We start from the raw sequence: 56,995 nt of genomic DNA, 5'->3' as shown, positions 1-56,995 counted from the left end.
TATGTTAATATAAATTTGTTTTATTTTAAAATTTTAGAATAAAAAAAACCGGACACATTGCCCGGTTCTTAATTATTTTTTAATCAATCCCAATTCGATCAAGCGTTCATGAAGAAATTCTCCTGCTGTTGTATCTTCATACAGTTTCGGATGATTTTCATCAATACAGTTTTCCAGTGCATTTAATGACATCGAACTTACCGGGTGCATAAAGAAAGGAATTGAATATCTTGAAGTTCCCCACAATTCTCTCGGCGGATTTACGACCCTGTGAATGGTAGACTTCAGCTTATTATTGGTATGTCTGGACAACATATCTCCTACATTAATCATCAGTTCATCCGGTTCTGCGATGGCATCAATCCATTCTCCCTTATGATTCTGAACCTGCAGCCCTTTTCCCTGAGATCCCATCAATAATGTAATGAGGTTGATATCTCCGTGTGCGGCAGCTCTCACTGCATCGTCCGGCTCCTGTGTGATCGGAGGGTAGTGGATTGGCCTTAAAATAGAGTTTCCTTCAGCAATTTTATCATCAAAATAGAATTCATCAAGACCAAGATAAAGAGCTAAAGCTCTAAGTACATACTGTCCCGTCTTTTCCAGCATCTGATAAGCATCCTTACCCACTTCGTTGAATTTTGGAAGTTCTTCAACGATTACATTATCCGGATATTCATCCTTATATTTGGAATCTTCAGCTACGTACTGCCCAAAATGCCAGAACTCTTTCAGGTCTCCCTTTTTAAAGCCTTTTGCAGTTTCTTTACCGAATCCTACATAGCCTCTTTGTCCACCGATTCCCGGAATTTCATACTTTTGTTTCGTTTCCGTGGGCAGGTCAAAAAAGTTTTTCACTTCTCCATACAACTCATCTACCAATTTGTCATCAAGAAAATGGCCTTTTAAAGCAACAAAACCAATTTCTTCATAAGCTTTTCCGATTTCATTTACAAATTTCTGTTTGCGTTCCGGGTCACCCGAAAGGAAATCACGCAGGTCTACACTAGGTATTTTATCCATTTTTAGAAATTTAACGAATGGCTAAATTACAGATTTTAAATGAAATCTTTTTACAGTTAATTATTTATCAATTAAATTTGTCCTATGAAAAAATATTCTTCCAAAAGAAGTATTCAGATATTGGCGCATCTTCTTCAGCAGTACGGAATTTCAGACATTATTATTTCCCCCGGATCCAGAAACGCACCTTTGGCGATCCATTTTTCCGAAACAGACAGTTTCAACTGTTACAGCATCGTGGATGAAAGAAGTGCTGCTTTTGTCGGGCTTGGAATGGCAATGAGCGAGAAAAAACCTGTGGCCATAACCTGTACAAGTGGTTCGGCGGCGGCTAATTATTATCCTGCCATCACGGAAGCTTTTTATTCCAATATTCCGATTTTGGTTTTAACGGCCGACAGACCAATGGATTATGTGGATATTTTTGACGGACAAACGATCAGACAGAATAATCTTTTTCATCAACATTCTTACGGGGATTTCCAATTGCTGGAAGACAGTAAAGAAAACGCGGAAGACCTCAATTTTGACACGATAAAGAAAGCTATTGAACTGTGTATTGAAAAACAGGGCCCGGTTCATATCAATATTCCTCTGGAAGAGCCTCTGTATGAGCTGGTTTCAGAGCTTCCGACCTTTCCTACGGTTGAGAAAACAATCAGACAGAAAGAATATGAAATTCCTTCTACTTTAGTGGCGGAATGGAACACTTCCCAAAGAATTATGATTCTGGTAGGAACAAGAGATTACAGTCCTGAGCTGGAAAATCAGCTTACCCAGCTTGTTAAAAATCATTCTGTTGTGGTTTTAAGTGAAGCAAATTCTAATCTTCATCATGAAAAATTTTTCAGGCATATCGACCGGTATGTTTTTAATTTTACCGAAGAAGATTTTAAAATCTATGCACCTGATTTACTGATTACGGTAGGGCAGAATGTTGTTTCTAAGAAAGTAAAGCAGTTTCTGAGGAAAGCACACCCAAAACAGCACTGGCATCTGGATGAAGTATGGCAGCCGGACACGTATTTTGCGCTTACGGAAAAGGTGGAAGTGAAACCTGAAGTTTTTTTCACCAGACTGATGAAATTTATTAACCTGGAACCCAGCCCGTATTTTAATCTCTGGGATGTTCTGCGCGACAAAAAAGACGCAAAGCATGAAAAATTTCTGAGTACGGTAGACTTTTCAGATTTTTATTTTTTCCATAAAACTTCGCAGATGATTCCTGAAAATTATAATGTGCACTTCAGCAACAGTTCTGCAATACGCTATGCTCAGCTTTTCGATTACGGGAAAAGGAAAATTTACTGTAACAGAGGAACAAGTGGAATTGACGGATCAACCTCTACCGCGATGGGATTTGCCATAAAAAATACAAACCCTACCTTATTAATCACCGGTGATCTCAGTTTCTTTTACGATATCAACGGACTTTGGAATCAATATATTCCGCCATTTGTAAGAATCATGATTTTTAATAATGGTGAAGGAAATATTTTTAAAATTATTCCGGGTCCGGGAAATGCAAATCCTAATACACTGGATGAGTTTATTGCAACCAAACACCACAAAAATGCGGAATTTTTGGCAAAGCATTTCGGGTTCTCTTATACAAAAGTGGATGACGATATTACCTTAGACCGAGTTCTTGAAAATTTCTTCAAACCTGATAGTCAGCCTAAAATATTGGAAATCAATACGCACGGTAAAAACAATGCAGATATACAGAAAGCATATTTCAATTACTTAAAGGAGAGTTAAAGATCTTCATATTCTTCATTTCCGGGTAAATTAATGATTCTGTCGATAGGATAAATGAAATTTTCATCAAAATCATTCAGAGCGTTAATAATCTGGAAATGAGAAAATTCTTTAATATTTTGAAGGCTGATTTCTGTTTCTTTTATTTCTTTTTTTCTTAAAAGATGCTGTCGCTGCACACCGTTAAGGAGATAGGAATTGGGTGTAAACCAGTCTTTTCCCTTTAAAAAAAGAATGTTTGAATAAGAGGTATCGGTAATATGATTGTTCTTAACGATGATGATTTCTTCAGCTTTGGCTTTCATCTTCATTCTTTCGAGTTCCTTTCGGTCTTCAAACTTAAAAGAATAATCGAAACTGTTATTTTCCACCAGCTGAAAGCTTTCAATTTCCGGGATGGCGTATGGAATCATCTGGGTTCGTATTTTCTTATCCAGATCATATACAATTCTAAATTTAAAAAGGCCATCCTCGTCATGTTCCAAATGCTTATAAATTTTAGCCAGATCAATGGTTCCTTCTTTCCCGAAATGGGAGAAAGTTGCGTCTACACGTTTCTGATGTAATTCCAATAAGAAGATTTTCTGGTCTTCAACCTTTATACTTTCAATGAATTGGTACATAAATTTTATTTTTCATTTCCTGATACTCGTCTTCAAGCCTGCTCATATGGGTAATTCCGCCGCCACTTTTAAAATACATCTGAGTGCCTTCCTTTTCAATAAAACGGATCATCACGCAGCTGTCCATGTTTGTACCATCGAACCAGCCGCATACTCCGGTGTAATATCCTCTGTCATATCCTTCCGCATCGAGGATAATTTCCAGGGTTTTCGGCTTTGGAGCGCCTAAAATAGAACCGGCGGGAAGCAGCTTTTCCATGATGCTGCCCAGCTTTCCGTAAAATTCAGGTTTTAAGGTTCCCGATATTTCAGAACTCATGGCATACAAATCTTTCTGCTTGGTCTTAATGAAATCAATATACTGGAATTTGTCCACCTTCACATCATCAGCAACCATACTGAGATCATTCCGGAGAAGATCCACAACCGTGTAGTGTTCTGCTTTTTCCTTGATGTCATTTCTTAAAACTTCTGCAGCATTTTCCACCGATGCCTCAATGGTCCCTTTCATAGGATAAGTGAATATTTTTCCGTCAATAATCTTTATGAAAGTTTCAGGAGAAAAAAATACAAAAAAATCCTTATAAAAAACTTTGTATTTGGCAGAAGAATGATAAAAAATTTCTTCAAGAGTTAAATTTGTTTCAATTTTTGTTTTCCGGGTATAATTTACAAGGTAAGAATTTCCGAAGCGAATATTTTTCTGTACTTTATCAAAGCCAATTTTGAAACTTTCCAGGGTTTCGGGAAATGATTTCCATTGTATATTTTTAGATAGGGTCTGTTGTTTTTTTGTGTTTGAAAAGCTCTGGAAATCAATTAACAAACCAGATTTTTCAATTTCATTTTCTTTAAATATTTCAACATTCCGGGCTGGGAAGTCGACAATGAAAAAATAGGGAACTTTGTTGAGTGAAAGTTCGTCCATTTCCATAAATTTTTGATGATTCGCTGAAAACATTCCGCAAAAGTAATTATTGATGTTTACTTTTGCACAAAATTTTTAAATGGAAAATAAATATCCACAGAAACCGGGTCTTGATTTTATACTGAAGCAGGCATTTTTCTATTGGAATAAAACATTGGTTTTTCAGCTGATGTTTTCGGTGCTTTACTTTGCTATATTTTTTACTTCTATGTTTTTCTTTGCCGGAAAATTCGGAATACTGGATCAGCAGCAGGAACTTCTGGAAGCATACAAAAACGGAATGGATGCTTATCTTGCAAAAGCAGCGGAACTTGGAAAAACGGATAATTCACGATATTTCAGCTTTGCATTTCTGGGAACACTGGTTTTTCTTTATCCTTTAAATCTTGGACTTTTTCAAATTTTCAGAAAGATCGATTTAAAAGAAAAAATTGAGATCGGAGATTTACTGGCGGGTTACAACGGAACAAATTTTTTCAGATATATCTCTTACGGTCTGTTTTGGTTTCTGATCTACGGAATGATCTTCAATACCATCATTCTGCCTGTAATCTGGGTTTGTATTACGATTTTTGTAGCTCCGATTATGTTTTTCATGAACCGCACGATTCTGGAATCAATTTCTTTAAATTTTAAAGCTTTGAAGATGTTTTTTGTGGAGATATTCGTTTGTATCATCGTAGCAGTGCTCTTTAAATATATCGGATTCATGTTATTTTTCATCGGTGGATTATTTACATTTCCTTTCTGGAATGCAATGATTTATTCGCTTTATAAAGTTATCTTTTCAGAGAAAAATTAATTTCGCATAGTTTTTTAATGAATTTCTGCCAAAAAAAATTAAATTTGGTAGAAACAACATTAAAACATAAACACCATGTCAGAATTTAATGAATTTGATCAGCAGGGCTCGGTTCCGGAAAGAAATGCAGGCTCTATTATTTCTCATGCTTTCGAGATGTATAAAGGAATCTTTCTTTATGCGATTGTAGTGATGATTATATGCATAATTGCCGATACTATTGTACAGTCAGTTACAGGGTATAATTCCTGGGGAGGGTTCAGAGATTTCAGAAGTTTCAATGATTTTGATGACAGCAGTTTTTATAAATATGATTACTGGAGCGGGCCAGGAGCTCCTTTATATTATTCATTTTCAGGTATCCTGAATATTTTATTGTCTCCGCTTTATGTAGGTCTCATCTATATTGCTAATAAATACAATAGCAAGATCGGTATTGATTTCTCGGATCTTTTTATCGGCTACAGGCAAAATCTTGGCAATATTCTTATTTACAGTTTAATTACAAATATTATTTTAGGAATTTCCATAGCGCTATGCGGACTTCCTTTTTTCTTTGTTTTTCCTCTTTTCTTTTTGGGTTATCCCATCCTCTTGTTTGAAAATGCTACGGCGATGGATGCACTCAGTAAAACATACAATATTGCAAAAGACAATTATGGTACATTTTTAGGTACATCACTTTTGGGGATTCTGATCAGTGCTGCCGGATTAATCCTGTGCTGCATCGGAATTATTGTTACGGCTCCTTTTATCCTTGCAGTAATGTATTCAGCCTATTGTGCTTACCTCGGAAAACCAAGACAAATACTATTAAACAAATAATGAATAAAGAAGAACAAATAAGCAGTATAAAAATAAAACAGGTCGCGCTGCTAGCTATAATTCTCATTTTGGCAGGCTTGATCTGTTTTAATCTTGCACTTTTCATTCCATCTGTGTTAGGCGCTATCACCATTTATGTGGTTTGCAGAAAGTATAATTTTTATCTTCAGGAAGAAAAAAAGTGGAAACCTTGGGCTTCTTCCCTGGCTTTAATGTTTGCAAGTCTTATTGTTCTTATTCTTCCTGTCTATTTTATTGGTGACCTATTGATTGAAAAGCTCGGGAATGCCCAGGCTTATATGGATAAGTTTAATGTTTTTCTTGAAAAAATTCATACCTACATCTATTCTAAAATAGGATTTGATATTTTGAGTAAAGAAAATATGGATAAGCTTAAAAACAATGTCGGACAATTTTCTACAAAAGCACTGAGTGGCACATTCAATACATTAACTGTGGTGATGTCCATGTATTTTATCCTTTATTTCATGCTTGAAAAACCAAGATTTTTTGAAAGAATACTGTCATCTTCTGCACCGCTGAAAAGATCGAATGTATCTTTGATAGGCGAAAAAATGAGAAAGCTTATTATGGCGAATGCGATTGGAATCCCCGTTGTAGCGCTTGGGCAGGGAATTGTTGCTCTGGTAGGATATTTCATTTTTGGTGCACCAAGCCCCATACTGCTGTTCGCCTTAACGGCTGCAGCCTCCATGATCCCTGTAGTAGGTGCGGCAATCATCTATGTACCGATCTGTATCTACATGATTGCAGAAGGAGATACAGGAACCGGACTCGGACTGGCTGCGTATTGTATGGTAATTGTAGGATTAACGGATAATGTTTTACGTTTCACGCTCTTAAAAAAACTGGAAGATATTCACCCATTAAATACTGTTTTCGGAATTATAATGGGGATGAATCTTTTCGGCTTCATGGGATTGGTTTTCGGTCCAATTCTTATATCTTTGACATTGCTGCTGATTCAGGTATACAGAAATGAATTTTCGGATGATGATACTCCTGATCTTAAGCTTCCGGATAAAGATGATGAGCTGGAGGAAAAAATTAATTTAATTGTATAAAATGGAGTACGGAATAAACCCCGAAATATTAAAAGAAATTTGTGAGGTGAAAATGCCTTTCGGAAAGTATCAGGGAACAATACTGGCAGATTTACCGGTAAGTTATCTTGAATGGTTTCAACGGCAAGGAATGCCTAAAGGTAAATTAGGAATGCAGCTGTCTACCATCTACGAAATAAAGGTAAATGGCTTGATGGATTTGTTAGCTCCAATTCGTTCGGGTCTTTTAAGGAAATAAATCTAAGAGGATTTACAAATTTATATTAGCTTTAAAGTTTCAGCGGCACCTCTGGTGCCGCCGAAACTTTAAAGCTTTTGAATTACATAGGTTCCCAGAGCTCAATCTTATTGCCTTCAGGATCAAGAATGTGAATGAACTTTCCAAATTCATACACTGCCATTTCGTCTAAAATTTCAATATTTTCTTTTTTCAGTTCCTGAACCAAATCCTCCAGATTATCAACCGTGTAGTTGATCATAAATTCTTTTGTTGAGGGCTCGAAATACGTTGTTGTTTCAGGAGAAGGACTCCACGTCAGCGAACCTTTCGAATTTGAATCTGCCATGCCTTTCCAGTCGAAAGTTGCGCCATATTCATTCACATCAATTCCCAGATGGGTTTTGTACCATTCTTTCAAAGCCTTCGGATCTTTGCATTTGAAGAATATACCGCCGATGCCTGTTACTTTTTTCATATGTTATTGTTAGTTAAGTTCTGTTGAAGTTTCGGCGTGGCGAAGTGCTGCTGAAACTTTTATCCTTTCAAAGCAGCAATTTCATCTCTTAATTTTGCGGCTTTAATGAAATCCAGGTTTTTCGCCGCAGATTCCATTTCTTTCTGTTTTTGGACGATTACCTTTTCAATATCTTCATTGGTATAGCTTGCTTTGGCCTCTGCAACTTTCTGAAGGATCTCTTTTTGAGTATACTTTTCATCCGGGAAATCTTTCGTTCTTCCCACTAAGCTTTCAGAAATCTTTTTATTTAAAGCAACAGGTACTTTTCCGTGTTGTTGGTTGTATTCCATTTGCTTAGCTCTGCGATATTCGGTTTCATCCAGGGTGGCCTGCATGGATTTGGTGATCTTATCGGCATACATGATGGCTCTACCATTAAGGTTCCTTGCGGCACGGCCTACTGTTTGGATCATAGACCGGCGGCTTCTGAGCATTCCTTCTTTATCAGCGTCTAGAATGGCAACCAGTGAAACTTCCGGTAAATCAAGCCCTTCTCTTAATAGATTAACTCCAATAAGAACGTCAAAAAGCCCGACTCTCAGGTCCTGCATGATCTGAATACGCTCAAGGGTTTCAACATCAGAGTGGATGTATCTTGTTCTGATTCCGAATTTTGTGAAATATTTAGTTAATTCTTCGGCCATCTTCTTCGTGAGGGTCGTTACCAGAACTCTTTCGTCAAGATCAGCTCTTTTCTGGATTTCCTCCATTAAATCATCAATCTGATTAATTGTAGGCCTTATTTCAATAATGGGATCCAAAAGACCGGTCGGACGGATAATCTGCTCAATATATGCTCCGCCGGTTTTTTCAAGTTCATAGTCTGCAGGCGTGGCAGAAACATAAATAACCTGGTTCTGAATCGCTTCAAACTCTTCAAACTTTAAAGGTCGGTTGTCCATTGCGGCAGGAAGCCTGAAACCATACTCCACCAGAGATTCTTTCCTGCTTCGGTCTCCGCCGTACATCGCATGTACCTGGGGAACCGTAACGTGGCTTTCATCAATTACCATCAGATAATCTTTTGGAAAATAGTCGAGAAGGCAGAAAGGCCTTGTTCCCGGTAATCTTCCGTCAAGATATCTCGAATAATTTTCAATTCCCGAGCAATAGCCTAATTCCTTAATCATTTCAAGATCCAGTTCGGTACGTTCCTGCAATCTTTTGGCTTCGAGAGGTTTTTCTACTGAATTAAAAAAATCAACCTGTTTTACGAGATCATCCTGAATATTCCGGATGGCGCCATTCAATGTTTCTTTTGAGGTTACGAAAAGATTGGCAGGATAAATCTGAATCTGTTCAAAACTGGAAGTTACATTTCCTGAAACAGGGTCGAAGCTTTGAATTTTTTCAATCTCATCTCCGAAAAACTGAATTCTCACCGCATTATCGGCATACGCCGGGAAAACGTCAATAACATCTCCTTTTACACGAAATGTTCCTCTTTGAAACTCATTCAGTGTCCTGGAATATAAAGCGTTAACTAAAGAATGAAGAAGTGCCGTGCGTGTTACTTTCTCTCCGATAGCAATCGAAATAAGAGATTTATGAAATTCCGTAGGATTACCGATACCGTAAATACATGACACCGAAGCTACAATTAAAACATCTCTTCTTCCCGAAAGCAGACTTGCCGTAGCAGAAAGCCTTAATTTTTCGACTTCTTCATTGATGCTGAGGTCTTTCTCAATATAAGTTCCGGTAGTGGCTATGTAAGCTTCCGGCTGATAATAGTCGTAGTAGCTGACGAAATATTCAACGGCATTCTCAGGAAAAAATTCTTTAAATTCCATGAAAAGCTGTGCCGCCAGTGTTTTATTATGGGCCAGGACAAGCGTTGGTTTCTGAACATTCTGAACGACGTTCGCTACCGTAAAAGTTTTCCCGGATCCGGTAACTCCTAAAAGGGTCTGGTATTTTTCACCAATTTTAATACCTTCGGTAAGTTTTTCAATAGCTTGTGGCTGGTCTCCGGTAGGTTTATATTCTGATTGAAGTTTGAATTGCATAGATAATTGTGATCTTATCTAACAAAAATACGAAAGATATATTTGTCATTTAAAGTATTCACTCACTGAAAAATGTTTTTAATTACAGAAATATTGTAAAATACAAAAGCACTCCCAAGGAGTGCTTTTTTTAATTTACTCGAAAGACATTGTTAGTGGCATTTTCATTCCGTATGGAACAGCTTTTCCATCTTTTTCTGCAGGTTTCCAGACCACATTTTCATTGGCTTTCTTAAATGCAGAAACTGCTTCATCATTAAAGGTTTTGTTATTGCCGGCAGCGTTGATATTGGTAACACGTCCATTTTCATCAACCGTGTAAGTAATGTCTGTTTTCATCATTTTTTGTTCTTTTCCATGTGTGATTTTAGATGCGTCAAATAAGCTGGCTACTTTATTTCTTAGCTCATTTTGGCCTCCGGGATATTCCGCAACAGTAGTAGTAGTTTGTAAATTGCTGTCGATTTTCGGTTGTATTTCCGAAGATTTATCGGTGCTTTTCTCTTTTTCCCGGCTCATTTTGCCTGAAGGAAGAAAGTTATTGGCAGGATTATCTTTTGTTTTTTCGACTGTTGAACCATCTTTTGCTAAAGATTTTATGTGTTCTTCTGCAAAATTTTCTGCTTTGTTTTCAGAATCTTTTCCTGGTATTTCCGGGAATATTTTGGCTGCACTTTCTACGTTTCCGGCATATGTTTTCTGTACAAATAATCCGAAAGTGATAAGTAATACAGGAATGCTGATTACTTTTTTGATGATGGTCATTTTAGACTTTTTAGTGTTCATCATAATAAATCTTTTTTTGGTGTTATTAAAATTGAATGTATGGGTAAGGTTATAGTTTTGATTTAAAATAATTTCGTTCAGAATTAAATTCTGATATTCTTTTATGTTGAAATCATTTTTTAAGACAGATTCATCTGCCAGAAATTCATGATTGGTAATAATGGCTTTTCGGTAAAAAAATATCGAAGGATTGAACCAGGTAAAGGCTTTCAGGATTTCAATAATTATAACATCGACGCTGTGCTTCTGTTCGAGGTGGCTTTTTTCATGCAGAAAAATCCGTGGATCTATTTTACTGTCAATGAGATAATTTTCCCCTAAATAAATAGTATTCCAAAAGCTAAAAGGAGAGGTATACTCTTTGGTAATCAGGATATTTTGGTTGTGATACTTTATGCTCTTGCCCTTCATCTTTTTAATTACTAAAAATGAATGGATCAACTTTATTAAAAAAATCAGGGTAATAGTTCCGTAAATAATCCAGAGCCAGTTAATTAAGTTAAAATTTTCCTGTACCTTAGTAATGTCTAAAACCTGTTGTGTTGTTTCAACGGTCGTTTGAATTCGGTTACTCGGTTTTAAGTTTTCCGATTGAATAGAAATAAATGGAACGGCATAAGAAAACAGAATAGAAAACATTAGGTAAAACCTGTTGAACCGATACATTTTTTCCTTTTGTAACAACATATAGTATACGGCCAGAAGCATAGAAGACCCTAAAATTATTTTTAAAATAATCATCATTTTTCGTCAATTTGCTTGTCAATAATTTCTCTGAGTTCTTTCAATTCTTCTTGTGAAAGTTTAGCATTAGACGTGAAAAAAGAGGCAAACTGCGTCACGGAATTATTAAAAAAACGGTCAATCATGGAAGACATTTCTTCCTTAAAATATTCTCCCTTTGCGACTTTCGGATAATATTCGCGGGAATTTCCATACAGTGTATACCCCACAAAATCTTTATTCTGCATTCTTTTCAGGAGTGTCGCGATTGTTGTTGTGGCAGGTTTAGGGTCCGGATAAGATTCTAAAATATCTTTCATGAAAACCTTTTCTTTTTCCCAGAGTATTTCCATAAGATCTTTTTCAGAATCGGTTAGTTTTATTTCTTTCATATTCTACAGATTTGTAATTGTTTCTACAAATGTAGAATAAAAATTTAAACCGGCAAATTTTTGTGGCACTATTTTTCCATTCTTCAGCAAAATAATCCATCTTAATCATATGAAAACCAATAAATTTTATATTTCAGCGGTCAGTTTGTTTCTTATTCTGGCATCATGTAAAGAAGGCAGAGTTAATGCTCAGCAGGCGGGAAGCGACGGAAGTGTTGAAACAAAAGCACCGAATTCTCCGGAATATAAACCTGCCTTTACCGGACAGACGAGAATTAAAGCAGTAAAAACTTCAACACCTTACAAGGTTGAAGTCTTGAGTAAAGATTTAGGGAAGCCCTGGGGAATTATTAACCTTCCGGACGGAAGACTTCTGATTACGGATAAAAGGGGATATATGAATATTGTTTCCACTGACGGAAAGCAAATCTCAAAAATTGATGGATTCCCGAAAGTTGATTCCAAAGGTCAGGGCGGAATGCTTGATGTCGCTTTAGATCCGGATTTCGCCACCAACAATATTATTTACTTTAGTTTTTCAGAACCTTATGAAAAGGGAAATCATACGGCGGTAGGAAAAGGAAAATTGTCTCATGATTTTAAAACTATTTCTGAGGTGAAAGTTATATTCAGAGCAACTCCAACCTATGATGGAGATAAACATTACGGAAGCAGACTGGCTTTCGATAAAGTCGGAAATTTATTTGTGAGCACAGGAGAACGGTCCGATAAGCAGACAAGAGTGTACGCACAGCGAACAGATAATTATTTAGGTAAAATATTAAAAATCACAAAAGAAGGAAAGCCTGCTCCCGGTAATCCATTTATCGGTAAAGCAGGGTTTAAACCCGAAATTTATGCATATGGAATCAGAAATCCTCAGGGAATGGCCATTGATCCCAACGGAAATCTCTGGGATGTGGAAATGGGACCGAGAGGTGGTGACGAAATTAATTTAATTAAAGCCGGAAAAAATTACGGATGGGGTGATGTAACCTACGGAATTGAATATTCCGGTGAAAAAATAAATAACGGAACGACTCAAAAAGCAGGAACTGAGCAGCCGGTATATTACTGGGATCCGGTAATCTCTCCAAGTGGTGTTACTTTTTACACCGGAAATATTGATGAATGGAAAGGAAACCTGATGATCGGATGTCTCAGTGGAGAACATATCAACAGAATTGTGATGAAGGATAATAAAGTAGTGGGGGAAGAAAGGCTTTTGTCAGACGAGAAAGAACGTTTTCGTGATGTGCTGAACGGAAGTGATGGCAATTTGTATGCGGTAACCGACAGCGGAAAACTATACAGAATTTCAAAAAAATAATCTTATTGTAGTCTTTTATATAAAGGTTCGGGCTCAAAACGAAGTTTTGAGCCCGAACCGATTTTAAGCTTCCTCAAGCTGAACCGTAAAATGTCTTAACAGATCCGGTTCCCAGGTTATCTTATAGCCTTTTGCAATCTCATCACGTCTTTCATAAACGTTTTTGATAGCAGCGGCAATATAATCCATATGGTTGTTCGTATACGTTCTTCTTGGGATGGCCAGACGTACAAGCTCCAGCTTCGGATAACGGTTTTCTCTTGTTTCAGGATCTCTGTCGGCCAATAATGTCCCGATTTCTACGGTTCTGATTCCGGCTTCTTTATAGATTTCAAGTCCCAATGTTTGTGCAGGATATTCCGAGCGGTCAACTTTTGGAAGGAAATTCAAAGAATCAATGAAAACAGCGTGTCCGCCGATAGGTTTCTGAACCGGAATTCCGTATTCGATTAATTTATTTCCAAGATATTCCACCTGGGAAATTCGGCTTTCTAAATAAGCGAATTCTGTCGCTTCATCAAGACCAACAGCTAAAGCAGCCATGTCTCTTCCGGCCATTCCACCGTAGGTAATGAAACCTTCATAAATAATGGTAAAATTAGAAGCTTTTCTGAAAACTTCTTCATCATTTAAAGCGATAAAACCTCCGATATTTACCAATCCGTCTTTTTTAGAACTCATCGTCATCCCGTCACCGTAAGAGAAAATTTCTTTACAGATTTCTTTGATGCTTCTGTTTTCCTGTCCGGCTTCTCTTTTTTTGATGAAATAGGCATTCTCAGCAAATCTCGCTGAATCGAAAAATACAGGTACTCCATATTTATCAGAAAGCTCTTTTACCGCTTTCATGTTTTCCAGGGATACAGGCTGTCCTCCGGATGAATTGCAGGTAATGGTAATCAGGCAGAAAGGGATATTTTCTTTTGGATACTTTTTATAAACTTCTTCAAGTTTTTCAATATTGATATTTCCTTTGAATGGATGAAGATCATTAATGTCAAAAGCTTCATCGATCGTACAGTCGATAGCGTGAGCTTTTCTGAATTCAATATGCCCTTTTGTGGTGTCAAAATGAGAGTTTCCGGGTATTACATCTCCTTCTTTTACCAAAACGGAAAACAGAACATTTTCTGCAGCTCTTCCCTGGTGAGTTGGTAAAAGATATTTAAAGCCTGTGATATTCTGTACAGTCTGGTGAAGCTGCTCAAAAGAACGTGATCCGGCATAGCTTTCATCCCCCATCATTAAAGCGCCCCACTGTCTGTCAGACATTGCTCCCGTTCCGGAATCGGTAAGAAGGTCGATAAAAACCTGTGAAGATTTTAGATTGAATAAATTATAGTTTGCTTCTTTAAGCCACTGTTCTCTTTCTTCTCTTGTTGACTGACGGATTTCCTCAATCATTTTAATGCGGAAAGGTTCCGCGTACGGTAAATTCATGATAGTATTTATTAGATTGTTTGTAAGAATTTTTATTTGAAATAATTTCAAATTCATCAAAGGATAATGTGTTTAAAGCTTTACTACTCCGGAGCTTTAAAGATATTATCATCGGAGTGGAATCCTGCAACGCCACCGCTCACCGCAAATTTCATTGCAGAAGCCGCTGTCATGCCCACTACCGGTTTGATGTTTTTTTCTTCCGTAACAATTACCCATCCTGAAATGGCGTAAGAATGCGGCAGGTAAACCGCTACATAATTATGTTTTTCCACGTCTGCCATTTCCTTCTGGGTGAGAAAGCCTATTCTCCAGATTTCAGGATTTTCATTGGTTTTTACCCAGACAGGATCGTTGAATTTTTTCTTATCTCCTACGAATGAAGACATGACATCTTTTGTAGGGGTATAAATGTGCTTAACGCCCGGAGTTTTTTCAAGAAGACGATCCATGGCATCAAAAAAGAACCGTCCAACTACAAATTTGTTTCCTAAATATCCTAAAATTGCTGTAAATACGATGGTTGAAATAAAAACCAGCCCGGGAATCTCTTTGGCTACCGAAGGAATAATATTGTCAATGGAGGTCACTACATACCAGATGACAAACATCGTCAGTCCTATAGGACCAATAATGACAAGTCCCTGAAAGAAGTTTTTCAGGAAAAAATTGGCAATATTTTCAAACGTCAGCTTTTTCAATTTTAAAATATAGTTTTATCCGTGGATGGTTTCTCCTTTTCCGTAAGACTGGATAATTTTTGCTTCATATTCCAGCCATTCTTCCCATCTTGCATTTACTTTCTGCTCATCGCCCAATTGTCTTGCAAATCCTATGAATGTGGTGTAATGATTGGCTTCGGAGATCATTAATTCTCTGTAGAACGTTTTAAGCTCTTCATCTTTGATGTTCTCTGTAAGCACTTTGAATCGTTCACAGCTCCTTGCTTCGATCATGGCCGCAAAAAGCATCTTATCAACAATAAGATCATCTCTGTTGCCTCCTTTCTGGATGAAGTTGACCAATTCGTTCACATAATCATCTTTTCGGGTACGGCCGAATATATATCCTCTCTTTTTAATAATCTCATGAACCTGTCTGAAATGTTCCAACTCTTCCTGCGCGATGGCAAGAAGTTCGGTTACGATCTCAGGATATTCAGGAAGCATTGTGATCAGCCCGATAGCGTTGGTAGCCGCTTTTTGCTCACACCAGGCATGATCCGTTAAAATTTCTTCAATGTTTCCTTCTGCAATATTTGCCCACCTGGGATCGGTAGGAAGTTTCAACTTAAACATGTTTCAAATTTTGTGTAAAATTAAAATATTTTGTGATATGACAGAAGTTTTATTTTGTTTGAAAATTTTCATTTAAATTCATGTTTTTTATGAATTATGTAAACTTGATGGTACTTTTTTTGTTATTGTTTTAAAACCAATTAAAAATATAAACATTATGGAAACAATTACAGCTATTAAAAGTAAAATGAATGCCTTACTTGCATTTGCATTTTCAGTATTCATGTCTATTTTTTCGTTTGCACAAGATACTGCCGGTGGGGTAGTTACTACAGAAAACAATACAACGACCACTACAGAATGGTATGCCAATCCGGTGTATATTATTGGAGGGGCTATTGTTCTCATTATCATTATAGCATTGATAGCGAGGAGCGGAAGAAGAGACTAATAAAAAATAAAAAACTGCTATTTAATAGCAGTTTTTTTTCGCAATATTTCCAGGATATTCCATCCAATGCTGTCTACTTTCTTTAATACAGCTGAAATCCCAAATGCCAGAAAAACATTAATGATATAAATTAATATCATTAGAATCCACCAAGGCATTTTTTCTTTTAAGGGAACTACCAAAAAATAAACGAGCGAAGAACTTATTCCCTGGGCGAAATAAAAAAAAATGGCATTTTTACCAATGTACGTTATAAAGCTTTCTGCCGAAATTTTTAACCGGTTATAAAATACAAATAATGTTACCAGAGAAAACATCGCCCAGATGATGTACGGAATTTTAGGTGGAAATTTATTTCTGTTGATCTTATAAAAGATCTCATTTCCATAATACCAAAACATCCATATTAACGCTGCAGCTACCAAAGTATACAAAGCCGGAATCATTTTATCAGGTATTTTTTTGCCTTTCATTCTATTTCCGATCAGAAAAATTGCAAGATAAAATGCTACGTATCCTACTTGTCCGTCCGGATATATTTCAGGAAAAATATTAAACAGCAGTGTTAAAACAACACATAGAGCGATAAACCAATTGATATGTTTAGGAAAAAACCGTAAAATCAAGACTCCGAAAACCGTCAGAATAAAATATACTTTCAGATACCAGAAACTTCCCATGACTACCGGGAAAGTGTCGGCATTGGTATATTGATGCAGGTACCAATTTCCAAGATTTTCCCATTGTGGCGATGTTGAAATACTATTAATTGTATATTTCGATCCAAAGGTGGAATAAAAGTTCTTTAGCCATTCAAGAGAAAAAAAATTCAGGCCAAAAATTTTAAAGAAATAATCCATAAAAAACAGAAAGGTCACAAAAATCATGTATGTGATCTGTAGTTTCAGTAATCTGTAAAATGTTTTTTCGATATTGGAGCCCGAGGTTATTCCACTTAAAGCATAAAATAGAGCCACATCAAAAACCAGAGAAAATACTCTCACTTCTGCCGGGATATAAAATTGTCCGGACCAAAATGCCGTATGAATAAATATGATAGAGAGTGTTGCCAGCCCTTTTGCAAAATCAATATAGAGATCTCTTTTCATTATATATAGATAATGCATCAAAAGTAAATAAACTTTATGAAATATTTTTAAAAAGAAAAGAGACAGGAATATTGGCCTGTCTCTAAGAAAGATATATCGAAAATGAATGTTACTTTAAATTTTTGAAATCTTCAGCAGAGATTTCTCCCGTCTGAATTTTTTTCAATTCATCAAGATATTGGCTCATGTAAGCATCAAGCTCAGGATATTGAGCATTTTTTGCAGTTTTATAAGTTCCGTTTAAAACGCCCTGATAATAGTAAAAGAAATTATAATCAAATGCAGATGCGGTAAGATCATATTGTCCTAAAAGGAACCCCAAACGTACAGCAGATCTTCTTTGTGGCGGTGTTCCGTGGTGTCCCGGACTGTTCGTCTGGTAATCTCCGATGCTTTGTGCAAATTCATAGGCCGCTGCGATTTGTGTAAAACTTGTTTGGTTATAACCGTTCGGTCTTCTTAAATAATATCCTGCAAATCCGTCTGCTTCCAGTTCATTAGGTCTTGCCGTAGATTCGTTTACTGAAGGAAGTCCGAAGATGTATTGCAGCTGGTGTCCATATTCATGGGCTAAAATCATAGCGTTAACAATATCTCCGCCTTTGGATTTGGCATCATAATAAATGGCATATCCGTAATAAATTTTACCCGTTGAATACGAAATCGCATTATATGTAGAATTATAATTCGACGGATCGTTTACAAAACGAAGTGTTGGATTGCTTCTTCCCCAAAGGCTCGCAATTTTTGTCATTTGCGAATTCATAAAGTTAGTATCTGTAGAATTCTGTAAAGATGTCAGTAAAACGGCAGATGAGCTCCAGTTTTGGTCTACATAGTAACATACTTTCTCTAAAGCATTGGGTTGTTCGATTCTTTGACTTTCGGTTTGTTGTTCTGGCTGTACCGGAGTTTCCAGTGTGTCGTCGTTACATGCTGACAAAGAAAGTGCAGCAATTGCTCCCGCCAGGATGCGGAAATTAAAGTTTCTTTTCATATAAAATATTTTGGTTTTGCGAAGATATATTATTTAACGGAAAATAATATCACTTTATTGTGATAAATTATTCAAAACATAGTTAAAATTTTAATTAAAAAAGATTGGATTGAATTTGAGGAGATTAGAAAATATTTCTTATATTTGCACCTCGAAATAACTAAAAATTTTATAAACAATGTTTGCAATTGTAGAAATAGCAGGGCTTCAATACAAAGTTGAGCAAGACCAGAAGTTGTTTGTAAACCGTTTATCAGGAGACAAAGGAGGTAAAGTATCTTTCGATAAAGTACTTCTTACTGTAAACGGAGCAATCACTGTAGGCGCCCCAGCTGTAAGCGGAATCACTGTAGAAGCAGAGATCCTAGACCACGTAAAAGCTGATAAAGTAATCATTTTCAAAAAGAAAAGAAGAAAAGGTTACAAAGTGAAAAACGGTCACAGACAATCATTAACTCAAATTCAGATCACTGGTATTACAGGATTTGAAGGAGCTAAGAAAGCAGAAAAACCTGCTAAAAAAACAACAAAAAAGGCAGATGCTGAAGCTGCTGAAAGTGCAGAATAATTGTTAAACCAAAAAACCTTAAAATAAAATGGCACATAAGAAAGGAGTTGGTAGTTCCAAAAACGGTAGAGAATCTCACTCTAAAAGATTAGGGGTTAAGATTTTCGGTGGTCAGGAAGCTATTGCCGGAAACATTATTGTTAGACAAAGAGGTACACAACACCACCCAGGTGCAAACGTGGGAATTGGTAAAGATCACACTTTGTTCGCTCTAGTAGACGGTAAAGTAGTTTTCAGAAAGAAAGCAAACAACAGATCTTTCGTATCTGTAGAAGCAAACGCATAATTTAAGCGTTTCATAAAAATTAAAACCTCAGCAATTTGCTGAGGTTTTTTATTTTATCAAATTACAATCACGAATGAATATATTTCTTATATTTAACATCAAATCAAACAAAATTTAACTGATATGAAAAATTTAAAGAAAATCACAAGACAGGATCTTAAAGAAGTTACGGGAGGTATCGCTCCTGTAAAAGAATGTTTACCATGCAATATTTATTGCAGTATTCCGGAAGGAGAAAGGCCTCCGTGTAATATTGTTTATATTGTAGCACATTGCAACGGATGTAAAGATTATCCTGTAGAGTCCTAAGAAACAAAAATCTCCTTCACGAAGGAGATTTATTTTTTCTGTTAAAAGTTTACCTGGAATCCGGCTTTTATGCCAAAGGTTGAAATATCAGGTCGGTCAAGATAATTTCCTCGCCAGTTAAAGTCTATCCTGAAAATTCTCAGGTTTCCAAAACCTATATTCTCGATTCCGAAACCATATTCGTAATAAATATGATCAGTAGGAGCAGAGTATTTAAAGCCTTCCACGTTAATGGCTTTAGAAGCGTCGCTCAATGTACCGTATGCTCCTCTGATAAAGGCTATTTCTCTTAATTTCAGTTTTTTAATTAACGGAATAAAGGAAAGAATCTTACCGTTAAAATGATGTTCCAGATGAAGTGTTGTGTAAGTGTCTGCTACAAATTCATAATAATTCAGCTGTGCAAAAGTATTCTGTGCAAGACTGTACGACTGATTTCCGGGAATCACATTCTGCAGCGCCAAAGGAACAGTGTCGAAGTTCTTTCCGGCTTCAAAGTTGACCTGCAGTTTTCCCCAGCTTCCAATTAAAAACGGCTTGTAGAAAAGGAACTGTAGTTTATTATAATTAAAATCAGATCCGAATAATCCTTCCACTCCTTTCGTGTATTTTAAGACAATGGTCGGAGCCAGAGTTCCATGCTCATAACGATCGATCCCGGTCTGGGAAAATTTCGCTCCCGGTCTTGCGATCAGGCTAAGCGTAAAGTGCGAATCGTTTGTGGTTTTCCTTAAAGCACCATCTTTATAATACATCAGGCTGAAACCATCCGGATTGGCAGATTTAATGCTCTGCATCGTTCCGTCGAGCCTGATCTGGAAGTTCTTCCAAGGTTCGATTGAGGTAAAGACGTTTGTCTGATTAAGCGAGCTTAAAGATGCATTTTCTCCTCTTGCAAAAATGGTTGAAGAGGCAAAAGTCCTGGCCATAATCCCGTCATCATTGGTAAGCTGTACTCCCAGCTGAAGTATATCTCTCCGGGTTCCGGCTCCTACGGTAAACCTATTTACCCTGTTGAACATGAATCTTGCTTCAGCACCGTATTTTACCTGCTGGTCTTTGAAACCGTAAGCCGTATAAAACTGAACCCTCCACGGATCATTTCTCGTGAAATAAGTTCTTGCGCCCAAACGTATTCTGTCTCCTTCTACCTCATTTTTACCGTAAACAGAGAAAATAGGACCGATATCAATGCCTAATTTTTTCACATTATAATAACCGGAACCCAACGTTTCATACAGTTTTACTATTCTGTTGAATTTCGGAGTCTGCTGAAGTTTATCCAACATGTCGTAGATTCCCTGTTCGGTTTTAGATAAAGAATCGGGCCTTGCTTTAAGCCAGTAGGCATCATCTTTGTCTGTGAAGCTATCAGAATATTCTTCTTCTTTTCGTTTGAAAACCTGATCTTCCAAAGGTTTGTTAAATTCATATTCGGAATAATCGACCGACCGTTTGGCAACAATGCTTTTTGCGGTTTTCTTTTTGGAAAACGGCGTCATTTCAATTTCGGTAACAAATTTTCTCGGTAAAAAAGTATTTTCGTCAGGATTATCATACTCCAGTTCGGTAGAAATCCCGTTGATGAAATTAACATTGATTTTCTGGGTGGATTTTAAAGTGGCTCCCAGCACGGCATAACTGTCTGTATCAATATACAGATAACCCTGAAAAGCCAGAACTTCCGTTCTTTTCGGCTGATACCTGATCTTAAAAGCATTTTCTCCCCGAACGGAAACGGTGTCAATTAAATTATAATCATACGTGCTGAAACCTGTTTCTCCCACAGGACTTGGAAAACCGATATCGAAATAATTTAAAGTATTATCATAGATATTAATATCCCGGTAAAGGTTTTTGGCGGTAAGCGTTACGATCTGGTTGTCCTGAAACCCGGATGTTTTTTGTGCGACCAACAGTCTTTTTGTTTTTTTTGAGGGTCTGTTTTCGCCGTAATTTTCATACACCGCTTCATTAAGAAATACGGGAAGTCCTATTTTTCCGCTTGCGGTAGAGTCTTTATAATCGAAAATAAATTCAAGTTTATTGAAAATTTTTCTCTTCATAAAGGCGCTGTCAAGGTTGTTTGCGTCAAACTGGATTTTTTCGTACTCTTTATAGGTGTACGTATCGAATTTATCCAATCCGTTATTTCTTTTTCTGGCCCAGACTTTCTGCATGATGGCATACGCCGGGTTTTCCTTTTTATTTTTATATTTCGGTTTTTCGTTGTGGATCACTACTTCTTCGATGTTGCTTACTTTTTCCTGCGAAAGTTTTACAAAAATATTGTTGGCATTCTCAGGAGTAACATCTACGCTTTCTAGAGCGTAATTTTTTCTTAAAAACTTCAGCTTGTAAATAATGCTGTCCGACTGAACGGCAAAGTTTCCCGAAGTTGTTGTTAATGCAGCCTTATTGCTTTCATTAATAAAGATATCGACACCGCTGATTTCTTTATTGGTTTTGGCGTCTGTAATTTTTCCGCTGGCAGCATTTTGGGCATATACAAAATGGGAAAGGAGGATAAAAATTAAAAAGGGATAATATCGCGGTCTGTTAATTAACATTTGTTGTTCTTCAAGCTATTGCATAAACAAAAAGTATGCAGATTTATTGTAATGGTTCAATAATATTTAATTTTTCAAGTAAATAAATACAAAACTGCAAATGTAAGGAAATAACATGATTGATAAGTTGCTGTGCTGTTATTATTTTGTTAAAGTGATTGGTGCTTAATAAAATAAAAAAGACCTACATTGCTGTAAGTCTTTTTGCTCCTCCTGCTGGGCTCGAACCAGCGACCCTCTGATTAACAGTCAGATGCTCTAACCAACTGAGCTAAGGAGGAATTTCCTATTGTTTTAGTGGTGCAAATATAAAAGGAATATTAATATCAAACAAATTTTTGGTTTAAAAATAATGAGAATTTTCCTGTAATAATGGGCAATGTGAGCTATATAATTATTTTTCAGATGATTAAATTTGTCTTATCTGAAAATTTTATTTTTAGAACAGGTAAATAAAAAAGACCTACATTTCTGTAAGTCTTTTTGCTCCCCCTACTGTGCGATTATCGAACCGATTGCTTTTGATTATTAAATAGTTCCATCAAAACACGACTCATTTTGGGGATCGAACCATTTTAATTTTTTTCTTTATGTTTGTTTGTGGAGTGAGGATAATTTACGCCATATAATGAGACCATAAACAAATATTAAAATGTCAATTCTAAAATGCTCTCCGTGATATTTTCCGATGTAAACATTATAAATACAAAGAAAATCATACAAAAGTTGGAATAGAATTAACCCAAGTAAAAGATACGTAGAAGAATTTTTCTTATACGATATTACTGACAATGCAAAAAATAAATAAACGACGTTACTAATAAAATGAGATTTATATATTTTTCAGTAGAATTTAAAAAAGCAATATCTAAAAGCGAGAAATTGGGAATTATCTTAAATTGATAGCTAAAAGAGTTAGTTTTAGTTATCCAAAAATCTATTCCTACAAAAATTGAAACTACGAATCCCAATACAAATAATATTAATACTGTTTTCTTCATTATTTATAAAGTTGACTCCATTGAACAGGAGATATGACAGATATTTTGAGGAGTTAGTAAAGTTTACCAAAATCTATCCAAATTACAAAGCTGTTGTTACTGAAAGAAATTCTTTATAAATCAAACAATAGGCATAGACCTTTTACGAGGTTTTAGAAAGAAATAATCCCCTCCGTTTTAGAGGGGATTTTGTTTGGCTATAATATATAGGTAACACAAGCTTGGATTATTTTATATGTTAAAATACTGATTATCAATTATTTATTAAAACCAAAAGGCAGATTGGATTTTTACATGTATTTTATCTGATTTTTTTTAAATAAAAAACGAAATGTTAAAGACAATTACAATCTATTTTTTTAAAGTTTGGACTAATACGAATATTATTTTTTACATCATCGAAGATTTTATTAGCAGATTCTTTTTCTTCTGGTATATAAAAGTTTATTAACTCTTTTTTGTTGTCAAAAAATGTACTCCAAACATAATCCTCATCATAAAAAGATGTATTATTCTTAGATTTATCTTTATTTAGAAATATTTTTTTAGATTTTCCAATTGATTTTTTTAAAAACTTCAAATCCTCATCAGTTTTACCCACTAACAAGATTGTTATGTTGCCATATGTTTTTTTAATTTCTTTGGATGATATAATCTTAAAAGTTTTTATATCACCAGAAGTGAGTTCAAAATCAATATTATAGTTTCCTTCTTTATCCTTCAAGCTTATTAAGGTTAAATAATTTTTATCCAAATTAACTTCTTTGCTAATCAGGTTTTCTATAAAAACATTTATAAAAGGATTTAGGGAAAAACAATCACTCTTTTTTGTTTGTGAAATAGCATTATTAAAAAATAAAATAAATGCTAAGATATAAATTTTCATATTATTTTTAATTTGCACCATTTGAATCATAATTAAAGTATCTTCCTTTTGAGAATAGCCTAAATTTCACACCATTAAAACTACTGTCAGTAGTATTATGATAGTCAACATGCCCTCTTGAACCATCCATATATGATGGTCTTGGAACTAATTTACCATCCTTTAACATATATCCACTTGGAAGGGTATTAGCTGGATGGTTGTGGTCATTAGCAGTTAATGTACTTTGCATGAAATAATCACCACCTACACTAAAGTTCTTCATAAGAGTTTTAGGGTCTACTAATGTTGATGCAGTTAAGTGCAATGTTGAAATTACAGAAAAAACACCTCCTTTATTACCGTTATAGCTTGAGTTAGAAAATTCCACACCAGTATTTTTATACATATATTCTGCAACTTCCTGTGCTTTGTCACTGTTATTATAAAAACTTAAAGTTGAAAGCTTTGAAGAGGATTCCGTTGTTTTTTGAGCTGATGTCATAGGAGAATCCATTGTTATTTCTTGTAAGTTTTTAGCAATATATCCTTTTTCTCCAACCTCAACACCACCGTCATTGTTTGCATTTAAGTTCCCCTTACTATCAAAATTATTTTCAGCATAAATAACATCTGTTTTGGACTCAGCCATCCATGTTAAATTTCCCAATTTATCCAACTTATAAATATCTGTTGCTTCTCTACCATCAGGGTCAGTAAACCTTAATGGATTATTTACAGCATAATTATAGGGAGACCATGCTCTAAACTCTTCACTCAAAGGGTCAGGAGAAAACCATCTCCCTGCTGTATCCAAATAAGGCTGTGCATCTGGGTCACTTGAATCTATCTCTCTGAATTCAACAATCTCTTTTGTCTTTTTGTTGAACCTTACTGAACCAATGCTCACAATAGAGTCCTTGTCATGAAATTCTAAATACTTTCCTTTGCTGAGTGTTGCTACTTTAGGGTAGTATCCATATTTCTTGAAGGGATTTCCTGCTTCAATGTTTTTTCTTCTTCTCTCTGCTTCTTCTGGAGTTAATGGGTCTTTGGATTTCAAAACCTCATCCATGTAAGGTCTGTTTCTTTCCTCTTTGGTAAGTTTTACAGGGTTGATATATGGTTTCTCTGCTTTGGGTTTAGTTTGAGGTTTACTTTTTTCCTGTGCCTGTGTAAATCCTGCTATCAGCACAAAGCCAGTCAATACAATTCTTTTCATAGTCATTTGTTATTTTGTAAAGTTATTCATTAATTTTTTATTCTCGTACTTCTCTCTTTCTGTTTTTAGTGATACCAGCCAGTCTAAGTACATTTCCTCTGGCATCTGCCTGTATCCGAGCTCATAAATGTGAGTGTATTCTTTAGTCATTAAATCCATGATTTCCTTAGCTTTTGGGTCTTGTTGAGCTTTTTTTATGTTTTCAGGATTGGTAGAACTCAAATTCTGTTTATCCATCAATTTTTCAAACTGTGTCTTGTGGGTTTCAGCTCTTAGGATTAAAGCTTTAGCAAAGTTGGGATAAATCTCGATTGCTCTGTTTACAGCCTTTAATACAAAATCACCATCATTATCAGGAAAATTCCTGTTGTATGCCTGTGCTAAATCAAACAGACATAAAGCAAGGCTTTCTTTATTATTCAGAGCTTTCATAAACACCCCATTTTTGATGGCATCTAAGTGAATGTAGCCAGAAGCCATTAACCATGAATCCTGTGGAAATATGCCACTCGTAAGCTCCGTATTATACCATCCATCAGACTTGATTTGATGCTTTATATATACATGGTTTGGTGCTAATGCCAGATATGCATCTACACCCAATTCCTCAGCTAAAATCTTGTATAGATAAGGCATAGAATTACAGTTTCCCTCTTTGGTCATTAGTAATTTTGAGACAAAAAGGTTTGTTATATCATTATGCCCGAAAACATCTTTAAAGTCATAGTTAAAGGGCTTGTATTGAACTACAGTATCTTTAACAGCAATGGGTAAAGACTGGCACATAATAGAATACACTGCTGCATACTTGCTTACTTTGTCTTTATCAGATTGTTTATAGGTTAACTCCCTGTTTGCAATGATTGCCTTTGCAAATCTTGTCAAAAACCTGACTTGATTATTCAGTTGAACTGTGTCTAATTTTCCCTGAAAATAGGCATTCTCTACACTAAATACAGCATCTTTAAAACTGTATTTCTGTTTATCATTCACCATGTTGTCAATGGTCTGATAAGCATCATCGTAAAATTGATTACTTTGGGCTTTAACCATCCCACAGCAAAGCCACAAGAGCATTAAAAGCAAAGTTGTTTTAGTTTGTAAATATTTTTTCATTAAAAATGTTTGGGGTCTATCTTAAAATATTGAGCCTTCTCTTTTGATTGCTCGGATTCTCTTCTCTTTTGTTCCTGAGCTTGTTTCAAGCTTCCTGTTGTTTTTGCTTTTCAGCATTAACCTGTCTCATTCTTTCAGCAATTTCTTCACTTTTCTGCCTGTTAGATTCTCCTTTCATATTACCTAACCACTGCTCATAAGCTCCTTCTGGCATCATTACAAATCCCAGATTATCAATATTATTAAACTGGGCTTTGGTTTCCTGCAATATGGCTACTGCCTTAGGGTAAAATCTTATCTTTTTAAGGTCTTCTGGATTTTCTAAATCTGTAACACCTAACTGACCAGCTACATAAGCTAATCTTGCTTGTTGGTACATAGATTTAAGCTGATTAGCATAAATATTGTTAGGTGAGTATTCCAATGCTTTGTCTAATGTATTTCCAACAAACTCATCCATTCCGTATTTATGAATGTACCCATTGGCTAAATCAGCATAAAACTGTGCTAAAAGTTCCTTTTTGCTAAGGTTTTTCATATAAATATCATTCTGTAAAGCCTCAGATTTGATATATCCAGATTCCAGAATTAAAGAATTGGCTGTAAAAATACCATTGGTAAGTTCTGCATTTTGCCATTCTCCCTCACCATCCAAAAACTTGATATAAGTATGATTAGGGGCATAAGCTAAATAGGCTTCGGTATTCATCTCTTCTGCTAACATCAGATATAGTAAGGGCATTGAGTGGCATTGCCCTGAACCTGTTTTTAGAAGTTTTGAAACAAACATTTTGCTCCAATCCTTTGCACCCATATAGTCCTCAAAATCGTATTTGATAGGTTTATTCTGAACACCTCCAAGCTTCATACCTTTAGACAGATACTCAAAAATCATCAGGTTTTTGTCCGTATTGCTTTCAGTATCCTGCTTTCTGTCTTTCATTTTCTGTAAGAGCTGTTTTGCTGTTTTCTGAATTCCAGATTTAAACTGATTGAGATTTTGTTTACCTCCATAATAAGCATTTTCTACAATGAAATTGGCTTCACTTATAGGGTAGTTTTCAGTATTGAGTGATGCTAATTTGTTGTAAGCATCGTAATAGGCTTGTGTTCCTGCCTTTCCTGATAAAGAAGGAAGATTGTAAAATGAATGTTCTAAGGCTTGTTGCCTGTTGTATTCTTCTTTTCTGTTTGTGAGTTCCTGTTCCTGAGCAATCCTTTTAAAGTCATCCTGAAACATTCTTTGGTTTTGCTGTTCTATCTTTGAACTTCTTTGCCTGGATAAGCCACCATGAGGAACCGATGGAACAACAGACCGTGCTGGACTTCCATAATTTGAATTGGAAAAGATGCCCAGATTACTTGGATTGGGAGCTTGGGAAGTGGGAAAATTAGGTATCTGCCCCAGTCCCCATATACTTACACACAGCAAAGGCAAAAACTGTAATTTTTTCATCATAAATAATAATTTTTCTTGTGCATTAGAAGGTTTACAATGTTACAAAAATTCATTGAGCTGTGAAAATCACAAAGCCAATGTAGACATTAATGTTTACCCACTGAGCAAATATAAAAGATAATATTGACATCAATGTCAATAGACCCTAACAAATTTATATCCTATCAAAAGAATCTTGGAGAGAGACTGAAAACTATCAGGGAATCTCAGGGGTATTCCTTAACCGATTTGGCTTCTCTGTGTGATTTGGAGAAAACTGCTATTTCCAGAATTGAAAATGGCAGAACCAACATTACTTTCAAGACAGCTATTGTACTTTGTAAAGCTTTAAAAATTGAACTTAAAGATTTTTTTGATATTCCAATAAATTGAGCTTTTCATTTTATCTTTATTTCCATTTAATTACTTTTCTCCAAATGTAGAATAGGGTAACGACAAAACGTGTCACATTAAAATTTAATTTAAAGTTATTATGAAAATTATATGTTGAGAACTTTGGTTTTTTCCAGAATGTGAAAACCTCTTTTTATGTATCGTGCAAGTACCTATATAGAAAACAGCCCCACCCATGATTTTTGATTTTGTGTGTACTCCCCTAAAAACTCCAGATTTTGGTCTTGAAAAATGATTTTGATAAGATTTGTAAAAAAAAGTTCTAAAATTTTATAGAATGGTAACAGTTTTTGTTAGAAATGAGCTTGAATTTTTAGTTACCTTGACCGAAACCTTGACTTCATTTTACTATTTTTTGATAAAAGCCTTGACTCAAACCTTGACCTTGACAAAAATAAAAACACCTACATTGATGTAAGTGTTTGATTTTCAATGGCTCCTCCTGCTGGGCTCGAACCAGCGACCCTCTGATTAACAGTCAGATGCTCTAACCAACTGAGCTAAGGAGGAATGTCCTTTGTTTTAAGTGGTGCAAATATAGGACGAATATTTATACCCTGCAAATATTTTTTTAAAAATTTTACATATTACAATTTCCCTGCAAATATTTTGAAAATATCGCTTCCGAAAATCAGGATCATTAAGCCTAAAAGGAAGATTACACCAATCATCTGGGCGTTTTCAAGAACTTTTTGAGGCACCGGTTTTCCAACAATAATTTCATATAAAGTGAAAAGCACATGGCCACCATCTAACCCCGGAATCGGAATTAAATTCAGGAAAGCCAGCCAAACCGAAAACATGGCCGTAAAACTCCAGAATGCAACCCAGTTAACAGAAATATTACCGTTCGCATCTTTGTCAACAGGCATATTTTTAACGATGGCAATCGGTCCGCCCACGTTTTTATATCCCTGAATTTTTGAATTAAACATGATTTTAAACTGCTTTACCTGCATGGTAAGCGCTTCAATGGTTCTTACAAAACCTCTTGGAATCGCTTCTCCGAAAGAATATTTTTTATTGGTAGTAACATTCGAAAGGGTCTTTTGAGCAGTTTTTATTCCTAATTTACCATTTTTATCAACTGCTGCAGAAACCGTTTCAGAATTGCCGTTTCTAAGAACCTCAATTTGTACTGTTTTTCCTTTATTTTGATTCAGAACAGTTCCTACCTCATCAAAATACTGCGTTGGCTGTCCGTTAATAGCAATTACTTTGTCTCCTTTTACCAGTCCGGAAGCTTTTGCTGATGGTGTTGCCAATGAATCAATAATCATTGGGAATCTTGGTAGGATGTATAATTTCGCTTCTTTCTGCTTCAGAACATCCGCAACACCGTCTTTATTAATCGGGAAAGTGGTTTCTTTTCCATCTCTTAAAACGGTTACATGGTCTCCCAATAAAATATTGATGGAAGCATTTTCCAGCCTTTCGGCAGGTTTTCCGTCGATGTTTATGATTTTATCGCCATTCTGGAATCCCATTTTTTTCCCGGCTTCCGTTACGCCAATTCCGCTGTTGAATTTCGTAAGGTCGGTGTATGTTTCACCATTAAAAAGAGAAAGGCAGGTGTAGATGAGCCAGGCTAGGAAAAAATTCACGGTAACACCTCCCAACATGATAATCAGTCTCTGCCATGCCGGTTTCGATCTGAATTCCCAAGGCTGTGCCGGCTTCTTCAGTTGTTCGATATCCATGCTTTCATCAACCATTCCGGCAATTTTCACATATCCTCCGAAAGGCAGCCAGCCGATACCGTATTTTGTCTGTTCGGGATGTTTTCTCCAGTCACTGTCCGGAAGTTTTGATATATCGATGGGAACTTCTTTCTTTTCGCCGTTCACTTCAATGATTTCGGTATCCGGAAGGTTTTTGGAAAGAAATTTATACTGCCATTTTCCATTGATTTTTTTCATTGAAAAAATTGAGAACCACGGGTCAAAAAACAGGAAAAATTTCTCTGCTCTGGTTTTGAACCACTTTGCGGGTAAGAAATGCCCAAGCTCATGAAGAAGGACTAAGATAGAAATGCTCAATATAAATTGAAACAGTTTGATTGCTATTTCCATTAATGCTTTTGTATGTTAATTTGCAAAGGTAACAATTCTCAAAACTATGCCAAATAAAAAAGCTTCCCGAAACGAGAAGCTTTGTCATATAATATGATGATTTATTATAAATTAATAGAAACACCAAGACTGCCATTGTTGCCGACTTCCGCAAAAACCCCGATTCTCTCCGTAAAGAAATACCTGGCTCCGATATGTGCTCCCAGCCCGAAATCTCTTCCTACAACGCCTACATCAATTCCCGGATAGATATCCAGTTTTTCGGGAAGTTGCAGTGCGTCTTTTAAGTGAAAGTTCAGTCTTCCAAAAACGAAAACACGGTTGTCGTCATCATTGTCTTTGTAATTACTGAAATAGCCGTTGATTCCGGCGCCTACAGAAATAAGCTGGTTCAGTCCGTAATCATACGTTCCTGTAATTCCTGTTCCGTAGCCCCATGCGCTTAGTCCTGCATTGATTTTCTGATCTCCTTTCCCTGTCCAGGCCTGCGCACTGGCAGTTGCTCCTGCAAAAATAAGCATCAGCACAAAACACAATTTCTTCATATAGTTATCTTTTTATGTTATTATTTAAAAAATATCTGCAACAAAGATAGAACCGAAATCATCCGAAAATCGTATTTTTAGTGAAGTTTTTTAACATAGTTTATGAAAATTACAGCACTGAATTTAGATATCGTCTGGAAAAATAAAGAAAAGAATTTTCAAATGATCAAAAATGAACTGCATCTTCAGGAAGCGGATCTTTTTCTTTTACCGGAAATGTTTTCTACAGGATTTTGTATGGATGCTTCAGAAGTGGCAGACAGGAATCTGGAATCTCTTGCATTCCTGAAAGAAATGGCAAAGAATAAAAATGCGGCTTTCTGCGGAAGTGCTTCTGTGCAAGAAGATGGTAAGTTTTACAACAGGATGTGTTTTGTTCATCCGGAGGGAAATGTGGATTTTTACGACAAACGTCATCTGTTTTCCTTTTCGGGAGAGGATAAGGTTTATACGCCGGGAAAGAAACGGATCATTGTTAATTATCAGGGTTTTAGAATCTTACTGCAGGTCTGCTATGATCTCAGGTTTCCCGTTTTTGCAAGAAATAATGACGATTATGATATAATTTTGTATGTCGCCAACTGGCCTGAAAAAAGAGTGGACGCCTGGGAGCATCTGTTGAAAGCGCGGGCTATCGAAAATCTTTCCTTTGTTTTCGGGCTAAACAGGATCGGGACAGATGGAAATCATCTTTTCTATAAGGAAAGCTCCCATTGTTTTTTTGCTGACGGGAAAGAAATTTCTATAAAAGAAGGAAATCTTGTTACTGCAGAATTGCATTTAGAAGAATTAAAAGATTTCAGGGGTCATTTTCAGTTTTTAAATGACCGCGATTCTTTTGAAATTGAGTTATGAAGGCTAAAAGTTAAGGTCGAGGCACATTGTATTAATCTTGGTCTCAACCTTAGCCTTAATCTTAAGCATATTGTTTTAAAAGCTGTGTCAGCGTATTCACATCATGAACGCCGCTCTCCTTCCAGAGCATTTCTCCGTTTTTGAAAACGGCCAGCGTAGGAACGCCGCGCACACCATATTGTGCCGCTAAAGCAGGATATTGATCTACATCCACCTTAATGATTCTCGCGCTTTCGCCTACATTTTCTTTAACGGTATTAAGAACCGAAGACTGTACTTTGCAGGGTTGACACCATGTTGCAAAAAAATCTATTAAAACAGGTCTTTCAGAATTGATGATTTCCTGGAATTTTTGTGACATTGTTTTGGGTTTTATTAATCTAAATTAGTGTTTTTAGAAGGTTTTTCGTTCTGAATGGCTTTTACGTTTTTCCACGTTGTACCATCATAAACTTCAATGCCTTCTTTCTTTAAGATTTCCATCGCCTGATCCGCCTGGATTCCTTTGTTACAGAAAACAACTACTTTTTTTCCTTTCAGAGATTGTGTGTTTTTAGATAGTTCAGCTAAAGGAATGTTAATCGCATTTTTTGCCGATCCTTCTTCATACTGTTCAGCAACTCTTACATCTACAAGAACTACATTCGGGCTGTTCACCACGTCTTTGATATTTTTATCAGGAAGCGTTGCAGAAGAGCGTGTTTTGCATGAGTTCAATATAAAAATTAATACAATAAAAAATCCGTAGAAGCTTTTCATTATTTACAGGGTTTTAGACTGGCATACAAAATCAGAAGTAGGAAGCTTTCCTGTTTTTTTAATTCCGTTAAAACCTCCTTCCACTTCAGTGAAATTCCTGATTCCATGTGAATTAAGAATGCTTGCGGCGATCATGCTTCTGTAGCCTCCCGCACAATGCAGGAAAAAATGCTCAGCATCATCAATAGTATTTATCCACTCACTGATTTCATCCAGAGGCCTGTTGTAGGCGTTGTCAATATGTTCGGCAGAATATTCCGAAATTTTACGGACATCGATCACTTTAGAGGTTTTATCAAACTGCTCTGCAAATTCTTCCGGAGAAATTCTTTTTATTTCGTCGGTTTCTTTACTGTTGTTCTTCCATGATTCGAAACCTCCTTTCAGATAGCCTACAACATGATCAAATCCAACTCTGCTTAATCTGGTGATGGCTTCTTCCTCAGTACCTTTTTCTACTACCAATAATAAAGGATGTTTTACATCAACAATTAATGCCCCCACCCAAGGTGCAAAATCTCCTTTGAGTCCGATGTTTATAGAATTAGGGATAAATCCTTTATGAAACTCTGCCGGACTTCTCGTATCTAAAATCAAGGCACCGGTTTCTTCGGCATATGCTTCAAAATCTTCAGCAGGAATTGCGGTCAATCCTTTATTCATTACTACGTCAAGGCTTTCATAACCCCCTTTATTCATGGCAACGTTCATCCCGAAATATTTGGGAGGCGCTGTAAGCCCGTCAAGAACTTCCTTTACAAAAGATTCCTTATCCGGCTGATTGAGTGCGTAATTTGTTTTTTTCTGATTTCCTAATAGATCAACGGTTTCTTTCTGCATATTCTTTCCACAGGCAGAACCTGCTCCATGTGCAGGATATACGGTAATGCTGTCATCAAGCGGCATAATTTTCGTTTGAAGGCTTTCATATAGAATTCCTGCGAGATCTTCCTGGGTGAGGCTGGTTGCTTTCTGTGCAAGATCAGGTCTGCCAACATCTCCGAGGAATAAAGTGTCACCAGTGAAAATTGCAGTTTCTACTCCGTTTTCGTCAATTAGGAGATAGGTGCTGCTTTCCATCGTGTGGCCGGGCGTATGGAGAACTTTAATTTTTACCTTTCCGATCTCAAAAATCTGATTGTCTTCCGCGATAATAGCGTCAAATTCAGGTTGCGCTGTAGGCCCATAGACAATAGGAGCGCCTGTTGCTTTGCTCAGATCCAGATGGCCTGAAACGAAATCTGCATGGAAATGGGTTTCAAAAATATATTTTAGCGTTACATTGTCTTTTTCCAGACGATCAAGGTAGGGCTTTACTTCTCTTAAAGGATCAATAATAGCTGCCTCGTTTTCGGATACGATATAATAGGCACCCTGAGCCAGACATCCGGTATATATTTGTTCGACTTTCATTATGTGGTGTAACTTTTTAAGTTTTTTTTAATATCTGCAAAAATCGTGTTTATTTTCTGAAAAAAGGCAAAATAAAAAAATCTATGCCAATAGAATAAATCTATAAAGTCCAGACCTTCTCGATATGCGGTAGTTATCATAGTCATACATGATTCTGTGGTACTAAGTTAGGCATATTTGTTAATATTTTGCGGATGAAATTAATCATAATGAAAACTTAGCCGGTTCATATTTTAAAAAAAATTATATTTATGTAAAAAATCAAATGGCAGACAAAACACAATTTATTGAAGAACTGAGTGCAAAGTATACATCAAAAGGAGAATATATTATTTTAGGCAAAGGCATGCTGGACGGAGAAGTGATTCCTGAAGTAAATGTTGCGATTCCTTTAAAGACGATCAACCGTCACGGACTTATTGCAGGAGCTACGGGAACCGGGAAAACCAAAACCTTACAGGTGTTTGCTGAGCAGCTTTCCCACAAAGGAATTCCTTCCTTGGTTCTGGATATAAAAGGAGATTTCTCGGGAATTGCAGAAGCAGGAACAGAAAATCCGGTTATTCAGGAACGTTATGCTAAAACACAGCTTCCGTACAGTCCGCAGGCTTTTCCGGTAGAATTAATGACGATTTCGGGAGAAAGAGGCGTAAAGCTGAGGGCTACCGTAACGGAATTCGGGCCGGTACTGCTGAGTAAGATCCTTCAGCTGAACGATACACAGCAAAGTATCATGGCCATTGTTTTTAAATATTGTGATGACAAAGGACTGCCTCTCATTGATCTGAATGATCTTAAAAAGGTTCTTCAGTATGTTACCGAAAACCCGCAGGGAAAGGCGGAACTCTCGGCTGATTATGGTTCAATCGCATCATCTTCATTGGGGGCAATTCTGAGGTCTATCGTAGCACTGGAGCAGCAGGGAGCGTCAAAGTTTTTCGGTGAATTAAGTTTTGATGTACACGATTTGCTGGAGACAAGAGATGGGAAAGGAGTGGTTAATATTTTAAGGGTAGCAGATATTCAGAGCAAACCTCAACTATTTTCTACATTTATGCTTTCGCTTTTTGCAGAGATTTATATGACATTCCCTGAGGAAGGCGATACCGGCAAGCCGAAACTGGTATTATTTATAGACGAGGCGCATCTTATTTTTGATGAATCTTCCAAAGCCCTGGTTTCGCAGATTGAAACAATGGTAAAGCTGATCCGTTCCAAAGGTGTCGGAATTTACTTTATTACCCAGATACCCGGAGATGTTCCGGAGGCTGTGCTCTCGCAATTAGGGTTAAAAATTCAGCATGCGCTGAGGGGGTTTACAGCAAAAGATAAAAAAGAAATTACAAAGGCAGTGGGAAATTATCCCACAACGGAATTTTATGATGCTGCCACTTTAATTCAGAATCTCGGAATTGGGGAGGCTTTTGTGACTGCTCTGGACGAAAAAGGAATTCCTACCCCTTTGGTACATACCTATTTAATTTCTCCCGAATCAAGAATGGATGTTCTTAATGATGCGGAAATTTCGGAACTGACAGGCCAATCTGCTTTGGTTATTAAATATGAAAACGTGGTTGATCGTGATTCGGCGTACGAAATGCTGGTAAGAAGAATGGAGCAGGCAGCAGCGGAAACTCCTGTAAATCAAAAAACAAAGCCTGCAAAAGAAGAGCCGGGAATGGTTGAGCAGATTTTGCAAAGTAAAGCAGCACGCACTTTTACCGGGACGCTGATGCGGGAAGGAGCAAAGGCCATCTTAGGGATGCTGGGTCTCGGCGGTAGGAGAAGATAATCGATGTTTTTTGTAATACTATTGTAGGGTATTCATGCACAATTTTGATAAGATTGATAGAATTTTTCCTATTTTAGCAGGATTGTCTTAATGAAGATATGGCATGTATTGTGTTATTTAAGATAAGTACAGTCTGTACACGTTATAATTAATCTAAAAGAAAGTTGTATAAAGTTTAAATGTATTCAATTATTGATATAGAAAGCAATGGTGCAGGTTACAGAAAAGAATGCATTATAGATATTGCTATTTACAGGTATGATGGGCAAAAAATTATTGACCAGTTCATCTCTCTTGTAAATCCCGAAAGCGATATCACGCCTTTTGTGCAGAAACTCACCAATATAACTCCCAAAATGGTAAAAACAGCTCCGAAATTCCATGAAATTGCACGCAGAATTGTGGAAATTACGGCCAATACTACTTTGGTGGGGCATAATATTGATTTTGATTACAGAATGCTTCGCCAGTCATTTCAAAGATTAGGTTATGATTTTAAAATCAATACTTTAGATACTATTCCGCTGGCTAAAAAGCTCATTCCGGATGAGGTCAGCTATTCGCTTGGGAAGTTGGTAAAATCTTTAGGTATTCCTCTTACAAACCACCACAGAGCGGATGGAGATGCACGTGCGACGCTTGAGCTTTTCAAACTCTTGATTTCAAAAGATACTGAAAACGAGATTATTCAGAAGCAGCACGAGGAATCTAACGCAAAAACCTATATCAATAAGATAAAGGTGCTTACTCAGGATCTTCCGAACGATAAAGGCTTTGTGTATTTCCAGAATGAAGAGGGTAAAATTATTCTTTCAGATTACGTTCAGGATATCAACAAGTTTTCCAAAAAGGTTTTCAATTCCAAATCCAAAAGATGGGAAGAAATTCAGAAAGCGGTTGAGCAGATCAATTATGAACTTACCGGAACCGATATTATTGCCAAACTGATCCTGAATTCAAAAGGCATCAGAAAAAAGGAAATATTACCTTTCGGGCTTTATCACAGAAATCAAAAATATGTGGTTGAAAAAAACAAGCTTAACAAAGCTGAAAAGCCAATCCTGAAATTTAGGTCTTTTACCCAGGGTGCAAAGGCTGTTGAATTCATCAGTAAACTGGAAGAATATACGGATGTTGAAGTTTTTAAAAAGAAAATTGATTTTAAAAAACGTAATGAGCTTTGGCTGGGATCCGGCAGAAGACTGGGTGAAAAACTTTTTCTTCTTGTTGAAAACGGAAAGGTGACTTCCTATGGATTTTACGAGCTTTTTACACAGATCCAGACGCTGAGTAAAATTTCAAAATTAAAAATCGATCTGCAATACCAGTCAGGAGATTTGGTAAATGAACTGCAACTTGCGCTTTTGCGGGGAGATTTTGAAACACTGCCGTTACCTAAGTAACTGATTTTTACTTATCAATAATTTAGCAAGATTTAAAAAGATAAAACACGCATATTTTCCGTTAACAATGGGAGTTTCGGAGATGTGTGCGCTCTACTGCTGTCTGATCTTTCAGTAATATGTTTAAAGCTTGTAGATTTTTCCAAAGTGAAAAATGCTTTTTTATCGCGGTTTTTAAGTTTTTTATTCTTTTAAAATTAAAACAAAAGAATAATGTTCTATGTATTTGATTTTAAATGGTAAACAATTTCTTATTACCTTTGTACTTTCTTAATAACACAAATAAGTTTTACTTAATTAATTATGAATCCAAAAGAATTACTGAAGATTGCCAATGAGTTTGGTACACCGGTGTATGTTTACGATGCTGAATCGATTAAAACCCAATACGAAAAACTTACATCATCTTTTCTTAAACACACGAAGTTCTTCTATGCTGCAAAGGCGTTGACCAATATCAATATTCTTAAGTATGTCAAGAACCTGGGTGCTTCTTTGGATTGTGTATCAATTAATGAAGTGAAACTCGGGCTAAAGGCTGGGTTTACCAAAGAAAAAATATTGTTCACCCCGAATTGTGTAGATCTTGCCGAAATTGAAGAGGCAATGACATTCGGGGTACACATTAATATTGATAATATTTCCATTCTTGAGCAGTTTGGCAACAAATACGGAAATACCTATCCGATTTTAGTAAGAATCAATCCGCATATTTTCGCTGGAGGAAACTATAAAATTTCAACAGGGCATATCGACAGCAAATTCGGGATTTCCATTCATCAGGTACGCCATATCGAAAGAGTGATGAAGTCTACCAACCTGAATGTAGAAGGGCTGCACATGCACACCGGAAGCGAGATCAAAGATCCGGATGTATTTCTTCAGGCTTTGGACATCATGTTGGAATTGTCTGAACACTTCCCGAATTTAAAATATCTGGACATGGGAAGCGGTTTTAAAATTCCATATCAGGATACCGAAGAAGAAACGGATGTAAAAACGCTGGGTAAAAAAGTAGAAAAGGTAATTGCCGAATTTTCAAAATCCACTGGAAAGAAGTTTGAGCTTTGGTTTGAACCGGGGAAATTTCTGGTAGGAAAGAGCGGTTATCTTTTGGTGAAAGCCAATGTTATTAAACAGACTACGGCAACGGTTTTTGTTGGGGTAAATTCCGGTTTTAACCACCTGATCCGCCCGATGTTCTATGATTCTTACCACGTGATCGAAAATTTATCCAATCCAAAAGGTGCGGAAAGGATTTATACCGTCGTAGGAAATATCTGTGAAACCGATACTTTTGCCTGGGACAGAAAACTGAATGAAGTAAGAGAAGGAGATATTCTGGCATTCCACAATGCGGGAGCTTACGGCTTTGAAATGAGTTCTAATTTTAATTCGAGACTTAAGCCTGCCGAGGTATTATTCTTAGACGGAAAAGCGCATCTCATCAGAAAAAGAGATGAATTTGAAGATCTTCTCAAAAATCAGATTGAAGTAATTTAATATTTATAAAAAACTCTACAGAAATGTAGAGTTTTTTTATTTGTAATTTCTTATTCAGATTTTATAATCCTTACATTTGTTAATGGCATAATCTTTACAGGATTAAGCTTTTTTGATCCATTCCATTTCACGTTCAAATAATAACACCAAAAAATATTAATTATGGCCAAAAACATCGCAGAGCAAATTGTAGAGATGCTCGAAGAAGCCAATGTTAAAAGAATCTACGCTGTTACCGGAGACAGTCTCAATCACCTAAATATCGCTGTTAAAAAAAGCAGTATCGAATGGATCCACGTAAGGCATGAAGAAGCCGGAGCATATGCCGCTGCCGCCGAAGCTGAACTGGACGGGTTTGCTGTATGTGCCGGAAGTTGTGGGCCGGGACATGTGCATCTCATTAACGGAGTATATGAAGCCCATCGTTCGCACGTTCCGATGCTGGTGATTGCCTCCACGATTCCAAGCAATGAAATGGGAATGGATTATTTCCAGGAAACAAACACCATAAAACTTTTTGATGACTGCAGTCATTACAACCAGATGATCACAAGGCCAGAGCAGGTACAGAGAACGCTGCAGACAGCCATTCAGCATGCAATTTCCAAAAAAGGAGTGGCAGTAATCGGTCTTCCCGGCGATGTATCTGAGCTGGATGCGGAAGAGGCAACAACGTCTAACAAGATTTTTAAGACAAATCCTATAATTCGTCCGTCAGATGAAGAATTAAACCAGTTGGCCAGTTTGATCAACGAAAGCGAAAAAGTAACGGTTTATTGCGGTATCGGCGCAGAAGATGCCAATCCGGAAGTTGTGGAATTATCAAAACATCTAAAAGCACCGGTGGGGTATTCTTTCCGTGGAAAAATGGCCATCCAGCCGAATAACCCAAATGAAGTAGGGCTTACCGGGCTTTTAGGATTGCCTTCTGCTTATCACGCAATGCATGAAGCGGATCTGTTACTTCTTTTAGGTACCGATTTTCCATATGAGAAATTCATGCCCGTTAAAAATAAAATTGTTCAGATTGATGAAAGTCCTGAGAGATTAGGACGAAGAGCCAAGCTTGAACTTGGATTGGCGGGAGATGTAAAGGAAACGATCAAGGCTTTATTGCCTTTGTTAAAAGAAAAAACAGATGCAAATTTCCTGAAGCAGCAACTGGAATTCTATGAAAAGGTTAAAGAAGATCAGTTGACCTATGTAAAAGACCCCGGAACGGAAAACGGAATTCAGCCGGAGTTTGTTACCTATACTTTAGATAAATTAGCAAAAAAAGATGCGGTTTTCACAGTAGATACAGGAATGTGTTGTGTTTGGGGAGCCAGATATATTACCGGAACGGGCGCAAGAAAAATGCTGGGTTCCTTCAACCATGGTTCTATGGCGAATGCTATGCCGATGGCAATCGGTGCTTCCCTGGCATATCCGGGAAGACAGGTTATCGCGATGTGTGGAGATGGGGGACTTTCAATGCTTTTGGGAGATATGGCAACCATTTTTCAATATAAACTTCCCGTAAAGATTATTGTATATAATAACAGATCTCTGGGAATGGTAAAGCTGGAGATGGAAGTAGGAGGTATGCCGGATAATGAAACGGATATGGTGAACCCGGATTTTGCAATGATTGCTCACGCCATGGGATATCCCGGAAAAAATGTTCACAAACCTGAAGAAGTGGAGACTGCTATTAAAGAATGCCTCGATTACAACGGACCTTATCTCCTGAATATTTTTACCAATCCTAATGCGCTGGCCTTGCCTCCGAAAATTGAATTCGACCAGGTTCTCGGGATGACGAAATCAATGGCTCAGCTGATGCTCGGCGGAAAAATGGAAGAAGCGTTAGACACCGTGAAAAGCAATTATAAACACATAAAAGACATATTGTAAAAAAGCAGCTTCATACTTTACTTTGTATGGAGCTGTTTTCTTTCAACAGAAGAAGTATTATCTTTGTTTATTAATTCTAAATATCCTATGAAAGCTATTTTGTTTTTATCAGCACTTTTGATTTCAGGCTTTGCATCTGCTCAGTTTGATGTAGAAGACAGGGACGATAATTTTATTACGGAAAATAACAGAAGTATTTTAAAAATAGATATTAAAGAACCCTTGCTTCAGGTTGCCGTAAAGAACTGCAGTGATTTTCAGGCCGCTACTTTTGAAGGTGGAATTCCAGCTTATAAAGAAATTCTTAGAAAATATATGTATGTCTATCTCAATACCGATTTTTATGTTCTGAACGGAGATTTTACATTTACCATTACGGTAGATCAAAATGGGAAAGTTACCGATATTGAAGGGTCTCCCAAAGTTGCCAACAGCCGTATATTCTTTGATGATATGAAATATATCGTAAGAAGAATAAAGAAAAACTGGATTCCTGCTGTCTGCAATGGAAAACCGGTGACCTCACAAATCAAAATCAAAATGAATTTATCTACCATCGCAACTGATGTTTAGCTGTGCTTTTGACTATGAAATCATGCTGCCCTTATTAATTTTGAGTTGTAAAGGTTCCTTCAAAAAAGCGACAATAATTTTCATCAATAACACATATAATTATGATTAAAAAAACTTTTATTTCTCTTACAATGGTATTCTTTTCCTTCTTGAAATCTCAGATTTTAGACGAATATCCCGAAAAGCAGGATTTTTATGAAGGAGGCCTGATCAGCTTTTACAAAGAAAGCCATGATTATCTGGTAAAAAATAATGTGAAAGAGTGTAATGCGGAAGAAATTTACGAGCCCAGGTTTATTGTGACTAAAGAAGGTACGATTAAATTGATTAAAGATTCAGATACTGCAAATATTTCAAAGAATAAATGTGCTTACGATATTTCTTTAATGCTTTTAAAAAATCTTAAAAATTGGAAGGCTGCGCAAGTAAAAGGCGGGAAATTTGGTGCGCTTACAGAATTTATTTTCTACCCGAAAGATGTGATGAGTAATTACAAGGAAGGATATAATGCGTTAAAATTTAAAATTGCTGCTCAATATCCTGGTGGCTATGAGAAGCTTAAGAAAGATTTTCATGATGAATTCATGAGTTTGTTTATGGATTACCACATCAACGGAGATATTAATCTTGAGTTTTATGTTGATAAAGAAGGTCATATTACCAATCCGAGAATTTACCCGCAGATAAATGATAGAAATTTTAATGTCAGCTTTTTACGGACACTTTCGAGACTTAAGAAAGTATGGAAGCCGGCTTTGTACTCTAACATTCCAATCAAAGAAAAAATAATTTATCCGTTTAATTTTTCGACAACTTTCCGTGAAAGATAATCCTGACATTCTGTCACAATTTTGTATCTTTGCAAATTCAATAAGTTAAAATTTAATGTTTTGAGTTCAAATCTGTATGTGTAGAGCTACAAACCTTAAATTTTAAACCTTAAATAAGATTATCGTGCAGGAAAAATATATAGACGAAACAAAACAGGGAGAAGCTTTTGCTATTGCCGAAAAAGATGGTAACTCAAAGAAATTGTTTCTTGAGAGCTATGGATGTCAGATGAATTTCTCCGATTCAGAGATCGTTGCATCCATTCTTAACGAACAGGGTTATAATACAACGCTTAAAGTAGAAGAAGCAGATCTTATCCTTCTGAATACATGTTCTATCCGTGAAAAAGCAGAGCAGACCGTAAGAATGCGCCTTTCCCAGTTCAAAAACCTGAAAAAAGAAAAACCCAATATGACAGTTGGAGTTTTGGGTTGCATGGCGGAAAGGCTGAAAACAAAATTCCTGGAAGAAGAACAATTGGTAGATCTTGTAGTAGGTCCCGATGCGTACCGTGATTTACCGAATCTTTTAAAAGAAACCGAAGATGGAAGAGATGCCATCAATGTCATTCTTTCTAAAGAAGAAACGTATGCAGACATCAATCCTGTCCGTTTGGGAGGAAACGGTGTTACGGCTTATGTTACCATTACCAGAGGATGCGATAATATGTGTACATTCTGCGTAGTTCCTTTCACCAGAGGTCGTGAAAGAAGCCGTGATCCGCATTCAATTTTAGAAGAATGTAAAGGTCTTTGGAAAAACGGATATAAGGAAATAACACTTTTGGGGCAAAATGTAGACTCTTACCTTTGGTACGGAGGCGGTCCGAAAAAAGACTTTATCAAAGCATCTGAAATGCAGAAAGCAACTGCTGTTAATTTTGCCCAATTGCTGGATTTAGTAGCGAAAGCAGTTCCTCAGATGAGAATCCGTTTTTCAACCTCAAATCCTCAGGATATGAGCCTTGATGTCTTCAGAATGATGGCAAAGCACGAAAATATCTGCAAATATGTTCATTTACCGGTTCAGAGCGGAAGCAACAATATGCTGGAAGCAATGAACAGACAACATACCCGTGAAGAATATTTGGATTTAATTAAAAAAGCCAAGGAAATCGTTCCGGAAGTCGCTTTTTCTCAGGACATGATCGTTGGTTTCTGCAATGAAACAGAGGAAGATCACCAGGATACATTGAGCTTAATGAGAGAAGTGGAATATGATTACGGTTATATGTTTGCTTATTCAGAAAGACCGGGAACGCCTGCTCACAAGAAAATGGAGGACAATATTCCTGCAGATGTTAAACAGCGACGTCTTGCGGAAGTAATTGCTTTACAGGGAGAATTGTCAAGGAATAGAATGAAGTCTTATGTCGGAAAAGTGCATCAGGTTTTAATCGAAGGAACTTCCAAAAAGAATGAAAACCAATGGAAAGGCAGGAATTCCCAGAATGCGGTTTGTGTATTCGATAAGCTGGAGGGCCAGAAAATTGGTGACCTGGTGGATGTTTTTGTTTTTGACAACACCCAGGGTACACTTTTAGGGGAAACAGTAAAGTAGATTATTTGGGCAGCTTTTCCGCCTTCCGTTCCCGCTTTTTTATTTTTTGAAAAATAAAAAGAGCTCCACTCAAGTCGGGCTGCGTGCAATTCAATGATAAAATAAAATTTAGAATATATTCTTTCAATGAAAGATTTACAAAATACACAACTTCTGCAAAATATTTCTTCATTACTTGATAATGCAAGAAAAAAAGTTGCTGTAGCTGTAAATCAAACCATCGTACTTACCTATTACGAAATAGGAAGAATGATTGTGGAGGATGAGCAGAATGGGGGAAATAGAGCAGAATATGGTAAAGCTGTTCTTAAAGATTTGTCTTTGCGCCTTACTGAAAAATTTGGAAAAGGATTCTCAGTAGAAAATCTTGATAGAATGAGGTTTTTCTATAAAACTTATTCTGAACAAATTTCGTCAACAGTGTTGACGAATTCATCAAATATAATTCAACAGACAACTTCTGTTAATTTCAATCTTTCATGGTCGCACTATTTAAAGTTAATGAGGATAAAAGATTCTAATGAAAGAAAATTCTATGAAACTGAAAACAAGATTTTATTAACATTTTAAACTCAGACAATGGAGAAACTTCATAAATATTGCCTAAGTGTATTGTTAGTAATCATCTGTACTAACATCTCGGCGCAGGTCAGCAATGGCTCTGTGGAAAACACCGATTGCCAACAATTGTACAGGCTATACAGCAAGATTTTGCAGCAGGATCATGGAGTTTCTAAAGAATTAAGTGTTCTTAAAAGATCCGTACGGAATTTTGCAATCAGTCATAAAGAAAATGCTGCTGATCTTATTGGGCGAAGCTATCCTGATCAGGATCAAAAATCATGTTTTAAAAATAAATACGGAGCAAATATTGCCGAAAAGCAAAAACATCAACTGCTCCTTAAAAATTTCGAGAAAAACAGCAAACAAGTATTTTTTGCTAAAATTTTATATTTTAAAACTAAAGTTTCAAAAGTCAGAAATAAAGATTATTTAAGTGCAATTGGTTGATATTCAGACAGAATCGAACATTTAACTAAACTTACAGCAAAAACTGTAAAAAAATAATCTAAAACTTTACATATGAGCAACGAGCTTCAAAATATAAAAAACCGTTTCGGAATTATCGGAAACTTTCCGGCCTTAAACCGCGCTTTAGAAAAAGCCATTCAGGTAGCCCCAACAGACATCTCAGTCCTTGTCATCGGAGAAAGTGGTGTCGGGAAAGAATTTATCCCAAAAATCATCCATTCAGAATCCAAAAGAAAACACCAGCCTTATATTGTGGTAAACTGCGGAGCGATCCCGGAGGGAACCATCGACTCAGAATTATTCGGGCATGAAAAAGGAGCCTTTACCGGAGCTACGGCAACCAGAAAAGGATATTTCGAGGTGGCAGACGGCGGAACCATATTCCTTGATGAGGTAGGGGAATTGCCTTTGCAAACTCAGGTTCGTTTATTAAGAGTGCTGGAAAGCGGGGAATTCATGAAAGTAGGATCTTCACAGGTCCAGAAAACCAATGTGAGAATTGTTGCAGCAACCAATGTTAATATGATGAAGGCCATCCAGGACGGAAGATTCCGGGAAGATCTTTATTATCGTTTAAATACAGTGCAGATCGATATGCCGCCTTTGAGAGAAAGAAAAGGGGATATTCATTTACTATTCAGAAAATTTGCTATCGATTTTGCCGAAAAATACAGAATGCCGGAACTGGAACTTGAGCCGGGAGCGGTGCATTATGTCGAAAATTATACATTCCCCGGAAATGTACGTCAGCTCAGGAATCTTGTTGAGCAGATGACTGTTGTAGAGAGGAACAGGCATGTTACCCCGGAGAAACTGGCAGAGTATATTCCGATGGAGTCTCATCTTCCGATGGTTGTAAATACACCGAATGCTCAAAAACAAAGTGATTTCGGCAGTGAAAGGGAAATCATGTACAAAATTCTCTTTGATATGAGAAACGATATTAATGATTTAAAATCCTTAACTTCGGAATTGATTAAAAACCGCGGTACATCTGATCTGAGCAATCATGAAAAAAATCTGATCAATAGGATTTATACCCCTGAAAGCCAGCAGAATGTAGCGCCAAATTCATTGCTATATTTTGAAAATAAAAATAATGATGCACCGGTAATCCAGAATCCTACTATTATTTCCGGGCAGGACGACAGTTATGAAGATGTGGAAGATATAGAAATTGAAGAGCACAGACCGGAATCCTTATCACTTCAGAACAATGAAAAGGATCTCATTATTAAAGCATTGGAAAAACATAAAGGCAGAAGAAACAAAGCGGCAGATGAATTGGGGATTTCCCAAAGAACCCTGTACAGGAAAATAAAACAATATAACTTAGAAGAATAATAATCATGATTAAACTTAACGCAAAACCGGTCAACTTTAAAATAGGAGAATACATCAGCAACGGATATGAGTTTTACAAAGCAAATTTCGGAAGTTTGCTGGGAGCTTTTCTGCTTGCCATGATCATGTCCATTATCCCTTTCTGCGGGCTTTTGGCGATAGGGAATTTTTATAAATATTGCCGCGATTTAAGAGCCGGAAGAAATGTAAGTGCAGGGGATATTTTCAATTTTGATGATTTTACGCCTTACTTTCTGATACAACTGGTTTTGCTGGGCGGGATGATGGTAATCTATATTCCGATGCTGTTTATGATCCCGATGATGGCAGACAGAGATCCTTCCGCAGGTCCACCAGCTCTTTTTATTATTTATATGATCTTCGTTTATATAGCGATCTTAATCGTTTGTCTGAAAGGCTTCTATATGCCAGCTTTAATTTCTCTAGGAAGAATTATAGATATTAAAGAAGCATGGAAGATTTCTTCCGTAATGACTAAAGGAAATCTATTGTCAATCTTTTTATATTCACTGGCTGTAGGAGTCTTATCGCAGTTGGGGATTATCGCATGCTTTATTGGTTTGATTTTTACCATGCCTTTTTTGTATGCTGCGCATTACTTTGCGTATGAAGATGCTTTGAAGCAGGTTACCTATGATGAAATTCAGGAAATTGGAATTAAAAATGAACTTTAAAATTAAAAATATTAAAATCGGGCAGCCAAAAGTTTGGCTTTTGCTGTTGTGTTTGTCGGTGCTGAATTCGTGCTACACTTTCACGGGCTCATCTCTTAAAGATGAAAAGACCATTCAGATTAATGAGTTCCCGAACAACGCACCCTTAGTAAATCCTACGCTTTCGCAGCAGTTTTCTACAGACATTCAGAACAGGTTTTTACAAAGAACAACGTTAAAAGGAACAAAAGAAAACCCAGATATTCTGGTGGAAGGTGAAATTACGGATTATTCAATCACACCTACAACGATCAGCTCTAATACCGTAACCAATCAAAATACGGGAGGAGTAATTCAGGAGTCACAGAATAAACTCACCATTACAGTGAAAGTGCATTATGAAAACAGACTTCATCCTGAACTAAGCTTCGACAGGTCATATTCTGATGAAGCTGTATTCAACAGTAATTTATCGCAATCTGATATCGAAAGCTCTCAGGTGAAAATTGCGACCGACAGGATTATTAATAAGATATTTAACGACATTGTAGCGAACTGGTAAGATGAATCATAGAGTTTTAGAATTATTAAAGACCCCAAAAAGCATTCAGTCGGAAGATCTCAATCTTCTGAAAGAGGAAATTAATTCTTTTCCCTATATTCAAAATATCAGAGCATTGTACTTGTATGGAGTTCATCTGTATGATAAAGAAAATTATCAGAAAGTACTCTCTACCACAGCAGCATATACCACGGATAAAAAAATTCTTTATCAGCTGATTAACGGTAAAATCCAACAGAAACCTAAGGCAGAAACTCCTGCGGGAACGATACAGGAAAAAATCATTCCTATGGAAAATCCGCTTCAGCTTTTATTGCGGTCTAAAGCTTCTGTTTTTCCTTTAAAAAGAGAAGAAGAACCCGTTTCGGAAGATCATCCTGAAACAGTTGAAGAGACGGCAGAAATACTTGCTGACGATGAAAATAGTTTTGGAATACCTCCGGAGCCAAAGCCTGAAGCCAAAGCAGTTTTTGTAAACGGGGAAAGAAACAGAATTTTATTTGAAGGAGAAGAGAATTTTCTTGAAGATGACAATGTTGAGGTGATTGATCTGGAATCCACACTGGAATCCGGTTCTATTATTACTCAAAAACCTGATAAAAAAGAAGAAATACTACAAGATCAGGAATTTCTTCAGGAGGATGAAGATCCTGAAATTATTGAAGCTGAGGATTTTATACCGGAAACCATTATTGAAGAAGAAAAAATAAAGTCCGAATCCGAAAAAGAAGAGGTTTTAAACAATTCTGAATTAAGTTTCCATGAAACTGAATCATTTCTTCCGGATGTTCAGATCACTCAAAATGAAACTGAAAAAGAATCTGAATATGAAAATACAGAAGAAGTAGCCGACTTCACTACGGAAACAATTGTTAATGAAGAAAGGCTTTCATCGTCTGAGGAAAAAGAAACCCTTCATGATGATTCCGAATTAAGCTTCCACGGAATGGAATCTTTCCTGCCGGATGTGAAAATACAACCGAACACGGATGAAAAAATAAAGGAAATTTCCCAGCCGGGTTTCAGCAAGCATGAAGATGAAATGCGCAGACTGATTGAAGAGGTTGAGAAAAAAATCAAAGAGAAAGCAGCTTCCGAAACTCCTAAAATAGAGGAAGAGTCGGAAAATGCAGGAAACGACATTAGCTTTTCGGAAACACAAAGTTTTGAGGTAAAAACTGAAGAACCGAAATCTGAAGAAGCAGATAAAGAAAGCGTTATTGAAAACAACGTTCAGCCCGAAGCCTCAGAAAAACAGGTGGAAGAAATTTCAGAAGAAAATAAAGCAGCGGTTGAACAGGCTCCGGAAGTAAATACTGCATGGAAGCCAATGTCACTCGAATCTAATCTTCCTGATTCTTTATTAAGTAAACCTGTAGAAAATGTTCAGCCGCAGCCGGAAATTCCTGCTGAATCCAAAGCAGAAGCTGTTCAAAAAGAAATTTCTGAAGAAACGGGCTCATTAGCGACAACGGAAATTATCGAACCTGTTGAAAATATACCTGCGAAGCCGGAAGAACTTACAGAATCAAAAGATGAAGATGCGGCTGTGGAAAGGGAGAAGGAGAATAAAGAGGAAGCACCGGTGATGAATGTGTCATTCTTTAGCTCAGGATGGACGATTCCTCAGCCTGAAAAGAAAGAACAAAAAACAGAAATACAGCAGGAAAATGCACAGAAAGCAACACAAACAGCCTCTTCTGTTGAAAATGTAGTGGAAAATAAAAAATCCAGTCTTCTTGACAGCAATGTTCCGGGATTCATCAATACATGGCAAAGCTGGCTTAAGATTGACAGATCTTCGGAAACAAAGCAAGATAAAACAGAAGTCAAAAATAAGGTCATTGAGACTTTTATCGAGAATAATCCTAAAATCAGCCAGCTGAAGGAGGAAAGTAATTTTATCATAAAGGAAAAAGGAGACGATATTTCTCATTTGATGACGGAGACACTGGCCAACCTTTATTTTGAACAAAAGCTTTACACAAAAGCCATTAAGGCTTTCGAAACCCTCATTAAAAAAACACCTGAAAAGAAGGAATACTATGAAAACAGGATTCAGGAAATAAAAGACTTCAGAACCAAAGGATAGATCTATGAATATACTATCCATAAATGCTTTTCAGATACTAACTGTTGCTATATTCTTCGCTGTATTGTATGCAGCAGCCATAGCAGTTCTTTTTAAAAACAGATCCGGTATTTTGCCTTATCTGGCATTGATTCTTTTTCCGTTAATCGGTCCTTTGGGAATTATTGTAGGAAATTATACAAAAAAAATAAAATAATTGGGGCGGAAAATTTCCGCCCCAATTATTTATGCTGATAATGAATTACTCTCGGTTATTAATCTTTTTTCATCGATTGACAAAGCTTTATAAACTGCTCTTCAACATCCTGAAACTTCTCAGGCATTTCAGGAGATATCCAGAAAAGCATGGCCATTGTTTTATTCCCGAAGCTTTCTTTAAAAAGATCTTTATGAAGACGGTAACATTCTCTGAGAAGCCTTTTCACCCGGTTTCTGTGTACTGCTCTTTTAAAATATTTTTTTGAAACCGATACCGCAAACTTCGTATGTTCAACAGGTGCGGCAGGCTTATCTTTCAGAATAATAATTCTCAGGTTCCCATTGCTTCGCCATTTACCTTTTTCAAAAAGTAAAGAAATCTCGGTGTTTTTTTTAAGCTTTTCAGCTCTGGGATATTTAAAGTTTGTCATTTACGACGTAAATATAAGAGAATTTAATCTTTTTTAACCAGGTAATTAATTACCTCTGCTGCCGCATACAATCCGAAAATTGCAGGAATAAAGCTGATAGTTCCGTAAAAAGATCTCTTATAATTGCTTCCGTCGGTCATCTTTAAACTTTCCTCATTCTGAATTTCATTTGAAAAAACACAACGGATTCCCTTGTTGATTTTCTCCTTTTTCAGTCTTTTCCGTACCTGTTTTGCAAGGTAGCAGTTGTGGGTTTTGCTGATATCCCGCACCATAACTTTACTGGGATCTGTTTTTCCACCGGCTCCCATCGAGCTTACCACTTTTATTTTTCTCCTTCTCGCAGCAATTAGCAAGGTTAGCTTAGGCGTTACGCTGTCGATACAGTCTAGGATATAGTCGAATTTTCCTTCATCAAGAACCTGGTCCATTCTTTCCGGGTTAAGAAATTCATTGATTTTGGTTAAATGAAGCCTGGGATTGATGTCTAAAAGTCTTTCTGCCACCACTTCCACTTTGTGTTCTCCTACGGTTGAATGCAACGCAGGAAGCTGTCTGTTGATATTCGTGATGTCTACCGTATCGCCGTCTACAATTGTCATATTACCGACTCCGGCTCTTGCGAGGAATTCTGCGGCAAAAGAACCGACTCCTCCTAAACCTATAACCAGTACATTTGCCTTCGTTAGCTTTTCCAGACCTTCTTCTTTGATCAGAAGTTCCGTTCTTTCCAGCCAGTATTTATCCATTTTTTATTGTCTCTAAATTTTCTAAAACTTGTTGATGTAAATCCTCGGGCGAAATAGCTTTTATTTCTGCAACTTTTAGATACAGATCTCTGATATCAAAATCATCATTATCGGTTTCTAAAAAGATTTTATCTAAAGGAGTAATTCTTAAAGTATTTTGCAAAGATAAATTATACAAAAGCGCTTTTCCAAAACTCAGGTAAAAATTATTTTTAAGCAAATCTTCAGCAATGCTTTCTTTTTTATTGAAACCATGAATGATCATGGGCTGTTCGGCATACTTTTTAAAAGAAATCACTTCATAAAATTTTCGTACACAATGAATGATGACAGGTTTTTTAATCTCATTGGCAATTCTGATCTGCCTCAGAAAAACATCTTCCTGCATTTTCAGATCAGCTCCTGCAAAAGAATCTAATCCGCATTCTCCAATGGCAATACAGTTTTCTGTAATAGTAGATTCAATCCACTGAAACTGCTCTTCTAGGCTTCTGATGTTAATAGCTTTAGGATGAATCCCAATGGAGTACGGAATATCAGTCGGTACACTATTCAGGTCCAGGTTGTAAATTCCGAAAGAAATATTTTTCTTATGATGATGAAAATCAAAAAATTCCATATTCAAAAATACTATTAATTTACATCTTGCGTAAATTCTTAAACGAACGTTTATAAAATCTGTTAAAAATTTCTTAACTTTACTTCAAAGTGCATTGCATGAAGAAAAAATTTACAGAAAAACAAATACACATTTTAGACATTGCCGAAGAGCTGATTGCAAAAAAAGGCTACGAAGGCACATCCGTAAGAGACATCTGTTCCAAAGCAAATATCAATGTTGCGATGATTTCTTATTATTTCGGGTCTAAAGAAAAAATGATGTCTTATCTTTATCAGTATCGGGTGCTGAAAACAAGAGAAAACTTTTCCGAGTTTGCAGATACTATTAAAGAAGGGAAACCGGAAATGCAGATGAAAGAAATTATTAAATACATTGTTGCACAGCTATTTAAATACAATTACTTTCACGGATTCGTTACCCAGGAACTCCGCCATACGGAAAATCTCAAAGACGAATTAATGGATTTTTATCAGCTTTTTGTCAAAAAACTGGATGAGGTAATAAAGAAAGGAGTTACCTCAGGTGTATTCACTTTTACTCCTAAACCGGAAGATATTCTCACCACCATTATCGGATCCACTTTATTTGTAATCCGGAACCGGAATTTTTATGAACTCTATGTTCCGAATAAAAGCGAGGAAACCTATTCCAAAGAGGCAGAAAAAAAAGTCAGAATGAATCTCTTAATGAGCGTTTTTGCAATTTTAGGATACGCAGCAGACTAAATTTACGTTAAATAATCATAAAAAAAAATCTATTGACAAAAAAGTTATATTTTTGCAAATTAGTAAATCGGCTGTATAATCCGAAAACTGTTGAATTTTTTATATGAAAAAATATATTTTAGGTCTTTTTGCTGTAGCGGTAGTAGCATCGTGCGTAAGCAATCAGGAAAGAGCAATGAAAAGTGCGGATAAAAATCTCATCTTAAAAACCGCCAATGACAATTTCGCTAAAAAGAAATGGAAAAATGCATTGGCTCTTTATGACAGGCTTGCCAATTTAGTGGCAGGAACGGATGACTTTCCAAATGTTGCATTTAATACAGCTTATGCCAATTATTACGATAAGAATTTCAGATTAGCAGGAAATCAGTTTAAAAACTTTGCGGTGAATTTCCCGAAAGATCCGAGAGCTGAAGAAGCAGCATATATGGCCGCTTTGTGTTATTATGAAGGTTCCATGGATTATAACCTGGATCAGTCTACCACACAGTCTGCCATCACAGAACTTCAGGAATTCCTGAATAATTACCCGAATTCGGAAAGATCCAAAAATATCAGTACCCTGATTGATGAACTATCTTATAAGCTTGAATTCAAAGCGTATGAAAACGCAAGACAGTACTTCAAAATGGGAGAATATAAAGCGGCTAACGTAGCCTTGGAAAATGTTCTTGAAGACTTCCCGAGTACAAAACTTCGTCCGCAGATTTATGATTATATCATAAAATCAAGATATGAGTTGGCTACAAAGTCTGTTTATGATCTGAAAGATGAGCGAATTGAAAGCGCGTTGGCATTTACAAGACAGATTGAAAAAGAAATGCCAAATACGGAACTTGCCAAAACAGCACTTGATATCAGAGAAAAGCTTGAAAAAGAAAAGAAAGATTTCGTAGTTGTTAAAAAGCAAACCGAAGCAAAAATTGCCGCATTAACGGAAAGACAGAAAAAACTTCAGGCTCAGAACGATGAAAAGACAAAAACAGAGCAGCAGATGAAAGATCAGGTAGAGGCAGAGAAGAAAGCAATGCAGATCCAGAGGGATAGTGCAGCAATTAACACACCTCCGCCGGCGGCCACTTTCAAAATTCAAAGATAATTCGTAAATTTGCGAACTTAAATAAAAATAATATTCTCAAAATGAGTGTAAAAGATACAAAAGCAGAAGTTAATACCATTACTTACGATAAGGATAAGATTGAAGACAAAGTAGGCTCAATCTACGAAGCGATTGTTATCATGGGAAAAAGAGCAGAGCAGATCAATGCTGAAATCCGTACGGAACTTCACAATAAGCTTGATGAGTTTGCGGTTCACAATTCTACATTAGAAGAAGTTTTCGAAAACAGAGAGCAGATCGAAATCTCAAAGCATTACGAAAAGCTTCCGAAGCCAACTTCCATTGCTATTGAAGAATGGCTGAACGAAGATATTTACTTCAGAAAAACTGAAGAAAGAAAATAAAAATCAGTATATTTTTATAAACAAAGGTCATAAAGGAAATCTTTTCTTTATGACCTTTGTTGTTCGAACAGGTTTGTAAGAAAAAATAAGTAATTTAGTATTCTTAAAATTAAATTGAATGAGCCTTTCCGGGAAAAAAATTCTCATCGCGGTCTCTGGAGGAATTGCAGCGTACAAAATTCACTTTCTGATCAGGGATTTTATTAAAAAAGGAGCAGAAGTACAGGTCATCATGACACCTGATGCTGAACATTTTGTAACCAAGCTTAGCATTTCCACCCTCTCCAAAAAACCGGTATATTCAGATTTTTACAGTGACAACGGAACCTGGAACAGCCATGTGGAAATGGCACTTTGGGCAGACGTGATGATTGTTGCGCCCTGTACCGCAGGTACTCTTTCCAAAATGGTTCACGGGATGTGTGATAATCTTGTCATTGCGACTTATATGTCAGCGAAATGTCCTGTTTTTATCGCTCCCGCAATGGACCTCGATATGTATGCACACCCTTCAACCAAAAGAAATCTCGAACTGGCGGAAAGCTTCGGGCATATTGTAATTCCTGCCGAAACCGGCGAACTGGCAAGTGGACTGAGCGGACAGGGAAGAATGTCTGAGCCTGAAACCATTGCCCGGACAATAGAAGATTTTTTTGATGTAAATACTAAAAAAACACTCGAAGGCAAAACCGTTTTAATTACAGCGGGGCCTACCTACGAAGCGATTGATCCCGTAAGATTCATCGGGAATCATTCTTCGGGAAAAATGGGATTTTCCCTTGCAGAGGAAGCTTCAAAAAGAGGAGCAAAAGTCATTTTGATTTCGGGACCAAGTTCTGAGAAACCGATCAATAAAAGTATTGAACTGCATAAAGTGACTTCGGCAAAAGATATGCTGGCAAAAGTTTTTGAATTCTATGATACTGTTGATATTGGAATTGCCAGTGCAGCAGTTGCAGATTATGCTCCTAAGGAAGTTGCTAAGGAAAAAATTAAAAAAAATGATGAAAATTTAACGATAGAGCTGGTTAAAAATCCGGATATTCTTAAGACCATGGGCGAGAAGAAAACGCGGCAGTTTTTAGTTGGTTTTGCGCTTGAAACCCAGAATGAAGAAGAAAATGCCAAAGCAAAATTTGAAAAGAAAAATCTGGATATGATTGTTTTGAATTCCTTGCGTGATGAAGGCGCCGGATTTAAGAACGATACCAATAAAATAAAAATATTTACCAGAACGGAAAAGAAAGAATTTGATCTGAAATCTAAAGAAGATGTCGCTAAAGATATTCTGGATTGTATTGAAGCTCAAATTTTAAAATAATTTTAATAAATTTCCGTTCTCAATCTTTACTATAAAAATGAAAAAATTTTTAAGCATATTTTTAATTCTGTTTTTATTCAGCCAAAGTTTCTCCCAGGAGTTGCTGGCTACCGTGCAGGTGAATGCCCAACAGCTGGGCGGAAGTAACCAGTCGGCATACAAAGCGCTGGAAAAAAGCCTCAGGGATTTCATTAACAATACAAGCTGGACAGGAAAAAGGCTTCAGAATTTTGAAAAGATAAAATCAAATTTTGCGATTGTTATCAGCGAAAGAGACGGAAACAGATTTAGGGGAAGCATTGTCGTACAGGCAGTTCGCCCGGTGTATAATACCACTTATGAATCTCCGCTTCTCAATCTTCAGGATCAGCGTTTTTCTTTTGATTACGTGGAAAATGAAAATCTTATTTTCAACGAAAGACAGTTTTCCGGGAAAAATCTTATTGATGTGATCAGCTTTTATGTTTATGTAATCTTAGGAGTTGATGCAGACAGTTTTCAGTCGATGGCAGGAACGCAATGGTTTCAGAAAGCCCAGCAAATTGCCCAGAACGGAGAATCTCAGAATACGTACGATGGGTGGAAGCAGATTAATGAACCGAGAAGCCGTTCTATCTTAATCAAAGAAATAATGAGCCCGAACTGGAACCAGCTGCGTGCAACCATCTATTCTTATCACAGAGCAGGGCTTGATAATCTTTTTAATCAGGACCAGACTGCAGCTAAAAAAGTGATTTTTGATGCTTTAATGCAGTTAAGGCAATACGAAAATTCTTTCCAGCAGGCCTATTTTTTTAATCTTTTTATGGATACGAAGGCTGATGAGATCTTTAATATTTTTAATTCCGGGAACAATGGAGGGATCGTTTTGGCAGATCTTAAAAACGAATTGATCATACTTTCTCCTAAAAGCACAGAATCCCGCTGGAACAAATGGAAACAGTAATCTTCACTTGAATCCTGAAATCTAATGTTCTATATTTGCAATAGCTAAAGTAACCGCTATTATCAATGCTTTCGAGAATATACATTAAAAACTTTGCCCTTATCGACACCCTTGAAGTGTCTTTAAATAACGGTCTTCAGGTGATTACCGGGGAAACTGGTGCCGGAAAATCTATCATTTTGGGTGCTTTGCGACTGATCCTTGGAGAAAGGGCAGATGTAAAATCGATCTCAAAAGCAGAAGAAAAAAGTATTGTTGAGACCGAATTTGCTTTAAATAATCAGTTTAAAAAATTCTTTATCGAAAATGATCTGGATTATGAACATCAGACCATTATCCGAAGAGAAATTCTGCCTTCAGGAAAATCCAGGGCTTTTATTAATGATGTTCCGGTAACACTGGATGTTTTAAGGGAATTGTCTTCCCAATTGATCGATATTCATTCCCAATTTGAAACTTCAAATCTTTTTACCGCAGAATACCAATTCAAAATTATTGACGGACTTTCTGAAAACAAACAGACCATTCAGGATTATCAGAATGAATTTTCGGATTTTCAAAGTCTTAAAATACAGCTTAAAAAACTTCAGACACAACTTTCAGAGGCTAATAAGGAAAGCGACTATAAAACATTTTTACTGAATGAGCTTGAAGAGCTCCACCTGGACGATGTTGATTATGAAGAGCTTCAGAACCAGCTTTCCATCCAGGAAAATGCAGAAATGATCTCCGATAATCTTGCGCAGGTGTTATCAAGATTTCATCAGGAAGAAGTAGGAATTCTCTCATTTTTTAATGAAGCTAAAAACAAACTCTCCAGGATTGCGGAAGTGTCAGGAAGTTTTAACGAGCTTAATGAAAGGCTGGAAACTTCCTTAGTGGAATTAAAAGATATCATTTCCGAACTGGAGGATGAAGCAGAAAACATTGAAGTGAACCCGGAAAATCTGGTCTTATTAATTGAGTTAAATAACAGGATCAACAGCCTTTTTATAAAGCATAATGTTGCAGATGTTTCCGGATTAATAGAGATCAGGGATCAGCTGTCAGGAGAGCAGCAGGGAGCATCGGAACTGGAATCCCAGATTGAAGATATTCAGAAGAATATTGCTAGAAAAGAAAAATCACTTCAGACGTTATCCGGCACATTATCAAAAAACAGGAAAAAATATATTCCTGTCTTTATTAAGAAAACAGAAGCTTTACTCAAAAAATTAGGCCTTGAGAAAGCCAGAGTAGATATTGAATTGCAGGATACCGCTGATTTCAATCAATTCGGGAAAGAAAATATTCAGCTGTTGTTTCAGGCAAATTCCGGATTTCCTTTAAAACCTATTCAGACCGCCATTTCCGGTGGTGAAAGATCGAGAGTGATGCTGGCTGTAAAGAAAATTATTGCCGAGAGTGATGAGCTTCCGACCTTAATTTTAGACGAAATCGATACCGGCGTTTCCGGAAAAGTAGCGGAAGAGATCGGAAACCTGATGCGCGAAATGTCTGCCGATATGCAGCTGATCGTCATTTCTCACCTCGCTCAGGTGGCTGCAAAAGGAAACAACAACTATAAAGTGGTGAAGCAGGATGT

Annotated in this window: 56 protein-coding genes, 2 tRNA genes and 1 pseudogene (1 of these 59 only partly in view); 32 read left to right on the top strand and 27 right to left on the bottom strand. The window is 36.7% G+C overall.

Annotation, left to right across the window (positions count from 1 at the left end; genetic code table 11):
* Window positions 1-72: 72 nt before the first annotated feature.
* On the bottom strand, window positions 73-1,023 hold the full coding sequence (locus tag ODE14_RS13800; RefSeq protein WP_263601840.1) for an isopenicillin N synthase family dioxygenase: 951 nt from the start codon (window positions 1,021-1,023) through the stop codon (window positions 73-75).
* An 84-nt stretch (window positions 1,024-1,107) separates the two neighbouring features.
* Between ODE14_RS13800 and menD the strand changes: the two genes are divergently transcribed.
* Entirely contained in the window at window positions 1,108-2,784 is a 1,677-nt protein-coding gene (gene menD, locus ODE14_RS13795; RefSeq protein ID WP_263601839.1) for a 2-succinyl-5-enolpyruvyl-6-hydroxy-3-cyclohexene-1-carboxylic-acid synthase, read from the top strand.
* Here the strand turns inward: menD and ODE14_RS13790 are convergent.
* Both ODE14_RS13790 and ODE14_RS13785 read right to left on the bottom strand, forming a co-directional pair.
* The gene (locus tag ODE14_RS13790) at window positions 2,781-3,407 is read right to left on the bottom strand and encodes an aminotransferase class IV (RefSeq protein WP_263601838.1); all 627 of its coding nucleotides are present in this window, start codon (window positions 3,405-3,407) and stop codon (window positions 2,781-2,783) included. The genes menD and ODE14_RS13790 overlap by 4 nt on opposite strands.
* Window positions 3,391-4,368, bottom strand: coding sequence for an aminodeoxychorismate synthase component I (locus ODE14_RS13785; protein WP_263601837.1), 978 nt, complete (start codon window positions 4,366-4,368; stop codon window positions 3,391-3,393). The genes ODE14_RS13790 and ODE14_RS13785 overlap by 17 nt, the downstream gene beginning before the upstream one ends.
* Before the next feature lie 46 nt (window positions 4,369-4,414).
* Between ODE14_RS13785 and ODE14_RS13780 the strand changes: the two genes are divergently transcribed.
* From ODE14_RS13780 to ODE14_RS13765, 4 genes are all read left to right on the top strand, one after another.
* Entirely contained in the window at window positions 4,415-5,137 is a 723-nt protein-coding gene (locus ODE14_RS13780) for a hypothetical protein (protein WP_248389472.1), read from the top strand.
* A 75-nt stretch (window positions 5,138-5,212) separates the two neighbouring features.
* A complete protein-coding gene (locus ODE14_RS13775) occupies window positions 5,213-5,962 on the top strand; it encodes a beta-carotene 15,15'-monooxygenase (RefSeq protein ID WP_263601836.1) in 750 nt (249 codons plus the stop codon).
* A complete protein-coding gene (locus tag ODE14_RS13770; protein WP_248389476.1) occupies window positions 5,962-7,047 on the top strand; it encodes an AI-2E family transporter in 1,086 nt (361 codons plus the stop codon). The genes ODE14_RS13775 and ODE14_RS13770 overlap by 1 nt, the downstream gene beginning before the upstream one ends.
* Window positions 7,048-7,060: 13 nt before the next feature.
* Window positions 7,061-7,285 (top strand): DUF3820 family protein, encoded by a 225-nt coding sequence (locus ODE14_RS13765; protein ID WP_248394976.1) that lies wholly within the window; start codon window positions 7,061-7,063, stop codon window positions 7,283-7,285.
* A gap of 82 nt (window positions 7,286-7,367) precedes the next feature.
* On the opposite strand, the gene ODE14_RS13760 is transcribed toward ODE14_RS13765, so the two are convergent.
* The 4 genes from ODE14_RS13760 to ODE14_RS13745 form a co-directional block, all read right to left on the bottom strand.
* Window positions 7,368-7,742, bottom strand: coding sequence for a VOC family protein (locus ODE14_RS13760; protein WP_263601835.1), 375 nt, complete (start codon window positions 7,740-7,742; stop codon window positions 7,368-7,370).
* A gap of 59 nt (window positions 7,743-7,801) precedes the next feature.
* The gene (uvrB, locus tag ODE14_RS13755; RefSeq protein WP_263601834.1) at window positions 7,802-9,793 is read right to left on the bottom strand and encodes an excinuclease ABC subunit UvrB; all 1,992 of its coding nucleotides are present in this window, start codon (window positions 9,791-9,793) and stop codon (window positions 7,802-7,804) included.
* A 135-nt stretch (window positions 9,794-9,928) separates the two neighbouring features.
* Window positions 9,929-11,323, bottom strand: a complete 1,395-nt coding sequence (locus ODE14_RS13750; protein WP_263601833.1) for a M56 family metallopeptidase — start codon at window positions 11,321-11,323, stop codon at window positions 9,929-9,931.
* Window positions 11,320-11,694, bottom strand: coding sequence for a BlaI/MecI/CopY family transcriptional regulator (locus ODE14_RS13745; RefSeq protein ID WP_248389480.1), 375 nt, complete (start codon window positions 11,692-11,694; stop codon window positions 11,320-11,322). Before ODE14_RS13745 ends, ODE14_RS13750 begins: the two co-directional genes overlap by 4 nt.
* A 109-nt stretch (window positions 11,695-11,803) precedes the next feature.
* Here ODE14_RS13745 and ODE14_RS13740 point away from each other — a divergent pair, with 109 nt between their 5' ends.
* Entirely contained in the window at window positions 11,804-13,024 is a 1,221-nt protein-coding gene (locus tag ODE14_RS13740) for a PQQ-dependent sugar dehydrogenase (RefSeq protein WP_263601832.1), read from the top strand.
* Between the two features lie 63 nt (window positions 13,025-13,087).
* On the opposite strand, the gene ODE14_RS13735 is transcribed toward ODE14_RS13740, so the two are convergent.
* The 3 genes from ODE14_RS13735 to ODE14_RS13725 form a co-directional block, all read right to left on the bottom strand.
* On the bottom strand, window positions 13,088-14,464 hold the full coding sequence (locus tag ODE14_RS13735; RefSeq protein WP_263601831.1) for a tryptophanase: 1,377 nt from the start codon (window positions 14,462-14,464) through the stop codon (window positions 13,088-13,090).
* Between the two features lie 83 nt (window positions 14,465-14,547).
* On the bottom strand, window positions 14,548-15,165 hold the full coding sequence (locus tag ODE14_RS13730) for a DUF502 domain-containing protein (protein ID WP_263601830.1): 618 nt from the start codon (window positions 15,163-15,165) through the stop codon (window positions 14,548-14,550).
* Between the two features lie 15 nt (window positions 15,166-15,180).
* Window positions 15,181-15,762, bottom strand: coding sequence for a tRNA-(ms[2]io[6]A)-hydroxylase (locus ODE14_RS13725; RefSeq protein WP_248389485.1), 582 nt, complete (start codon window positions 15,760-15,762; stop codon window positions 15,181-15,183).
* 157 nt (window positions 15,763-15,919) lie between these two features.
* On the opposite strand from ODE14_RS13725, the gene ODE14_RS13720 reads away from it, so the two are divergent.
* Complete coding sequence (locus ODE14_RS13720; RefSeq protein WP_263601829.1) at window positions 15,920-16,153, top strand: hypothetical protein; 234 nt, start codon at window positions 15,920-15,922, stop codon at window positions 16,151-16,153.
* 17 nt (window positions 16,154-16,170) lie between these two features.
* Here ODE14_RS13720 and ODE14_RS13715 read toward each other — a convergent pair whose 3' ends face one another.
* Both ODE14_RS13715 and ODE14_RS13710 read right to left on the bottom strand, forming a co-directional pair.
* Window positions 16,171-17,262, bottom strand: coding sequence for an acyltransferase family protein (locus ODE14_RS13715; RefSeq protein ID WP_263601828.1), 1,092 nt, complete (start codon window positions 17,260-17,262; stop codon window positions 16,171-16,173).
* Window positions 17,263-17,371: 109 nt separating this feature from the next.
* Window positions 17,372-18,259, bottom strand: coding sequence for a metalloprotease (locus tag ODE14_RS13710; protein ID WP_263601827.1), 888 nt, complete (start codon window positions 18,257-18,259; stop codon window positions 17,372-17,374).
* A gap of 178 nt (window positions 18,260-18,437) precedes the next feature.
* Here ODE14_RS13710 and rplU point away from each other — a divergent pair.
* The 3 genes and pseudogenes from rplU to ODE14_RS13695 form a co-directional block, all read left to right on the top strand.
* Window positions 18,438-18,800, top strand: a pseudogene (gene rplU, locus ODE14_RS13705) (50S ribosomal protein L21); the annotation flags it as partial.
* A 55-nt stretch (window positions 18,801-18,855) separates the two neighbouring features.
* Window positions 18,856-19,113 (top strand): 50S ribosomal protein L27, encoded by a 258-nt coding sequence (gene rpmA / locus ODE14_RS13700; RefSeq protein WP_100076262.1) that lies wholly within the window; start codon window positions 18,856-18,858, stop codon window positions 19,111-19,113.
* 123 nt (window positions 19,114-19,236) lie between these two features.
* Complete coding sequence (locus tag ODE14_RS13695; RefSeq protein WP_263601826.1) at window positions 19,237-19,422, top strand: bacteriocin-like protein; 186 nt, start codon at window positions 19,237-19,239, stop codon at window positions 19,420-19,422.
* A 41-nt stretch (window positions 19,423-19,463) separates the two neighbouring features.
* On the opposite strand, the gene ODE14_RS13690 is transcribed toward ODE14_RS13695, so the two are convergent.
* The 6 genes from ODE14_RS13690 to ODE14_RS13665 form a co-directional block, all read right to left on the bottom strand.
* A complete protein-coding gene (locus tag ODE14_RS13690) occupies window positions 19,464-21,992 on the bottom strand; it encodes a DUF5686 and carboxypeptidase regulatory-like domain-containing protein (protein WP_263601825.1) in 2,529 nt (842 codons plus the stop codon).
* Between the two features lie 207 nt (window positions 21,993-22,199).
* Window positions 22,200-22,273, bottom strand: a tRNA-Asn gene (locus ODE14_RS13685).
* Between the two features lie 1,054 nt (window positions 22,274-23,327).
* The gene (locus ODE14_RS13680; protein ID WP_263601824.1) at window positions 23,328-23,879 is read right to left on the bottom strand and encodes a hypothetical protein; all 552 of its coding nucleotides are present in this window, start codon (window positions 23,877-23,879) and stop codon (window positions 23,328-23,330) included.
* A gap of 7 nt (window positions 23,880-23,886) precedes the next feature.
* A complete protein-coding gene (locus ODE14_RS13675) occupies window positions 23,887-25,080 on the bottom strand; it encodes an RHS repeat-associated core domain-containing protein (protein WP_263601823.1) in 1,194 nt (397 codons plus the stop codon).
* A gap of 9 nt (window positions 25,081-25,089) precedes the next feature.
* Window positions 25,090-26,196 carry a hypothetical protein gene (locus tag ODE14_RS13670; RefSeq protein ID WP_263601822.1) on the bottom strand — a complete coding sequence of 369 codons (1,107 nt, stop codon included), beginning with the start codon at window positions 26,194-26,196 and terminating at the stop codon, window positions 25,090-25,092.
* A gap of 85 nt (window positions 26,197-26,281) precedes the next feature.
* Window positions 26,282-27,655, bottom strand: coding sequence for a hypothetical protein (locus ODE14_RS13665; RefSeq protein ID WP_263601821.1), 1,374 nt, complete (start codon window positions 27,653-27,655; stop codon window positions 26,282-26,284).
* Between the two features lie 132 nt (window positions 27,656-27,787).
* Here ODE14_RS13665 and ODE14_RS13660 point away from each other — a divergent pair, with 132 nt between their 5' ends.
* Window positions 27,788-28,027: a helix-turn-helix domain-containing protein gene (locus ODE14_RS13660; RefSeq protein WP_263601820.1), complete on the top strand. Its 240-nt coding sequence runs from the start codon at window positions 27,788-27,790 to the stop codon at window positions 28,025-28,027.
* A 454-nt stretch (window positions 28,028-28,481) separates the two neighbouring features.
* On the opposite strand, the gene ODE14_RS13655 is transcribed toward ODE14_RS13660, so the two are convergent.
* The 3 genes from ODE14_RS13655 to ODE14_RS13645 all read right to left on the bottom strand — a co-directional run bounded on the left by ODE14_RS13655 (window position 28,482) and on the right by ODE14_RS13645 (window position 30,665).
* Window positions 28,482-28,558: transfer RNA gene (locus tag ODE14_RS13655), tRNA-Asn, on the bottom strand.
* 77 nt (window positions 28,559-28,635) lie between these two features.
* Window positions 28,636-30,120, bottom strand: coding sequence for an RIP metalloprotease RseP (gene rseP / locus ODE14_RS13650; protein ID WP_263601819.1), 1,485 nt, complete (start codon window positions 30,118-30,120; stop codon window positions 28,636-28,638).
* 104 nt (window positions 30,121-30,224) lie between these two features.
* Window positions 30,225-30,665 (bottom strand): DUF6646 family protein, encoded by a 441-nt coding sequence (locus tag ODE14_RS13645; RefSeq protein WP_248389497.1) that lies wholly within the window; start codon window positions 30,663-30,665, stop codon window positions 30,225-30,227.
* 102 nt (window positions 30,666-30,767) lie between these two features.
* Between ODE14_RS13645 and ODE14_RS13640 the strand changes: the two genes are divergently transcribed.
* A complete protein-coding gene (locus ODE14_RS13640; protein WP_263601818.1) occupies window positions 30,768-31,520 on the top strand; it encodes a nitrilase-related carbon-nitrogen hydrolase in 753 nt (250 codons plus the stop codon).
* 61 nt (window positions 31,521-31,581) lie between these two features.
* Here ODE14_RS13640 and ODE14_RS13635 read toward each other — a convergent pair whose 3' ends face one another.
* Genes ODE14_RS13635 through ODE14_RS13625 form a run of 3 tightly spaced genes read right to left on the bottom strand, consistent with a single transcriptional unit; the run spans window position 31,582 to window position 33,692 of the window.
* On the bottom strand, window positions 31,582-31,881 hold the full coding sequence (locus ODE14_RS13635) for a thioredoxin family protein (RefSeq protein ID WP_066438885.1): 300 nt from the start codon (window positions 31,879-31,881) through the stop codon (window positions 31,582-31,584).
* Between the two features lie 14 nt (window positions 31,882-31,895).
* Window positions 31,896-32,279, bottom strand: a complete 384-nt coding sequence (locus tag ODE14_RS13630; protein ID WP_263601817.1) for a rhodanese-like domain-containing protein — start codon at window positions 32,277-32,279, stop codon at window positions 31,896-31,898.
* A gap of 3 nt (window positions 32,280-32,282) precedes the next feature.
* On the bottom strand, window positions 32,283-33,692 hold the full coding sequence (locus ODE14_RS13625) for an MBL fold metallo-hydrolase (RefSeq protein WP_263601816.1): 1,410 nt from the start codon (window positions 33,690-33,692) through the stop codon (window positions 32,283-32,285).
* 265 nt (window positions 33,693-33,957) lie between these two features.
* Here ODE14_RS13625 and ODE14_RS13620 point away from each other — a divergent pair, with 265 nt between their 5' ends.
* From ODE14_RS13620 to ODE14_RS13555, 14 genes are all read left to right on the top strand, one after another.
* On the top strand, window positions 33,958-35,484 hold the full coding sequence (locus tag ODE14_RS13620; RefSeq protein WP_263601815.1) for a DUF853 domain-containing protein: 1,527 nt from the start codon (window positions 33,958-33,960) through the stop codon (window positions 35,482-35,484).
* Window positions 35,485-35,663: 179 nt separating this feature from the next.
* Window positions 35,664-36,887, top strand: coding sequence for a PolC-type DNA polymerase III (locus tag ODE14_RS13615; RefSeq protein WP_248389506.1), 1,224 nt, complete (start codon window positions 35,664-35,666; stop codon window positions 36,885-36,887).
* Window positions 36,888-37,190: 303 nt separating this feature from the next.
* A complete protein-coding gene (lysA, locus tag ODE14_RS13610; RefSeq protein ID WP_248389516.1) occupies window positions 37,191-38,390 on the top strand; it encodes a diaminopimelate decarboxylase in 1,200 nt (399 codons plus the stop codon).
* Window positions 38,391-38,552: 162 nt separating this feature from the next.
* Window positions 38,553-40,286: a thiamine pyrophosphate-dependent enzyme gene (locus ODE14_RS13605; RefSeq protein WP_263601814.1), complete on the top strand. Its 1,734-nt coding sequence runs from the start codon at window positions 38,553-38,555 to the stop codon at window positions 40,284-40,286.
* Window positions 40,287-40,373: 87 nt separating this feature from the next.
* Window positions 40,374-40,859, top strand: coding sequence for a hypothetical protein (locus tag ODE14_RS13600; RefSeq protein WP_263601813.1), 486 nt, complete (start codon window positions 40,374-40,376; stop codon window positions 40,857-40,859).
* A 101-nt stretch (window positions 40,860-40,960) separates the two neighbouring features.
* Entirely contained in the window at window positions 40,961-41,689 is a 729-nt protein-coding gene (locus tag ODE14_RS13595; protein ID WP_263601812.1) for an energy transducer TonB, read from the top strand.
* Window positions 41,690-41,813: 124 nt separating this feature from the next.
* Window positions 41,814-43,250, top strand: a complete 1,437-nt coding sequence (miaB, locus tag ODE14_RS13590) for a tRNA (N6-isopentenyl adenosine(37)-C2)-methylthiotransferase MiaB (RefSeq protein ID WP_263601811.1) — start codon at window positions 41,814-41,816, stop codon at window positions 43,248-43,250.
* A gap of 126 nt (window positions 43,251-43,376) precedes the next feature.
* The gene (locus ODE14_RS13585) at window positions 43,377-43,820 is read left to right on the top strand and encodes a DUF1016 N-terminal domain-containing protein (RefSeq protein WP_263601810.1); all 444 of its coding nucleotides are present in this window, start codon (window positions 43,377-43,379) and stop codon (window positions 43,818-43,820) included.
* Window positions 43,821-43,829: 9 nt separating this feature from the next.
* Window positions 43,830-44,261: a hypothetical protein gene (locus ODE14_RS13580; RefSeq protein ID WP_263601809.1), complete on the top strand. Its 432-nt coding sequence runs from the start codon at window positions 43,830-43,832 to the stop codon at window positions 44,259-44,261.
* A gap of 72 nt (window positions 44,262-44,333) precedes the next feature.
* Window positions 44,334-45,626: a sigma-54 interaction domain-containing protein gene (locus tag ODE14_RS13575; protein ID WP_248389525.1), complete on the top strand. Its 1,293-nt coding sequence runs from the start codon at window positions 44,334-44,336 to the stop codon at window positions 45,624-45,626.
* A gap of 5 nt (window positions 45,627-45,631) precedes the next feature.
* Window positions 45,632-46,321: a hypothetical protein gene (locus ODE14_RS13570; RefSeq protein ID WP_263601808.1), complete on the top strand. Its 690-nt coding sequence runs from the start codon at window positions 45,632-45,634 to the stop codon at window positions 46,319-46,321.
* Window positions 46,311-46,862 carry an LptE family protein gene (locus tag ODE14_RS13565; protein ID WP_263601807.1) on the top strand — a complete coding sequence of 184 codons (552 nt, stop codon included), beginning with the start codon at window positions 46,311-46,313 and terminating at the stop codon, window positions 46,860-46,862. The genes ODE14_RS13570 and ODE14_RS13565 overlap by 11 nt, the downstream gene beginning before the upstream one ends.
* Before the next feature lies 1 nt (window position 46,863).
* Complete coding sequence (locus ODE14_RS13560) at window positions 46,864-48,954, top strand: hypothetical protein (protein WP_263601806.1); 2,091 nt, start codon at window positions 46,864-46,866, stop codon at window positions 48,952-48,954.
* A gap of 4 nt (window positions 48,955-48,958) precedes the next feature.
* Complete coding sequence (locus ODE14_RS13555; RefSeq protein ID WP_263601805.1) at window positions 48,959-49,150, top strand: hypothetical protein; 192 nt, start codon at window positions 48,959-48,961, stop codon at window positions 49,148-49,150.
* A gap of 58 nt (window positions 49,151-49,208) precedes the next feature.
* On the opposite strand, the gene rnpA is transcribed toward ODE14_RS13555, so the two are convergent.
* From rnpA to ODE14_RS13540, 3 genes are read right to left on the bottom strand one after another with little or no spacing between them, the layout of a single operon-like run.
* On the bottom strand, window positions 49,209-49,583 hold the full coding sequence (gene rnpA, locus ODE14_RS13550; protein ID WP_263601804.1) for a ribonuclease P protein component: 375 nt from the start codon (window positions 49,581-49,583) through the stop codon (window positions 49,209-49,211).
* 23 nt (window positions 49,584-49,606) lie between these two features.
* The gene (locus tag ODE14_RS13545; protein ID WP_263601803.1) at window positions 49,607-50,332 is read right to left on the bottom strand and encodes a tRNA threonylcarbamoyladenosine dehydratase; all 726 of its coding nucleotides are present in this window, start codon (window positions 50,330-50,332) and stop codon (window positions 49,607-49,609) included.
* Entirely contained in the window at window positions 50,325-50,951 is a 627-nt protein-coding gene (locus tag ODE14_RS13540) for a TatD family hydrolase (protein WP_263601802.1), read from the bottom strand. Before ODE14_RS13540 ends, ODE14_RS13545 begins: the two co-directional genes overlap by 8 nt.
* Window positions 50,952-51,049: 98 nt before the next feature.
* Here ODE14_RS13540 and ODE14_RS13535 point away from each other — a divergent pair, with 98 nt between their 5' ends.
* The 6 genes from ODE14_RS13535 to ODE14_RS13510 form a co-directional block, all read left to right on the top strand.
* A complete protein-coding gene (locus tag ODE14_RS13535) occupies window positions 51,050-51,679 on the top strand; it encodes a TetR/AcrR family transcriptional regulator (RefSeq protein ID WP_248389542.1) in 630 nt (209 codons plus the stop codon).
* A 103-nt stretch (window positions 51,680-51,782) separates the two neighbouring features.
* Window positions 51,783-52,778, top strand: coding sequence for an outer membrane protein assembly factor BamD (locus ODE14_RS13530; protein WP_263601801.1), 996 nt, complete (start codon window positions 51,783-51,785; stop codon window positions 52,776-52,778).
* Window positions 52,779-52,819: 41 nt separating this feature from the next.
* The gene (locus tag ODE14_RS13525) at window positions 52,820-53,143 is read left to right on the top strand and encodes a DNA-directed RNA polymerase subunit omega (RefSeq protein WP_027378789.1); all 324 of its coding nucleotides are present in this window, start codon (window positions 52,820-52,822) and stop codon (window positions 53,141-53,143) included.
* 118 nt (window positions 53,144-53,261) lie between these two features.
* The gene (gene coaBC, locus ODE14_RS13520) at window positions 53,262-54,464 is read left to right on the top strand and encodes a bifunctional phosphopantothenoylcysteine decarboxylase/phosphopantothenate--cysteine ligase CoaBC (protein ID WP_263601800.1); all 1,203 of its coding nucleotides are present in this window, start codon (window positions 53,262-53,264) and stop codon (window positions 54,462-54,464) included.
* Between the two features lie 37 nt (window positions 54,465-54,501).
* Entirely contained in the window at window positions 54,502-55,410 is a 909-nt protein-coding gene (locus ODE14_RS13515; RefSeq protein ID WP_248389548.1) for a DUF4835 family protein, read from the top strand.
* A 65-nt stretch (window positions 55,411-55,475) separates the two neighbouring features.
* On the top strand, window positions 55,476-56,995 hold the 5' portion of the coding sequence (locus tag ODE14_RS13510) for a DNA repair protein RecN (RefSeq protein WP_263601799.1). Its footprint extends 130 nt past the window's final position; the window shows 1,520 of its 1,650 coding nt (coding positions 1-1,520); it begins with the start codon at window positions 55,476-55,478; its stop codon lies beyond the right edge, outside the window.

The organism is Chryseobacterium sp. PET-29 (assembly GCF_025736815.1).
In the GTDB taxonomy this organism is placed as follows: Bacteria; Bacteroidota; Bacteroidia; order Flavobacteriales; family Weeksellaceae; genus Chryseobacterium; species Chryseobacterium nepalense.
The sequence above is the reverse complement of the archived record's forward strand: the minus strand, read 5'-3'. Positions and strand labels throughout refer to the sequence as shown.

What these genes read in the sequence shown, in the direction of transcription:
- ODE14_RS13800 (WP_263601840.1), bottom strand. Translation starts at nt 1,023, where the DNA reads ATGGATAAAATACCTAGTGTAGACCTGCGTGATTTCCTTTCGGGTGAC.
- menD (WP_263601839.1), top strand. Translation starts at nt 1,108, where the DNA reads ATGAAAAAATATTCTTCCAAAAGAAGTATTCAGATATTGGCGCATCTT.
- ODE14_RS13790 (WP_263601838.1), bottom strand. Translation starts at nt 3,407, where the DNA reads ATGTACCAATTCATTGAAAGTATAAAGGTTGAAGACCAGAAAATCTTC.
- ODE14_RS13785 (WP_263601837.1), bottom strand. Translation starts at nt 4,368, where the DNA reads ATGTTTTCAGCGAATCATCAAAAATTTATGGAAATGGACGAACTTTCA.
- ODE14_RS13780 (WP_248389472.1), top strand. Translation starts at nt 4,415, where the DNA reads ATGGAAAATAAATATCCACAGAAACCGGGTCTTGATTTTATACTGAAG.
- ODE14_RS13775 (WP_263601836.1), top strand. Translation starts at nt 5,213, where the DNA reads ATGTCAGAATTTAATGAATTTGATCAGCAGGGCTCGGTTCCGGAAAGA.
- ODE14_RS13770 (WP_248389476.1), top strand. Translation starts at nt 5,962, where the DNA reads ATGAATAAAGAAGAACAAATAAGCAGTATAAAAATAAAACAGGTCGCG.
- ODE14_RS13760 (WP_263601835.1), bottom strand. Translation starts at nt 7,742, where the DNA reads ATGAAAAAAGTAACAGGCATCGGCGGTATATTCTTCAAATGCAAAGAT.
- uvrB (WP_263601834.1), bottom strand. Translation starts at nt 9,793, where the DNA reads ATGCAATTCAAACTTCAATCAGAATATAAACCTACCGGAGACCAGCCA.
- ODE14_RS13750 (WP_263601833.1), bottom strand. Translation starts at nt 11,323, where the DNA reads ATGATGATTATTTTAAAAATAATTTTAGGGTCTTCTATGCTTCTGGCC.
- ODE14_RS13745 (WP_248389480.1), bottom strand. Translation starts at nt 11,694, where the DNA reads ATGAAAGAAATAAAACTAACCGATTCTGAAAAAGATCTTATGGAAATA.
- ODE14_RS13740 (WP_263601832.1), top strand. Translation starts at nt 11,804, where the DNA reads ATGAAAACCAATAAATTTTATATTTCAGCGGTCAGTTTGTTTCTTATT.
- ODE14_RS13735 (WP_263601831.1), bottom strand. Translation starts at nt 14,464, where the DNA reads ATGAATTTACCGTACGCGGAACCTTTCCGCATTAAAATGATTGAGGAA.
- ODE14_RS13725 (WP_248389485.1), bottom strand. Translation starts at nt 15,762, where the DNA reads ATGTTTAAGTTGAAACTTCCTACCGATCCCAGGTGGGCAAATATTGCA.
- ODE14_RS13720 (WP_263601829.1), top strand. Translation starts at nt 15,920, where the DNA reads ATGGAAACAATTACAGCTATTAAAAGTAAAATGAATGCCTTACTTGCA.
- ODE14_RS13715 (WP_263601828.1), bottom strand. Translation starts at nt 17,262, where the DNA reads ATGAAAAGAGATCTCTATATTGATTTTGCAAAAGGGCTGGCAACACTC.
- ODE14_RS13710 (WP_263601827.1), bottom strand. Translation starts at nt 18,259, where the DNA reads ATGAAAAGAAACTTTAATTTCCGCATCCTGGCGGGAGCAATTGCTGCA.
- rpmA (WP_100076262.1), top strand. Translation starts at nt 18,856, where the DNA reads ATGGCACATAAGAAAGGAGTTGGTAGTTCCAAAAACGGTAGAGAATCT.
- ODE14_RS13695 (WP_263601826.1), top strand. Translation starts at nt 19,237, where the DNA reads ATGAAAAATTTAAAGAAAATCACAAGACAGGATCTTAAAGAAGTTACG.
- ODE14_RS13690 (WP_263601825.1), bottom strand. Translation starts at nt 21,992, where the DNA reads ATGTTAATTAACAGACCGCGATATTATCCCTTTTTAATTTTTATCCTC.
- ODE14_RS13680 (WP_263601824.1), bottom strand. Translation starts at nt 23,879, where the DNA reads ATGAAAATTTATATCTTAGCATTTATTTTATTTTTTAATAATGCTATT.
- ODE14_RS13675 (WP_263601823.1), bottom strand. Translation starts at nt 25,080, where the DNA reads ATGAAAAGAATTGTATTGACTGGCTTTGTGCTGATAGCAGGATTTACA.
- ODE14_RS13670 (WP_263601822.1), bottom strand. Translation starts at nt 26,196, where the DNA reads ATGAAAAAATATTTACAAACTAAAACAACTTTGCTTTTAATGCTCTTG.
- ODE14_RS13665 (WP_263601821.1), bottom strand. Translation starts at nt 27,655, where the DNA reads ATGATGAAAAAATTACAGTTTTTGCCTTTGCTGTGTGTAAGTATATGG.
- ODE14_RS13660 (WP_263601820.1), top strand. Translation starts at nt 27,788, where the DNA reads ATGTCAATAGACCCTAACAAATTTATATCCTATCAAAAGAATCTTGGA.
- rseP (WP_263601819.1), bottom strand. Translation starts at nt 30,120, where the DNA reads ATGGAAATAGCAATCAAACTGTTTCAATTTATATTGAGCATTTCTATC.
- ODE14_RS13645 (WP_248389497.1), bottom strand. Translation starts at nt 30,665, where the DNA reads ATGAAGAAATTGTGTTTTGTGCTGATGCTTATTTTTGCAGGAGCAACT.
- ODE14_RS13640 (WP_263601818.1), top strand. Translation starts at nt 30,768, where the DNA reads ATGAAAATTACAGCACTGAATTTAGATATCGTCTGGAAAAATAAAGAA.
- ODE14_RS13635 (WP_066438885.1), bottom strand. Translation starts at nt 31,881, where the DNA reads ATGTCACAAAAATTCCAGGAAATCATCAATTCTGAAAGACCTGTTTTA.
- ODE14_RS13630 (WP_263601817.1), bottom strand. Translation starts at nt 32,279, where the DNA reads ATGAAAAGCTTCTACGGATTTTTTATTGTATTAATTTTTATATTGAAC.
- ODE14_RS13625 (WP_263601816.1), bottom strand. Translation starts at nt 33,692, where the DNA reads ATGAAAGTCGAACAAATATATACCGGATGTCTGGCTCAGGGTGCCTAT.
- ODE14_RS13620 (WP_263601815.1), top strand. Translation starts at nt 33,958, where the DNA reads ATGGCAGACAAAACACAATTTATTGAAGAACTGAGTGCAAAGTATACA.
- ODE14_RS13615 (WP_248389506.1), top strand. Translation starts at nt 35,664, where the DNA reads ATGTATTCAATTATTGATATAGAAAGCAATGGTGCAGGTTACAGAAAA.
- lysA (WP_248389516.1), top strand. Translation starts at nt 37,191, where the DNA reads ATGAATCCAAAAGAATTACTGAAGATTGCCAATGAGTTTGGTACACCG.
- ODE14_RS13605 (WP_263601814.1), top strand. Translation starts at nt 38,553, where the DNA reads ATGGCCAAAAACATCGCAGAGCAAATTGTAGAGATGCTCGAAGAAGCC.
- ODE14_RS13600 (WP_263601813.1), top strand. Translation starts at nt 40,374, where the DNA reads ATGAAAGCTATTTTGTTTTTATCAGCACTTTTGATTTCAGGCTTTGCA.
- ODE14_RS13595 (WP_263601812.1), top strand. Translation starts at nt 40,961, where the DNA reads ATGATTAAAAAAACTTTTATTTCTCTTACAATGGTATTCTTTTCCTTC.
- ODE14_RS13585 (WP_263601810.1), top strand. Translation starts at nt 43,377, where the DNA reads ATGAAAGATTTACAAAATACACAACTTCTGCAAAATATTTCTTCATTA.
- ODE14_RS13580 (WP_263601809.1), top strand. Translation starts at nt 43,830, where the DNA reads ATGGAGAAACTTCATAAATATTGCCTAAGTGTATTGTTAGTAATCATC.
- ODE14_RS13575 (WP_248389525.1), top strand. Translation starts at nt 44,334, where the DNA reads ATGAGCAACGAGCTTCAAAATATAAAAAACCGTTTCGGAATTATCGGA.
- ODE14_RS13570 (WP_263601808.1), top strand. Translation starts at nt 45,632, where the DNA reads ATGATTAAACTTAACGCAAAACCGGTCAACTTTAAAATAGGAGAATAC.
- ODE14_RS13565 (WP_263601807.1), top strand. Translation starts at nt 46,311, where the DNA reads ATGAACTTTAAAATTAAAAATATTAAAATCGGGCAGCCAAAAGTTTGG.
- ODE14_RS13560 (WP_263601806.1), top strand. Translation starts at nt 46,864, where the DNA reads ATGAATCATAGAGTTTTAGAATTATTAAAGACCCCAAAAAGCATTCAG.
- ODE14_RS13555 (WP_263601805.1), top strand. Translation starts at nt 48,959, where the DNA reads ATGAATATACTATCCATAAATGCTTTTCAGATACTAACTGTTGCTATA.
- rnpA (WP_263601804.1), bottom strand. Translation starts at nt 49,583, where the DNA reads ATGACAAACTTTAAATATCCCAGAGCTGAAAAGCTTAAAAAAAACACC.
- ODE14_RS13545 (WP_263601803.1), bottom strand. Translation starts at nt 50,332, where the DNA reads ATGGATAAATACTGGCTGGAAAGAACGGAACTTCTGATCAAAGAAGAA.
- ODE14_RS13540 (WP_263601802.1), bottom strand. Translation starts at nt 50,951, where the DNA reads ATGGAATTTTTTGATTTTCATCATCATAAGAAAAATATTTCTTTCGGA.
- ODE14_RS13535 (WP_248389542.1), top strand. Translation starts at nt 51,050, where the DNA reads ATGAAGAAAAAATTTACAGAAAAACAAATACACATTTTAGACATTGCC.
- ODE14_RS13530 (WP_263601801.1), top strand. Translation starts at nt 51,783, where the DNA reads ATGAAAAAATATATTTTAGGTCTTTTTGCTGTAGCGGTAGTAGCATCG.
- ODE14_RS13525 (WP_027378789.1), top strand. Translation starts at nt 52,820, where the DNA reads ATGAGTGTAAAAGATACAAAAGCAGAAGTTAATACCATTACTTACGAT.
- coaBC (WP_263601800.1), top strand. Translation starts at nt 53,262, where the DNA reads ATGAGCCTTTCCGGGAAAAAAATTCTCATCGCGGTCTCTGGAGGAATT.
- ODE14_RS13515 (WP_248389548.1), top strand. Translation starts at nt 54,502, where the DNA reads ATGAAAAAATTTTTAAGCATATTTTTAATTCTGTTTTTATTCAGCCAA.